Source organism: Streptomyces sp. NPDC001027, from assembly GCF_040299045.1.
GTDB lineage: Bacteria > Actinomycetota > Actinomycetes > Streptomycetales > Streptomycetaceae > Streptomyces.
Genome location: NZ_JBEPBI010000024.1, coordinates 1 through 57,671 on the forward strand (window position 1 = coordinate 1; position 57,671 = coordinate 57,671).

Annotated in this window: 45 protein-coding genes and 3 pseudogenes (1 of these 48 running past the window's edge); 19 read left to right on the top strand and 29 right to left on the bottom strand. The window is 71.0% G+C overall.

Annotated features, from left to right (window positions below):
* From ABT300_RS10200 to ABT300_RS10210, 3 genes are all read left to right on the top strand, one after another.
* Window positions 1-1,228: copper amine oxidase (locus ABT300_RS10200; RefSeq protein ID WP_351673827.1), on the top strand; the 1,228-nt coding region annotated here is incomplete at its 5' end.
* 102 nt (window positions 1,229-1,330) lie between these two features.
* Window positions 1,331-2,569: a DUF5919 domain-containing protein gene (locus ABT300_RS10205; RefSeq protein WP_351673828.1), complete on the top strand. Its 1,239-nt coding sequence runs from the start codon at window positions 1,331-1,333 to the stop codon at window positions 2,567-2,569.
* Between the two features lie 107 nt (window positions 2,570-2,676).
* Complete coding sequence (locus tag ABT300_RS10210; protein WP_351673829.1) at window positions 2,677-3,402, top strand: 3'-5' exonuclease; 726 nt, start codon at window positions 2,677-2,679, stop codon at window positions 3,400-3,402.
* A gap of 106 nt (window positions 3,403-3,508) precedes the next feature.
* Here ABT300_RS10210 and ABT300_RS10215 read toward each other — a convergent pair whose 3' ends face one another.
* Complete coding sequence (locus tag ABT300_RS10215) at window positions 3,509-4,372, bottom strand: phosphotransferase enzyme family protein (protein WP_351673830.1); 864 nt, start codon at window positions 4,370-4,372, stop codon at window positions 3,509-3,511.
* 152 nt (window positions 4,373-4,524) lie between these two features.
* Here ABT300_RS10215 and mgt point away from each other — a divergent pair.
* A pseudogene (gene mgt / locus ABT300_RS10220) lies at window positions 4,525-5,797 on the top strand (macrolide-inactivating glycosyltransferase).
* A gap of 82 nt (window positions 5,798-5,879) precedes the next feature.
* Here mgt and ABT300_RS10225 read toward each other — a convergent pair.
* Window positions 5,880-8,147, bottom strand: coding sequence for an MMPL family transporter (locus ABT300_RS10225; RefSeq protein ID WP_351673831.1), 2,268 nt, complete (start codon window positions 8,145-8,147; stop codon window positions 5,880-5,882).
* A 393-nt stretch (window positions 8,148-8,540) separates the two neighbouring features.
* On the opposite strand from ABT300_RS10225, the gene ABT300_RS10230 reads away from it, so the two are divergent.
* The 3 genes from ABT300_RS10230 to ABT300_RS10240 all read left to right on the top strand — a co-directional run bounded on the left by ABT300_RS10230 (window position 8,541) and on the right by ABT300_RS10240 (window position 11,189).
* Window positions 8,541-9,089 (top strand): DUF1697 domain-containing protein, encoded by a 549-nt coding sequence (locus ABT300_RS10230; protein ID WP_351673832.1) that lies wholly within the window; start codon window positions 8,541-8,543, stop codon window positions 9,087-9,089.
* A gap of 453 nt (window positions 9,090-9,542) precedes the next feature.
* Entirely contained in the window at window positions 9,543-10,580 is a 1,038-nt protein-coding gene (locus tag ABT300_RS10235; RefSeq protein WP_351673833.1) for a ketopantoate reductase family protein, read from the top strand.
* A 9-nt stretch (window positions 10,581-10,589) separates the two neighbouring features.
* Window positions 10,590-11,189, top strand: a complete 600-nt coding sequence (locus tag ABT300_RS10240; RefSeq protein ID WP_351673834.1) for a TIGR03086 family metal-binding protein — start codon at window positions 10,590-10,592, stop codon at window positions 11,187-11,189.
* A 268-nt stretch (window positions 11,190-11,457) separates the two neighbouring features.
* Here the strand turns inward: ABT300_RS10240 and ABT300_RS10245 are convergent, their stop codons facing one another.
* The 15 genes from ABT300_RS10245 to ABT300_RS10315 form a co-directional block, all read right to left on the bottom strand.
* A complete protein-coding gene (locus ABT300_RS10245) occupies window positions 11,458-12,207 on the bottom strand; it encodes a sirohydrochlorin chelatase (protein ID WP_351673835.1) in 750 nt (249 codons plus the stop codon).
* Between the two features lie 5 nt (window positions 12,208-12,212).
* Window positions 12,213-13,145, bottom strand: coding sequence for an ABC transporter permease (locus ABT300_RS10250; RefSeq protein WP_351673869.1), 933 nt, complete (start codon window positions 13,143-13,145; stop codon window positions 12,213-12,215).
* Window positions 13,146-13,218: 73 nt separating this feature from the next.
* Window positions 13,219-14,031 carry an ABC transporter ATP-binding protein gene (locus ABT300_RS10255; protein WP_351673836.1) on the bottom strand — a complete coding sequence of 271 codons (813 nt, stop codon included), beginning with the start codon at window positions 14,029-14,031 and terminating at the stop codon, window positions 13,219-13,221.
* A complete protein-coding gene (locus tag ABT300_RS10260) occupies window positions 14,028-15,158 on the bottom strand; it encodes an aliphatic sulfonate ABC transporter substrate-binding protein (RefSeq protein WP_351673837.1) in 1,131 nt (376 codons plus the stop codon). Before ABT300_RS10260 ends, ABT300_RS10255 begins: the two co-directional genes overlap by 4 nt.
* A gap of 236 nt (window positions 15,159-15,394) precedes the next feature.
* Entirely contained in the window at window positions 15,395-16,729 is a 1,335-nt protein-coding gene (locus ABT300_RS10265; protein ID WP_351673838.1) for a sulfate adenylyltransferase subunit 1, read from the bottom strand.
* Between the two features lie 2 nt (window positions 16,730-16,731).
* Complete coding sequence (cysD, locus tag ABT300_RS10270; protein ID WP_351673839.1) at window positions 16,732-17,670, bottom strand: sulfate adenylyltransferase subunit CysD; 939 nt, start codon at window positions 17,668-17,670, stop codon at window positions 16,732-16,734.
* A complete protein-coding gene (cysC, locus tag ABT300_RS10275) occupies window positions 17,667-18,275 on the bottom strand; it encodes an adenylyl-sulfate kinase (RefSeq protein WP_351673840.1) in 609 nt (202 codons plus the stop codon). The genes cysD and cysC overlap by 4 nt, the downstream gene beginning before the upstream one ends.
* A gap of 5 nt (window positions 18,276-18,280) precedes the next feature.
* Window positions 18,281-18,991 (bottom strand): phosphoadenylyl-sulfate reductase, encoded by a 711-nt coding sequence (locus tag ABT300_RS10280; protein ID WP_351673841.1) that lies wholly within the window; start codon window positions 18,989-18,991, stop codon window positions 18,281-18,283.
* Window positions 18,988-19,176 (bottom strand): hypothetical protein, encoded by a 189-nt coding sequence (locus tag ABT300_RS10285; protein ID WP_351673842.1) that lies wholly within the window; start codon window positions 19,174-19,176, stop codon window positions 18,988-18,990. Before ABT300_RS10285 ends, ABT300_RS10280 begins: the two co-directional genes overlap by 4 nt.
* The gene (locus ABT300_RS10290) at window positions 19,173-20,870 is read right to left on the bottom strand and encodes a nitrite/sulfite reductase (protein WP_351673843.1); all 1,698 of its coding nucleotides are present in this window, start codon (window positions 20,868-20,870) and stop codon (window positions 19,173-19,175) included. Before ABT300_RS10290 ends, ABT300_RS10285 begins: the two co-directional genes overlap by 4 nt.
* A 173-nt stretch (window positions 20,871-21,043) precedes the next feature.
* On the bottom strand, window positions 21,044-21,127 hold the full coding sequence (locus tag ABT300_RS10295) for a putative leader peptide (protein WP_309486338.1): 84 nt from the start codon (window positions 21,125-21,127) through the stop codon (window positions 21,044-21,046).
* Between the two features lie 165 nt (window positions 21,128-21,292).
* Window positions 21,293-21,865, bottom strand: coding sequence for a GNAT family N-acetyltransferase (locus ABT300_RS10300; RefSeq protein ID WP_351673844.1), 573 nt, complete (start codon window positions 21,863-21,865; stop codon window positions 21,293-21,295).
* A 16-nt stretch (window positions 21,866-21,881) separates the two neighbouring features.
* On the bottom strand, window positions 21,882-23,216 hold the full coding sequence (locus ABT300_RS10305) for a hypothetical protein (protein ID WP_351673845.1): 1,335 nt from the start codon (window positions 23,214-23,216) through the stop codon (window positions 21,882-21,884).
* A 166-nt stretch (window positions 23,217-23,382) separates the two neighbouring features.
* Window positions 23,383-24,660, bottom strand: coding sequence for a helix-turn-helix domain-containing protein (locus ABT300_RS10310; RefSeq protein WP_502977912.1), 1,278 nt, complete (start codon window positions 24,658-24,660; stop codon window positions 23,383-23,385).
* A gap of 321 nt (window positions 24,661-24,981) precedes the next feature.
* Window positions 24,982-26,631, bottom strand: a complete 1,650-nt coding sequence (locus ABT300_RS10315; protein WP_351673847.1) for an acyl-CoA dehydrogenase family protein — start codon at window positions 26,629-26,631, stop codon at window positions 24,982-24,984.
* A gap of 123 nt (window positions 26,632-26,754) precedes the next feature.
* Here ABT300_RS10315 and ABT300_RS10320 point away from each other — a divergent pair.
* From ABT300_RS10320 to ABT300_RS10330, 3 genes and pseudogenes are all read left to right on the top strand, one after another.
* A pseudogene (locus tag ABT300_RS10320) lies at window positions 26,755-27,885 on the top strand (YihY/virulence factor BrkB family protein); the annotation flags it as partial.
* 504 nt (window positions 27,886-28,389) lie between these two features.
* A pseudogene (locus tag ABT300_RS10325) lies at window positions 28,390-28,880 on the top strand (helix-turn-helix transcriptional regulator); the annotation flags it as partial.
* A gap of 10 nt (window positions 28,881-28,890) precedes the next feature.
* The gene (locus ABT300_RS10330; RefSeq protein ID WP_351673848.1) at window positions 28,891-29,667 is read left to right on the top strand and encodes a helix-turn-helix domain-containing protein; all 777 of its coding nucleotides are present in this window, start codon (window positions 28,891-28,893) and stop codon (window positions 29,665-29,667) included.
* Between the two features lie 169 nt (window positions 29,668-29,836).
* On the opposite strand, the gene ABT300_RS10335 is transcribed toward ABT300_RS10330, so the two are convergent.
* Window positions 29,837-30,232 carry a VOC family protein gene (locus tag ABT300_RS10335; protein WP_351673849.1) on the bottom strand — a complete coding sequence of 132 codons (396 nt, stop codon included), beginning with the start codon at window positions 30,230-30,232 and terminating at the stop codon, window positions 29,837-29,839.
* A gap of 274 nt (window positions 30,233-30,506) precedes the next feature.
* On the opposite strand from ABT300_RS10335, the gene ABT300_RS10340 reads away from it, so the two are divergent.
* Both ABT300_RS10340 and ABT300_RS10345 read left to right on the top strand, forming a co-directional pair.
* Window positions 30,507-31,157: a ThuA domain-containing protein gene (locus ABT300_RS10340; protein ID WP_351673850.1), complete on the top strand. Its 651-nt coding sequence runs from the start codon at window positions 30,507-30,509 to the stop codon at window positions 31,155-31,157.
* Between the two features lie 296 nt (window positions 31,158-31,453).
* Window positions 31,454-32,374 (top strand): isocitrate lyase/PEP mutase family protein, encoded by a 921-nt coding sequence (locus tag ABT300_RS10345; RefSeq protein ID WP_351673851.1) that lies wholly within the window; start codon window positions 31,454-31,456, stop codon window positions 32,372-32,374.
* A gap of 239 nt (window positions 32,375-32,613) precedes the next feature.
* Here the strand turns inward: ABT300_RS10345 and ABT300_RS10350 are convergent, their stop codons facing one another.
* From ABT300_RS10350 to ABT300_RS10360, 3 genes are all read right to left on the bottom strand, one after another.
* The gene (locus ABT300_RS10350) at window positions 32,614-33,669 is read right to left on the bottom strand and encodes a LacI family DNA-binding transcriptional regulator (RefSeq protein WP_351673852.1); all 1,056 of its coding nucleotides are present in this window, start codon (window positions 33,667-33,669) and stop codon (window positions 32,614-32,616) included.
* Between the two features lie 276 nt (window positions 33,670-33,945).
* Window positions 33,946-35,070, bottom strand: a complete 1,125-nt coding sequence (locus ABT300_RS10355; RefSeq protein WP_502977910.1) for a LacI family DNA-binding transcriptional regulator — start codon at window positions 35,068-35,070, stop codon at window positions 33,946-33,948.
* 182 nt (window positions 35,071-35,252) lie between these two features.
* Entirely contained in the window at window positions 35,253-36,266 is a 1,014-nt protein-coding gene (locus ABT300_RS10360; protein WP_351673854.1) for a hydroxyacid dehydrogenase, read from the bottom strand.
* A 391-nt stretch (window positions 36,267-36,657) separates the two neighbouring features.
* On the opposite strand from ABT300_RS10360, the gene ABT300_RS10365 reads away from it, so the two are divergent.
* Entirely contained in the window at window positions 36,658-38,400 is a 1,743-nt protein-coding gene (locus ABT300_RS10365) for a carboxylesterase/lipase family protein (protein WP_351673855.1), read from the top strand.
* Between the two features lie 473 nt (window positions 38,401-38,873).
* Here ABT300_RS10365 and mmuM read toward each other — a convergent pair whose 3' ends face one another.
* On the bottom strand, window positions 38,874-39,815 hold the full coding sequence (gene mmuM / locus ABT300_RS10370; RefSeq protein WP_351673856.1) for a homocysteine S-methyltransferase: 942 nt from the start codon (window positions 39,813-39,815) through the stop codon (window positions 38,874-38,876).
* An 80-nt stretch (window positions 39,816-39,895) separates the two neighbouring features.
* Window positions 39,896-42,037 (bottom strand): autotransporter-associated beta strand repeat-containing protein, encoded by a 2,142-nt coding sequence (locus ABT300_RS10375; protein WP_351673870.1) that lies wholly within the window; start codon window positions 42,035-42,037, stop codon window positions 39,896-39,898.
* A 430-nt stretch (window positions 42,038-42,467) separates the two neighbouring features.
* On the opposite strand from ABT300_RS10375, the gene ABT300_RS10380 reads away from it, so the two are divergent.
* Entirely contained in the window at window positions 42,468-43,880 is a 1,413-nt protein-coding gene (locus ABT300_RS10380; protein WP_351673857.1) for an RICIN domain-containing protein, read from the top strand.
* A 7-nt stretch (window positions 43,881-43,887) separates the two neighbouring features.
* Here ABT300_RS10380 and ABT300_RS10385 read toward each other — a convergent pair whose 3' ends face one another.
* A complete protein-coding gene (locus ABT300_RS10385; protein ID WP_351673858.1) occupies window positions 43,888-45,567 on the bottom strand; it encodes a rhamnogalacturonan lyase B N-terminal domain-containing protein in 1,680 nt (559 codons plus the stop codon).
* A 190-nt stretch (window positions 45,568-45,757) separates the two neighbouring features.
* Here ABT300_RS10385 and ABT300_RS10390 point away from each other — a divergent pair, with 190 nt between their 5' ends.
* The 4 genes from ABT300_RS10390 to ABT300_RS10405 all read left to right on the top strand — a co-directional run bounded on the left by ABT300_RS10390 (window position 45,758) and on the right by ABT300_RS10405 (window position 50,542).
* Complete coding sequence (locus tag ABT300_RS10390; RefSeq protein WP_351673859.1) at window positions 45,758-46,804, top strand: rhamnogalacturonan acetylesterase; 1,047 nt, start codon at window positions 45,758-45,760, stop codon at window positions 46,802-46,804.
* 90 nt (window positions 46,805-46,894) lie between these two features.
* On the top strand, window positions 46,895-48,760 hold the full coding sequence (locus ABT300_RS10395) for a DUF2264 domain-containing protein (RefSeq protein WP_351673860.1): 1,866 nt from the start codon (window positions 46,895-46,897) through the stop codon (window positions 48,758-48,760).
* Window positions 48,761-49,031: 271 nt separating this feature from the next.
* The gene (locus ABT300_RS10400) at window positions 49,032-49,403 is read left to right on the top strand and encodes a VOC family protein (RefSeq protein ID WP_351673861.1); all 372 of its coding nucleotides are present in this window, start codon (window positions 49,032-49,034) and stop codon (window positions 49,401-49,403) included.
* 344 nt (window positions 49,404-49,747) lie between these two features.
* Complete coding sequence (locus ABT300_RS10405; protein ID WP_351673862.1) at window positions 49,748-50,542, top strand: isocitrate lyase/PEP mutase family protein; 795 nt, start codon at window positions 49,748-49,750, stop codon at window positions 50,540-50,542.
* Between the two features lie 229 nt (window positions 50,543-50,771).
* Here ABT300_RS10405 and ABT300_RS10410 read toward each other — a convergent pair whose 3' ends face one another.
* Window positions 50,772-51,371, bottom strand: coding sequence for a TetR/AcrR family transcriptional regulator (locus tag ABT300_RS10410; protein WP_351673863.1), 600 nt, complete (start codon window positions 51,369-51,371; stop codon window positions 50,772-50,774).
* Between the two features lie 864 nt (window positions 51,372-52,235).
* Here ABT300_RS10410 and ABT300_RS10415 point away from each other — a divergent pair.
* Window positions 52,236-53,363: a hypothetical protein gene (locus ABT300_RS10415; RefSeq protein WP_351673864.1), complete on the top strand. Its 1,128-nt coding sequence runs from the start codon at window positions 52,236-52,238 to the stop codon at window positions 53,361-53,363.
* A 292-nt stretch (window positions 53,364-53,655) separates the two neighbouring features.
* Here ABT300_RS10415 and ABT300_RS10420 read toward each other — a convergent pair whose 3' ends face one another.
* From ABT300_RS10420 to ABT300_RS10435, 4 genes are all read right to left on the bottom strand, one after another.
* Window positions 53,656-54,456 (bottom strand): ABC transporter permease, encoded by an 801-nt coding sequence (locus ABT300_RS10420; protein WP_351673865.1) that lies wholly within the window; start codon window positions 54,454-54,456, stop codon window positions 53,656-53,658.
* A 6-nt stretch (window positions 54,457-54,462) separates the two neighbouring features.
* Window positions 54,463-55,197 carry an ABC transporter permease gene (locus ABT300_RS10425; RefSeq protein WP_351673871.1) on the bottom strand — a complete coding sequence of 245 codons (735 nt, stop codon included), beginning with the start codon at window positions 55,195-55,197 and terminating at the stop codon, window positions 54,463-54,465.
* A gap of 68 nt (window positions 55,198-55,265) precedes the next feature.
* Complete coding sequence (locus tag ABT300_RS10430; protein ID WP_351673866.1) at window positions 55,266-56,261, bottom strand: ABC transporter ATP-binding protein; 996 nt, start codon at window positions 56,259-56,261, stop codon at window positions 55,266-55,268.
* A gap of 136 nt (window positions 56,262-56,397) precedes the next feature.
* On the bottom strand, window positions 56,398-57,671 hold the final stretch of the coding sequence (locus tag ABT300_RS10435) for a glycoside hydrolase family 2 TIM barrel-domain containing protein (protein ID WP_351673867.1). 1,612 nt of this gene lie beyond the right edge of the window; 1,274 of the gene's 2,886 nt are visible here — the last part of the coding sequence; its start codon lies off the right edge, out of view — the gene reads right to left on this strand; the stop codon is at window positions 56,398-56,400.

A 57,671-nucleotide genomic window follows, 5' to 3' on the forward strand; every position in this document is an offset into this window, starting at 1 on the left:
CCCGGCGACGGCCGGGCCGAAGGCCGCCCCCGCGGCCGCCGCCGACTGCAGCGCCGCCTACCGCATCGAACAGAAGCTGTCCACCGGCACCACCTGGCGCATGTGCTGGCGCTTCGAGTCCAAGTCCGGGCTCGTCCTCGAGAAGGTCTCCTACCAGCCGCCCGGCGAGGCCAAGCCGATCCGCGTCCTCAACAGCGCCAAGATCGCCCAGATCCACGTGCCGTACGACGACGGCAAGAACGAGTACAACGACATCACCGACTACAACTTCGGCTCGGGACTGGTCAACATGACCCCCGCCGAGTGCCCCGGCGGCACCATCAGGACGGTGAAGGTCCCCGACTCGTTCAGCGGCAGCCAGAACGTCAAGGGCCTGTGCACGACGACCCGTTCGCGCGGCCACGCCTACCGCATGCAGGCCGACACGGGCAACAAGGTCTACCAGGCCCAGGGCAAGGACCTGCTGATCTACACCGTCAACAAGGTCGGCTGGTACGAGTACATCACCGAGTGGCGCTTCTCCGACGACGGCGCGATCAACATGAACGTCGGCGCCACCGGCAGCCTCTCGCCCTTCGACTACGACGCCGGCGACGGCCGCGGCTGGCCGCTGGGCAAGGGCGCCAAGGCCTACGCCACCAGCCACAACCACAACGTGTTCTGGCGGCTCGACTTCGGCCTCGACGGCTCCTCGACCGGCAAGGTGGAACAGTACGACTCGGTGGTCAGCCCGCCCGCCGGCGCACAGCAGGGCCCCACGACCAAGACCACCCGCACCGCCGTCACCAAGGAACTCGCCGGCGACGCCGCCAACCTGCGCTGGTGGCGGGTCGTCAGTGCGACCGGCAAGAACAAGGACGGCCACGCCCGCTCCTACGAGCTCGTCCCCGGCGCCACCTCCAAGTACTCCGGACGCCCCTTCACCCGGCACGACGTGTACTTCACGCAGTACAACAAGTGCGAGCAGTACGCCAGCAACAACGTGCGCGACTGCGGCAGCCCGCTGCACGGCTACTCGGTCGACAAGTGGGTCGACGGCCAGGCCCTCACCCACCCCGTGGCCTGGGTGAACGTGGGCTTCCACCACATCGCCCGGGACGAGGACCAGCAGCCCATGCCGGTCCACTGGCAGGGCTTCTCGCTCGCCCCGAGGGACGTCACCGCCATGAATCCGCTCACTCCCTCCGCCCTCGCGGGACAGAACGGACAGCCGAACAACGGTAGTTGAGAAACGACCTGTCCATCCGGCTGCACCGCCCGCCGCTCCCGGAGTACCCTTCCTTGATCGTTGGGACGGGGAGAGCTCGGGGGAGCGGAAGGCGGTGCGCGGGTGGGCTCGGGAGGGCTGGAGCTGCCCCCTGGTGACGAGGGTCACGAGGGAGGCTCCGCAGACGTCCCGCCCGGCACGGTGTCCCTGGCCCGGCCGATGGAGACGAACGCCATCGGACCGGAGCTGGACTGGGACACCGAAGCCTGGCGGGAGGTACGCACCCGCGCCCAGCGGGCCGGACGCGCCTACATCTGGCTGAACCTCGTCGAGCAGCGGCTGCGCGCGGTCGTCGCCGCCGTGCTGCGCCCCGTCTACGAACCCGTCCACGGCGACGAGTGGGTGGTCGCCGCGGCCGGGCCCGCCGGCCAGGAATGGGTGCAGCGCGCCGTCGCGGTACGCGAAGTCAGCCGCCGCAAGGGCTACTTGCTCGACCCGGCCGACGACAACGTGGTCTCCTTCCTCACCCTGCCCCAGCTGCGCGAGCTGATGGTGCAGCACTGGCCCTGCTTCGAGCCGTACTTCGACGACCGCCGCGACGTCGAACTCGCCCTGGACGAGCTGGAGGTGACCCGCAACGTCGTCTCCCGCAACCGGGCCCTGTCCGAGGCCGTCCTGAACCAGGCCGAACGGGCCTCCGCGCGCCTGCTGGAGATGCTCGGCACCAGCGGCGACGTGCCCTCGGCGCGCCGGCTGCCCGTCGACGCCGTCGAGGACCTGGTCGGCGACCGGTACGCGGACGTGGTCGCCGTCCACTCCGACCGGGTGCGGCTGCTGCGCCAGTTCCCCGCCGAGGACATCTTCGACGGCTCCCGGCGGATCGACGCCATCGGCATCGGCCTCAACCTGCTGGTGCAGAACTTCTCCGGCCGCCGCCTGGTCCGTCTCGCAGAGGGCGGCGCCCGCGTCCGGCTGCTCTTCCTCAATCCCGCCTCCAGCGCCGTCAAGCGCCGCGAACGCGAACTCGGCATGAGACGCGGCGAGCTGAGCCGGGCCGTGGAGATGAACATCCTGCACATGCGCCGGGTCCGCTCCCGGCTGCGCGACCCGGGCGCCTTCCAGATCCAGGTGTACGACGAGACGCCCCGCTTCACCGCCTACCTCGTCGACGGCGACGGCGCCGACGGCATCGCGGTGATCCAGTCCTATCTGCGGCGCATGCGCGGCATGGAGGCGCCGGTTCTGGTGCTGCGGGGCGGCAGCCGGGTGGTCAAGCCGGGCGAGGTGGACGAGACGGGACTCTTCCCGGCCTACCGCGAGGAGTTCGAGCTGGCCTGGGCGGACTCGCGGCCGGTGTCCTGAAACGTCCGGTTCTCTCCCCGGGAAGCGGAGTGCGCCCCTCTGATTGTCAGTGGGCCGTGGGAAGGTGGGGACCACTGGGGGAAGCACCACCGAGAAGGGGGGCCGACATGGCCTGGCACCAGGAGCTGCTGATCGGCTTCGACCTGGAGACCACCGGGACGGACCCGCGTGAGGCGCGCATCGTCACGGCAGCCGTGATCGAGGTCCGGGGCGGGCAGGTCCTGGGACACCGCGAGTGGCTGGCGGACCCGGGCGTGGAGATCCCGGCGGACGCGGTGGCGGTCCACGGGATCAGCAACGAACGGGCGAGCGCCGAAGGCGCCCCCGCCGACCGGGTCGCGGACGCGATAGCCGACGTCCTCGCGGGCTACTGGCGCACCGGGGTCCCGGTCGTCGCCTACAACGCCGCCTTCGACCTCACGCTGTTGTCAGCCGAACTGCGCCGCCACCGGCTGCCCTCGCTGCGCGAACGCCTCGGCGGCCTCGACCCCGCACCGGTGGTCGACCCGTACACCATCGACCGCTCCGTCGACCGCTACCGGCGCGGCAAGCGCAACCTCGAAGCGGTCTGCGCCGAGTACGGCGTCCGCCTCGACTCCGCGCACGACGCCTCCGCCGACGCCCTCGCCGCCGCCCGGCTGGCCGGGGCGATAGCGGACCGCCACCCGAAGGTCGCGGGCCTCGGTCCGGCGGAGCTGCACCGCCGTCAGATCGAGTGGTACGCCGCGTGGGCGGCGGACTTCCAGAGCTTCCTGCGCCGCAAGGGCGACGCGGAGGCGGTGGTGGACGGGTCCTGGCCGGTGCGGGAGCCGGTCGACAGCCCCAGCGTGTGAGGCGCGGCCGGGGGAGCGGCCGCGCCGCCGCCCTCCCGACCCCCCGTCGGCGTCCCCGGCAGGAGGAGCGACTCTCGGGGCCGGCTCCGGTTCGGGGCGCCCGTCCTCAGAACGGGCGCCAGCGCACCGTCTCGTCCACGTCGCGCAGCGACGCCACCCGGCGCCGGAACTCCGCCGCGGCCCCGGGGTTCGTCGGCGCGTGCTGGGCGACCCAGGCGCAGCTCGCCGTCTCGCGCGCGCCCCGCAGCACCGCACAGCCCTCCCACTCCCGCACGTCCCACCCGTAGGCCTCGGTGAACGCGTCGTAGGCCTGCGCGGGAAGGCCGTACCGGTCGCGGGAGAGCGCCATCACGACGAGGTCGTGCTCGCGCAGATCGACGGAGAAGGTCTCCAGATCGACGAGGACCGGACCGTCGGGGCCGATGTGCACATTGCGCGCCAGCGCGTCGCCGTGGATCGGGCCGGGCCGCAGCCGCGGGGCGAGCGCCGACGCGGCCCCGGCGAAGCCGTCGCGCCGCGCGCGCAGAAAGGCCGCGTCGGCCGGGTCGATCGCATCGCCCGCGAGCCGCAGCCAGCGCTCGACCCCCGACAGCAGATCCCGTGGGGGCAGCGCGAACGCGGGGGCGGGCAGGGTGTGCACCAGGCGCAGCAGTGAGGCCAGGTCCCGTGGCCCGGCCTCCCGCACCGGGTCCGGCAGCCGGCGCCACACCGTCACCGGATGCCCCTCTACCAGCAGGGGCTCCGGCTCGGCCGCCCGCACCGCGGGCACGCCCGCCTCGGCCAGCCAGAGCGCGACGCGCAGCTCGCGGCGGGCCCGTTCGAGGAGTTCGGCGTCACGGCCCACCTTCACCGCCAGGCCGCCGGCGGCGAACACCGCGTTCTCTCCCAGGGCGAGCAGCCGCGCGTCCGCCGCCGGGCCGGCGAGCACCCCCGCCGCGGCCAGTACCTCCCGCGCCCGCGTCTCGTCCATCGTCCGCCTCCGTGTCGTCGCCGCCCGGACCCGCCGGCGGCGTGATCAGACCGTCCGACGGCCAGTGTCGCATTCGGCCCGTGTCCCGTTCGCGCAGGTCGGGGCCGCTCGCGCGGTCCGCGCTCCGGCGGGGGGGCGCACTCCGATTTCGGTTGCACGATACGTATCGTCTCGCCTACGGTCGGGCGTATGAACCCTCGCCCCGCACATATCGCCATGTTCTCCATCGCCGCCCACGGACATGTGAACCCCAGCCTGGAGGTGATCCGCGAACTCGTCGCCCGAGGGCACCGCGTGACGTACGCGATACCGCCCGACCTCGCCGAGAAGGTCGCCGGCGTCGGAGCCGAGGTCAAGCCCTGGCACTCCACGCTGCCCTCGCCGAACGACGACCCCGCCGCCTGGGGGACTGCCCTCCTCGACCACGTGGAGCTCTTCCTGGCCGACGCCGTCCAGGCGCTGCCCCAGCTGGCCGAGGCCTACGACGGCGACGAACCCGACCTCGTGCTGCACGACATCACCTCCTATCCGGCTCGCGTCCTCGCCCACCGCTGGGGCGTCCCCGCCGTCTCCCTCTCGCCCAACCTCGTCGCCTGGGAGGGGTACGAGGAGGAGGTCGCCGAACCGATGTGGGCCGAACCGAGGAAAACGGAACGCGGAAAGGCTTACTACGCCCGTTTCCAGGCCTGGTTGGAGGAGAACGGGATCACCCGGCACCCGGACGCCTTCGTCGGCCGCCCGGACCGCTCCCTCGTCCTGATCCCCAGGGCGCTGCAGCCGCACGCCGACCGGGTGGACGAGAAGGTGCACACGTTCGTCGGCGGCTGCCGGGGCGACCGGGCCGCCGAAGGCGAGTGGAGGCGGCCCGCGGACGCCGAGAAGGCAGTGCTCGTCTCGCTCGGCTCGGCCTTCACCGACCGGCCGGAGTTCTACCGGGAGTGCGTACGGGCCTTCGGCGACCTGCCCGGCTGGCGCCTCGTGCTCCAGATCGGCGCGCGCGTCGACCCGGCCGTGCTGGGCGAGGTGCCCGACTCCGTCGAAGTGCGGTCCTGGGTCCCGCAGTTGGCGGTGCTGCGGCAGGTCGACCTGTTCGTCACCCACGCGGGCGCCGGCGGCAGCCAGGAGGGGCTGGCCACAGCCACGCCGATGATCGCCGTCCCGCAGGCCGTGGACCAGTTCGGCAACGCGGACGTCCTCCAGGGGCTCGGCGTGGCCCGGCGGATCGACACGGAGCACGCCACGGCCGAGGCCCTGCGCGAGGCCGCCCTCGCACTCGTCGACGATCCCGAGGTCGCCCGCCGGCTCACGGCGCTCCAGGCGGACATGGCCGCGGAGGGCGGCACAGCGCGGGCCGCCGACCTCGTCGAGGCCGAACTCGTCAAGGCCGAACTCGCCGAGGCCCGACTCGGCAGGACACACGGCTGAACCGGGCACGGGAAGGGCCCGCCGACTCCCGGAGAAGTCGACGGGCCCTCAGGACGACCGCCTTGCGGAGACCGGCAGGGCGTCAGACCCGCACCGGCCGGTCCTCGTCGTCCCGCGCGGCCGGCGCGACGGCCTCGGGCGACTCGTCGTGCGTGAGGTCCGGCAGCCAGTGCAGCCACTTCGGCAGATACCAGTTGCGCTCGCCGAGCAGCGCCATCACGGCCGGCAGCAGCACACCGCGGATGATCGTCGCGTCGATCAGGACCGCCGCCGCGAGACCCACGCCCATCTGCTTCATCGACTGCATGGACAGCGTCCCGAAGATCGCGAACACGGCGACCATGATGACGGCGGCGCTGGTGACCACACCCGCCGTGGTGACCACGCCGTGCTCGATCGCCTCGTTCGTCGAACGCCCCCGCAGCCGCGCCTCGCGGATCCGGGAGACGACGAACACGTGGTAGTCCATCGACAGACCGAACAGGATCACGAACAGGAACAGCGGCAGCCAGGTGATGATCGCGCCGACGCCCTCCGCGCCCACCAGCGACGCACCCCAGCCGTGCTGGAACACCGCGACGAGGATGCCGTAGGCCGCGCCCACCGACAGCAGGTTGAGCACGATCGAGGTGATCGCGACGGTGAGCGAGCGGAACGACAGCAGCATCAGCAGGAAGGCGAAGACCACGACGAACGCGAAGACCGGGGTGACCGCTCCGGCCAGCTGGTCGTTGAAGTCCTGCGAACCGGCCACCTGTCCGGTGATCGGCGCCTGGACCCCGTCCACCGTGCCGAGCGTCGCGGGCCGCACCTCGTCGCGCAGCTTCTCAAGGCTCGCACCCGCCTCGTCCAGATCGGAGCCGCCGACCAGCGGCACGTACACGTACGCGATGTTCTGCGCGTCGTGCAGCTTGATCTCGACCGGCCCCCGGGAGGCGCCCGACGTCACGGCCCGCTCCTTGAACGCCTGGAGCGCCGCCTGCACGTCCGGGGCGTTGATGTCGTCCGCCTTGACGATCACCTCGGCCGGCTCGGAGCCGCCCGGGAAGGCGTCGTTGACCCGGTTGTACGTCTGCACGATCGGCAGCGAGTCGCCGAACTCCTGGTCCAGGGTGAGGTTCTGGGTCTTCATGCCGACCGCCGGAGCGGCGATCGCGAGCAGTGCGCCGGCCGCGACGACCAGCGAGACGCCGGGCTTGGCGAGGACTGCCTTGAGCACCGCGCTCCAGAACCGGCTGCCCTGCGCGGCCCGGCCGCCCTTGCCGCTCCTGCGGCGCTTGTCGGGGTGCAGGAACGGAATCCGGCCCTTCTCCACCCGGTGGCCGAGCAACGAGAGCAGCGCCGGCAGCACGGTCACCGAACCGATCATGGCGACCGCGACCACCATCAAGGAGGCCAGACCCATCGCCTCGAACGTGGCGAGCCCCGTGAACAGCATGCCCGCCATCGCCACGCACACGGTGACGCCGGAGACGATCACGGCACGGCCGCTGGTCGCCGCAGCGATCCTGAGAGCGGTTTCCGGATCACGTCCCGCGGCCCGCTCCTCGCGCTCCCGGCGGAGGTAGAACAGGCAGTAGTCGACGCCCACGGCCAGACCGACCAGCAGCATCACCGAGCTCGCGGTGTCGTCCATCGGCTGGAAGTGGCTGACGATGCTCATCAGACCCATCGTCGCCATGATCGCGGTGACCGCGAGGGCCACCGGCAGCAGCGCCGCCACCAGCGCGCCGAAGGCGATCAGCAGGATGCCCAGCGCCACCGGCACCGCGGAGTACTCGGCCTGCTGGAAGTCGTCGCCGAACGCGTCGTCGAACGTCTTCATCATGCTGGCGCCGCCGATCTCCTCGATGCGCAGCGAGGAGTGCTCCTTCTGCACGGCCGCGACGGCGTCGAGAACCGGCTCCACCCGCTCGCCCGCGGTGTCGGAGTCACCGCGCATGTCGAACTGCACGAGCGCGCTGCGGCCGTCCTTGGAGATCGTCCGCGTGTCGTAGGGCGAGGTCACGTCGGTGACCCGGCCGGTCTTGCCGACGGCCGAGACGACCGCGCTGACCGCGGCCTTGAACTCCGGGTCGGTGGCTTTGAGCGAGCCGTCCTTCGCCTGGACGAGCACGGTCTCACTGGCCGGCTCCTCGATCCCGGCGTCCTCGATGATCTTGGCGGCCGTGTGCGTCTCGCCCCCGAGCTGGTCGCTCTCCTTGACCTCGACGGTGCCGGCCGCCGAGCCGATCCCCATGGCCAGGACGACGAACAGCACCCAGATGCCCACGGCGGCCCATCGGTGCCGGGCGCTCCAGCCGCCTGCCCGCGCGGCGAAGCCCCGCACCCTCGTATCTCCGTTCCCCATGACGGGCCTGCCCTCTTGTGATGCGGTGGAAGCCCCCTGCCGCCACCTTTCGATTCGAAGGTATGGCCTGGATAAAGCCGTCTCGTCGTGCTGCCCGGTGAAGTCCCGGGCAGATGAGTCCTCCCCTCGGACCGCGCCCTCTCACCGCTGAGGAGGACAGTGACCCCTTACACCTATCGACGGATCTCGGGGGCGGCGATCAGGGTGCAGTCGCCGCTGAAGACCGGATATGTCGTTTCGGAAATTTGCTCAACGCGTCACAGGCCTGTGGAGAAGTCGGTAAGAGGTTGCTCCGCGGGCCGTCGATCGGCGAGAGTTTCGCCCGGCCCCCCGTCCGGGCCGCGGTCGTCGTGCTCACCCCCACGGGGCACGGCGGCCGCATAGTCTGAGCGGATGACGACGACGTACGCGGCCCTGCTGCGCGGCATCAACGTGGGCGGCAACAGGAAGCTCCCCATGGCCGAGCTGCGCGCCCTGCTGGAGGAGCTCGGCCACGGCGACGTGCGCACCTACCTGCAGAGCGGCCAGGCCGTCTTCTCCAGCGCCCACGGCGACGAGGAGAGCCTCGCCGCCGGACTCACGGCGGCGATCGAGAAACGCTTCGGCTTCACCGTGGGCGTCCTCGTGCGCGACCACGCCTATCTGCGGGCCGTCGCCGACGCCTGCCCGTTCCCGGCCGCCGAACTGGAGGCCAAGCAGCTCCACGCCACCTACTTCTCCGGGCCCGTCGACGAGGAGCGCTTCGTCGGCATCGACCGCGCCGCCCACCTCCCCGAGGACTTCCGCCTCGGCGACCGCGTCCTGTACCTGTACGCCCCCGACGGCCTCGGCCGCTCCACCCTCGCCGAGCAGCTCGCGAGGCCCCGCGTGAACAAGGGGCTGATCGCCACCACCCGCAACTGGAACACCGTCCTGAAGCTCGTGGAGATGACACAGCCCTGAGGCGGGCTGGCGGCGGCCCTGCAGCCGGGACGGGCGGACGCAGCGGGGCGGGACGCGGCGGCCGCGTCGGCGGGTGCGGGTGCGGGTGCGTCCGCGCCCGCGGGGCTGCGCGCGGCGTGCGTCCGGCTCGCGCAGAGGCCGCGTGCGGGGCTCGCACAGAGCCCGCGTGCGGCGCGCCGGGTGCGCGCACGGTGGCAGCCGGTAGGGCCCGTGCATCCGCCGGTAGGGCGGAAACATCCGGCTGCGCCGCGGAAACACCGGGCGGCGCCGCGGAAACACCGGGCGGTGGGGCCGAAACACCAGCGGTACCGCGGCAACATCGGCGGTACGGCGGAACACCCAGCGGCACCGGTTTCTTCATCGGTTTCTTCACCGGGCCTCTCACCGCCGGGAATCGCTGCCCCGCCGACGAATTCCGCCCGCCGACCCGGACGGCTGTGCGAGGCTCGACCCATGCGCTACGTGATCATCGGGGCAGGGGCGGTCGGGGGCACGATCGCCGGACGGCTGGCGGAGGCCGGGCAGCAGGTCGTGCTGGTCGCACGCGGTGCGCACCGGGCGGCGCTCGCAGCAGACGGACTGCGGCTGCGCGTCCCGGAGGGCCTGCTGACGTTCCGGCTGCCCGTGGTCGAGAGCCCCGCCGAACTCGGCGTTCTGCGTGCCGACGACGTCCTCGTCCTCGCCGTCAAGACCCAGGACGCCGAGTCGGCCCTGCGGACGTGGGGACCGGTCCCGGTCGAGGGCGGCGGCGCCGCGGCCGAGCGGCTGCCGCTGTTCTGCGCCCAGAACGGCGTCGAGAGCCCGCGTCTGGCCTTGCGCCGTTTCCGGCACGTCTACGGCGTGTGCGTCTGGCTGCCGTCCACCCACGTCGACCCCGGCATGATCGCCGCGGCGGGCGCCCCCCTCACCGGCATCCTGCACCTCGGCCGCCATCCGCACGGCGTCGACGACACCGTCCGCCGTGTCGCCGCGGACCTGGAGAAGGCCCGCTTCGAGGCGCCCGTGGCACCGGACGTCTCCCGCTGGCAGTACGCCAAACTCCTGTCGAACCTCGCCAACGCCCTGGAAGCGGTGAGCGGGCCGGTCGGCGACCCCCGCGCCGAGGCGCTGTACGCGCGCGTGCGGGCCGAGGGCGAGAGCGTGCTGCGCGCCGCCGGCATCCCGTACGCGAGCGCCGACGAACAGCGGGCCGCACGCGGCGACAAGATCACCCTCGTCCCGCTCGACGGCGCTCCCCGGGGCGGCGGATCCTCCTGGCAGTCCCTCAGCCGCGGCACCGGGACCATCGAGGCCGACCACCTCAACGGCGAGATCGTGCTCCTCGGCCGCCTGCACGGCGTGCCCACCCCGCTGAACGAGTTGCTGCAACGGCTTGCGAACGAGTTCGCCCGGGAGCGGCGGGCGCCTGGTTCCCTGCCGCTGACGGACCTGCTCGAACAGGCCGACGCGGCTGTCGCGTTCCTTCAAGACCCTGAGGATCGCACTCCGTAGCGTGACGGCATGACACATGAGCAGACCCACCGGTACCTGTCCGAATGCGCCGCCGAGGCGTCGCGCGTGGCCCGCGGCGTCCCCGCGGAACGGCTCAACGACCCCACGCACTGCCCCGGTTGGACCCTGCGCGCACTGGTCGGCCACTGGGTTCTGTACACCTCCCACGGCCTCGAGCACCGCGCCCTGCGCAAGCCGCTGCCCGACGAGCTGACCGGCCGTGACGTCACCGCCGACCCGCAGTGGGCGAAGGCGTACGTCGAGCAGCTCGACCGGGCCGTCGCCGCCTGGGCGGACCCGGCGGTGTGGGAGGGCGAGATCGACCTCGGGACGGCCGCGACGCCCGCCGCCGAGGTGGCCGCGCTGATCGTCGCGGAAACGGCGGTGCACGGGTGGGACGTGGCGGTCGCCACGGGCCAGGAGTTCCGGCTCTCCGACGACGCGGCCCGGTTCGTCCTCGACGTCGTCGAACGGCACGGCGACCTCTACCGCCGCTACGACGGATTCGCCCCTGCCGTGCCGGTGGCACAGGACGCGCCGGTGTTCGAACGGGCGCTCGCGGCGAGCGGCCGCGACCCGCGCCGGGGCGCCGTCCGGACACACGACTGACGACCGGTCCGACCGACCCCACCGGTTCGTTCGGTTCGTTCGGTCCGACCGACCCCGACCGGTTCGTTCGGTCCGACCGGTCCGTTCCGCGGGTCCGTGTGCGGCAGGGTGTGGCACGGCAGGTGCGGCGGCTGGTGGCCGGGGCGGCGGCGGTGGCCCAACGGGAAGCTCACAGCCCGCTCGCGGCTGCCGGACCCGCTCGCCCCTGCCGGACCCGCCGGCCCCTGTCGGGCCGGCTCGCCCCGTCGGGCTGTCCGGCCCCGCCTCCTCACGCCCCCAGGGCCGCCAGCGCCGGTGTCCGAGCCGTTTCGTAACGTTCCAGAAGCACCCGGGCCACCTCCGGCGCCGGGCCCAGCACGTCGGCCAGGACGTCCGCCCCGGCCGCCCCGCGGGCGATGCGGTCCGGCAGGAAACCAGGGGCCAGGACGTACGGCGCGACAGCGACCCGGGCACACCCCAGCGCCCGCAGCTCGCGGACCGCGTCCTCGGTGCGCGGCAGAGAAGCGGAGGCGAACGCAGGCCGCACGGCACACCAACCGGTGCGCCGCCACTCCCGCGCGATTTCTGCGATCACTGCGATCGCCTCCGGGTCGGAGGATCCCGCCGAGGCCAGCACGACCCCGGTCGAGGACCTGTCGGCGGGCGACAGCCCCGCCTCGTACAACCGCCGTTCCAGCGCGGAGAGCAGCAGCGGCGAGGGTCCGAGCACGTCGGCCAGCCTGATCCGCAGCTGCGGCGGCGCGTCCCGCAGCACCGCCGGGATGTCCGCCTTCGCATGGAACGCGCGCGTCAGCAGCAGCGGCAGCGCCACGACGTCCCGGACGCCGTCCGCCGCCAGCGATTCCAGCACCCCGTGCACGGACGGGACGTTGAAATCGAGGAAACCGGTCTCTACACGCAATCCCGGGCGCAGCGACCGCACTCGCCGCACCAGGGCGTGGACGGTCGCGGCATGCCGCGGATCACGGCTGCCGTGGGCGATCACCACCAGGGCGGGGAGAACCGGTTTCCTGTGCATGGGCGTCAGCTCTTCACCAGCAGGCCGCGGCTGCGCAGCACCCACCGCTCGAGCGGACTGAAGATCAGCAGGTCGATCGCGATGCCGACGAACAGGATCAGCAGGATCGCCTCGAACACCATCGACATGTCACTGGCGTTGCGCCCGTTCTCCAGCAACTGTCCGAGGCCGACGCCGAGATCGGGGAACGAGGCGATGATCTCCGCCGCCATCAGCGAGCGCCACGAGAACGCCCAGCCCTGCTTCAGACCCGCCACATACCCCGGCAGCGCGGCCGGCAACGTGATGTACACGGTGCCCTTCAGCCCCGTCGCGCCCATCGTTCGGCCGGCCCGCAGGAACAGCGGCGACACCTGGTCGACCCCGGAGACCAGTCCGTTGGCGATGGACGGCACCGCGCCCAGCAGGATCACGGCGTACATCATCGAGTTGTTCAGGCCCAGCCACAGCACCGCCGGCGGCACCCACGCCACCGACGGCAGCGACTGGAGGCCGGACAGGATCGGGCCGATGGCCGCCCGCACGAACTTCACCCGCGCCACCAGCAGACCCAGCGGCGTGCCGATCGCCAGGGCGAACGCGAAGCCGAGCAGTCCTCGCGAGACGCTCGTCCAGATGTAGCCGAGCAGCTCGCCCTGGAGCCACGCCTGGCGGAGCGTGTGCCAGACGTCCAGCGGGGAGACCAGCTTGGTCGGGTCGTCGACCGTCTTGAAGGTGATCTGCCAGACGGCCAGCAGCAGCGCCGTCGCGACGACCGGCGGCAGGACCTTGTCGACGAGGGTCCGCCGGAAGGGCGCCCGCGCGGTGGGCGCGACGACGTCCAGCGCGTCGAGACCCGCCTCCACGCCGGCCAGCCCGGTGGCCTGCGCCTCCGCCGCGGCGCGCTCCGTCGCCGTGTCCTTCGACACCGTCGTCTTCGTCACGGTCGTCCTGTCCATGGTCGTCCCGTCCATGGTCGTCCCGTCCACGGTCGTGCTCGTTCCCGTCGGCTTCGCGCCCGGCGACGTCGTCTCAGTGCTGGCCATGACGGCGGATCTCCCCACGCAGGACTTCGGTGATCTCGAGGGACAGTTCCGCAACAGGGGCGTCCTCGATGCGGCGCGGCTGCGGGATGTCCACCGTCCACTCGCGCGCCACCCGGCCGGGCCGGGAGGACAGCAGGACGACGCGCTGGGCGAGCCGCACCGCCTCGCGCACGTTGTGCGTCACGAACAGGACGGACAGCCCCGTCTCCCCCCAGATCCGGGTGAGCTCGTCGTGCAGCACGTCCCGCGTGATGGCGTCGAGCGCCGCGAACGGCTCGTCCATCAGCAGCAGTTGACTCTCCTGCGCCAGCGCGCGGGCCATGGCCACCCGCTGCCGCATACCGCCGGAAAGCTCGTGAACACGCTTTCCGTACGCGCCCTTCAACCGGACCAGCTCGAGCAGCTCCTCGGCCTTGCCGCGCCGCTCGGGCTTCGCGACCCCCCGCAGCTTCAGGGCGAGCTCGATGTTCTTGCCCGCCGTCAGCCACGGGAACAGCGCGTGCTCCTGGAACATCAGCGCGGGGCGGCCGTTCGTGGTGATGGACCCGACGGTGGGCCGGTCGAGCCCCGCCACCAGGTTCAGCAGGGTGGACTTGCCGCAGCCCGACGCCCCGAGCAGGGTGACGAACTCGCCGGGCGCGACGTCGAGCGTGATGTCGTCCAGGACGAGCTGCTGCCCGCCCGGACCCGCGAAGGACTTCGAGACGTGGTCGAGGCGTGCCGCGTACGCCGCGGACTCGGTGGGCTCGGCGGCCTTGGCGAAGGTCGTGGCCATGGTCGTCACCTCCTGGGAACTCATCGGGACTTCGGTCGGTCGACACCCAGACCGGCGTCGTCGACGGCGGGCTCGCCCTCGGCCTCGAGGACCCTGTTCAGGATCGTCAGGTCGTAGATGCCCTGCAGGTCGGGCTTCTTCAGCAGACCCGCGTCGACCGCGTGCGCCGCCTCGACGCCGAGGGTGGCCGCCAGCGGGTCGTCGGTGAACCGGATCGACTGCCACGCCAGGTCCAGCACGTCGGCGGGCAGCGCCTTGCCGGAGTCCGTCTCCAGCTGCCGGTTCGCCGCGGCCTTCGCCTTCGCCGGGTTCGCGCCGATCCACCTGTTGGTCTCCACCGAGCCCTTCAGCACGGCCTCCACCACCTTCGGGTGCTGCTCGAGGAACTTCTGCGACACGATGACGTTCGTGATCACGAACTTCTTCCCGGGCCACAGCGACGCCTCGTCCAGCAGCACCTTGCCGCCCTCGGCGAGCAGCTTCGAGGCCGTCGGCTCCGGCACCCATGCGCCGTCCACCGAGCCCGACCTGAACGCGTCCGGCGTCACCTTGTTGTCGCTGCGCACGACGGTCACGTCACCCCTGCCGCTCTGCGCGTCGACCTTCCAGCCCTGTTTCGCGATCCAGTTCAGAAACGCCACATCCTGCGTGTTTCCGAGCTGAGGCGTGGCGATCCGCTTGCCCTTGACGTCCTCCAGCGAGGTGATCTTGTCCGGATTCACCACCAGCTTCACCCCGCCGGACGCCGAACCCCCCACGATTCGCAGGCTCCTGCCGTCGGACTTGGCGTACCCGTTGATCGCCGGCGACGGACCGATCCAGCCGATGTCGAGGGAGCCGGCGTTCAACGCCTCGATCTCCGAGGGGCCCGCGTTGAACGTCGCGTACGACGCCCTGGTGGCGCCCAACGCCTTCTGGAGGATGCCCTGCTCCCGGCCGACGAGCGCGGTCGCGTGCGTCAGGTTGCCGAAGTACCCGATCCGCACGGTGTCGAGCCCGTCGATCTTCTGCGCCCCCGCGGCGACCTGCTCGTTGGCGTTGCCGTCCTTGGCCTGCGAACCGTAGCCGCAGGCCGCGAGGGCGAGCAGGGGCAGGGCCGCCAGGGCCGCGACGCCGCGGCGAAGCCGTGACAGGGGGAGAGTGGCAGGCACCGGGAGGGGTTCCTCTCGTCGGCCCGGCGGTCACGGTCTCTCAGGTCGTGGCCGGGAGGTCGGCAAAGGGCTTTCGTCGTGTCGACGACGGCGGGCGGGGCGAGGGGGCGCGCAGGCGGAGCGCGGACGTCAGCCCGCACATCGCGCGACGCCGCCCTGCCCGCTGCCGAGGGCGCCGCTGCCGACCCGGCCGCCCTCCTTCGCGAATGTCGCGTACACGTCGGTCGCGGCCATGGTCAGAAGTCCCAGCCGTCGTCGTCGGCCGCGTCCTTGACCGGCTCCGGCGACGCGAACGACTCGCCGACCATGCCCGCGGTGAGGGTCGTGCCGTCGGCCGGGTCGATCAGGATGAACGAGCCCGTACGGCGCGAGTCGGCGTAGGAATCCACGGGAAGCGGTTGCGCGGTGCGGATCTTCACCCGACCGATGTCGTTGGCGACGAGCTGTCCCGGGTGCGGGTGCAGGGACAGGTCGTCGAGCGTGAGACGGGACGGGATGTCCTTCACGATCGCCTTGACGGTGCGGGTGCCGTGCTTGATCAGCACCCGGTGCCCGACGGTCAGCGGCTGGTCGGCGACATGGCACACGGTCGCCTCGACGTCCTGGGTGGTCGCCGGCGCGTCCTTGGTGGGCACGATCAGGTCGCCGCGCGAGACGTCGACGTCGTCCGCGAGCAGCACGGTCACCGACTGCGTCGTCCACGCCGCGTCCACCGGCTCGCCCAGCAGGTCGATGCCGGAGATCGTCGACGTGCGACCGGAGGGCAGCACGGTCACCGGATCGCCGACCCGGAAGGTGCCCGCCGCGATCTGGCCCGCGTAGCCCCGGTAGTCCGGGTGCTCGGCGGTCTGCGGCCGGATCACGTACTGGACGGGCAGCCGGGCGTGGCAGTGCGCGAGGTCGTGACTGACCGGAACCGTTTCCAGGTGTTCCAGGAACGTCGGCCCGCCGTACCAGTCCATGTTCGCCGACGGATCCACCACGTTGTCGCCGGCCAGCGCCGAGATCGGGATCGCGGTCACCTCGGGCACGCCCAGCTCGCTGGCATACGCCGTGAACTCCTCGGCGATCGCCGCGAACACCGGCTCCCGGTAGTCGACCAGGTCCATCTTGTTGACGGCGAGGACGACGTGCGGAACCCGGAGCAGGGCCGCGATCGCCGCGTGCCGGCGGGTCTGCTCGACGACGCCGTTGCGGGCGTCGACCAGGATCACCGTGAGCTCCGCGGTGGAGGCGCCCGTCACCATGTTGCGGGTGTACTGCACGTGTCCCGGGGTGTCGGCCAGGATGAACCGCCGTCGGGGCGTGGCGAAGTAGCGGTAGGCCACGTCGATGGTGATGCCCTGCTCGCGCTCGGCGCGCAGCCCGTCGGTGAGGAGCGCCAGGTCGGGCGCTTCCTGACCGCGGCTCGCCGAGGCGCGCTCGACGGCCTCCAGCTGGTCGCTCAGGATCGACTTGGAGTCGTGCAGCAGCCGGCCCACCAGGGTGGACTTGCCGTCGTCGACGGAGCCCGCGGTGGCGAACCGCAACAGGGTCGTGGCCGAGAGTTCCTCGGCGGTGATGGTGCTCATGCTTAGAAGTACCCCTCGCGCTTGCGGTCTTCCATCGCGGCCTCGGACATCTTGTCGTCGGCGCGGGTCGCGCCGCGCTCGGTCAGCCGGGAGGCGGCGATCTCGGCGATGACGTCGTTCAGCGTCACCGCGTCGGAGTCGACGGCCCCGGTGCAGGACATGTCACCGACGGTGCGGTAACGCACGAGACGCTTTTCGACCGTTTCCCCGGCCTTGGGACCGCCCCACTCGCCGGCGGTCAGCCACATGCCGGCCCGCCGGAACACCTCGCGCTCGTGCGCGAAGTAGATCTCCGGCAGTTCGATGCCCTCGCGGGCGATGTACTGCCAGACGTCCAGCTCGGTCCAGTTGGAGAGCGGGAAGACCCGGACGTGCTCGCCGGGGGCGTGGCGGCCGTTGTACAGGTTCCACAGCTCGGGACGCTGGCGGCGCGGGTCCCACTGCGAGAACTCGTCGCGCAGGGAGAACACCCGCTCCTTGGCGCGCGCCTTCTCCTCGTCGCGCCGGCCCCCGCCGAAGACCGCGTCGAACCTCTCGGCCTGGATCTTCTCCGTGAGCGGCAGCGTCTGGAGCGGGTTGCGGGTCCCGTCCGGACGCTCCTTGAGCGCTCCGCGGTCGATGTACTCCTGCACCAAGGCCACATGGAGGCGCAGCCCGTGCTCGGCGACCACACGGTCGCGGTACTCCAGGACCTCGGGGAAGTTGTGTCCGGTGTCCACGTGCAGCAGCGAGAAGGGGACGGCGGCCGGGGCGAACGCCTTCAGCGCCAGGTGCAGCATGACGATGGAGTCCTTGCCGCCGGAGAACAGGATCACCGGCCGCTCGAACTCGCCCGCCACCTCGCGGAAGATGTGCACCGCCTCGGACTCCAGCGAGTCCAGGTGGCTGAGGGCGTACGGGCTGACCGTGCCCTCCTCGGTCGCGGCGACGGTCGTCGTCATGCCAGTCCCCTCTCGCTGAGCAGGGCGTACACCGACGCCGCGGACTCCTGCACGGTCTGGTCCTGGGACTCGATCCGCAGATCGGGCGACTCGGGCGCCTCGTAGGGGTCGTCGACCCCCGTGAGCCCGCTCAGCTCGCCCGCGGCCTGCTTGGCGTACAGGCCCTTCACGTCACGGACCGAGCACACCTCGACCGGAGTCGCCACGTGCACCTCCAGGTAACCGGTTGCGCTCTCCTGGTGGCGCTTGCGCACGGCCGCACGGCTGTCCGCGTACGGCGCGATCACCGGGACGAGCACCTTGACTCCGTTACGGGCCAGCAGCTCGGCCAGGAAACCGATGCGCTGCACGTTGACGTGCCGGTCCTCGCGGCTGAAGCCGAGGCCCGCGGAGATGAACTCGCGGATCTCGTCGCCGTCGAGCACCTCGACGAGGTGGCCCTCCTCGCGCAGCCGGCCGGCCAGCTCGTACGCGATGGTGGTCTTGCCGGCACTCGGCAGACCCGTGAGCCAGACGGTGGCTCCGGTCGTCACGTGGTTCTCCCGGTTCGTAGGGGGATGGGGGGTGTTGACAGGGGCGGCGCTGTTCGGGGCGGTCGCGGTCATGGCGGTCAGCCGTGCAGTCCGCACTCGGTCTTCCCGCGTCCCGCCCAGCGCCCGGCGCGCGCGTCCTCGCCCTCGAGGACCCGGCGGGTGCACGGGGCGCAGCCGACGGAGGTGTAGCCGTCCATCAGCAGGGGGTTGGACAGCACGCCGTGCTCGGTGATGTAGGCGTCGACGTCGTCCTGGGTCCAGCGGGCGATCGGCGAGATCTTGACCTTCTGGCGCTTCTCGTCCCAGCCGACGACCGGGGTGTTCGCCCGGGTCGCCGACTCGTCGCGCCGCAGGCCGGTGGCCCAGGCGCGGTAGCCGCGCAGCCCCTCCTCCAACGGCTGCACCTTGCGCAGCTTGCAGCACAGGTCGGGATCGCGGTCGTGCAGCTTCGGCCCGAACTCGGCGTCCTGCTCGGCGACCGTCTGACGCGGGGTGAGGGTGATGACGTTGACGTCCATCACCGCCTCGACCGCGTCCCGGGTGCCGATGGTCTCGGGGAAGTGGTAACCGGTGTCGAGGAACACCACGTCCACGCCCTTGAGGACACGGGAGGCGAGGTGGGCGACCACGGCGTCCTCCATGGAGGACGTGACACAGAACTGCCTGCCGAAGGTGTCCACCGCCCACTGCAGGATCTCGAGCGCCGAGGCGTCCTCGAGATCGCGGCCGGCCTGCTCGGCCAGCGCCTTCAACTCGTCGGTCGAACGGCCTTCCTGAAGCGTCGTCATATCCGGTCCCCTCCCGTTTCGGTGCGCTGAACGCCCCGGGACAGCAGCCCGAGGAACTTCAGCTGGAATGCGCGGTTGCACGCCGCGCATTCCCAGGCGCCGTGACCGCCCTGCAGGGCCTCGCTCGGACGCAGGTCCTCGTCGCCGCAGTAGGGGCAGTGGAAAGGGGCGGCCCGCTCGCTCATGAAAGGGCCTCCTCGCTGGCGCGCGAGGCCCAGACGGCGAACCGCTCGCCGTCCTCGCGCTCCGCCTGGAACCGCTTGAGAACGCGTTCCACGTAGTCCGGAAGCTCGTCCGAGGTGACCTTCAGGCCGCGGACCTTGCGGCCGAAACCGGCTTCGAGTCCGAGCGCGCCGCCCAGGTGCACCTGATAGCCCTCGACCTGCTCGCCCCGCTCGTCGAGGACCAGCTGGCCCTTGAGACCGATGTCCGCGACCTGGATGCGGGCGCAGGCGTTCGGGCAGCCGTTGAGATTGATGGTGAGGGGCTCGTCGAAGTCCGGCAGGCGGCGCTCCAGCTCGTCGATCAGCTGGGAGCCGCGCTGCTTGGTCTCGACGATGGCCAGCTTGCAGAACTCGATGCCGGTGCAGGCCATGGTGCCGCGCCGGAACGTCGAGGGCCGGGCGGTGAGGTCCAGCGCCTCCAGTCCCTCGACGAGCGAGGCGACCTGCGCCTCCTCGACGTCGAGGACGATCATCTTCTGCTCGACGGTGGTCCGGACCCGCCCCGAGCCGTGTGCCTCGGCAAGCTCGGCGATCTTGGTCAGGGTCGTACCGTCCACCCGGCCGACCCGCGGTGCGAAACCGACGTAGAAACGGCCGTCCTTCTGGCGGTGCACGCCGACGTGGTCGCGCCAGCGGTCCACCGGCTGGTCCGGGGCCGGGCCGTCGACCAGCTTGCGCTGCAGGTACTCGTCCTCCAGCACCTGCCGGAACTTCTCGGCTCCCCAGTCCGCGACCAGGAACTTCAGACGGGCGCGGGTGCGCAGACGCCGGTAGCCGTAGTCACGGAAGATCGACAGCACGCCCTCGTAGACGTCCGGGACCTCGTCCAGCGGCACCCAGGCGCCGAGCCGCACGCCCAGCTTGGGGTTGGTGGACAGCCCGCCGCCGACCCACAGGTCGAAGCCCGGCCCGTGCTCGGGGTGGCGGACGCCGACGAACGCGACGTCGTTGATCTCGTGGACCACGTCCAGCACGGGGGAGCCCGAGATGGCCGTCTTGAACTTCCGCGGCAGGTTCGAGTACGCCTTGTTGCCGAGGACGCGGCGCTTCATCTCCTCCAGCGCCGGGGTCCCGTCGATGATCTCGTCCTCGGCGATGCCGGCGACGGGGGAGGCGATCATCACACGCGGGGTGTCGCCGCACGCGGTGACCGTGGACAGGCCCACCGCCTCCAGGCGGTTCCAGATCTCGGGCACGTCCTCGATGCGGATCCAGTGGTACTGCACGTTCTGCCGGTCGGTGAGGTCGGCGGTGCCCCGCGCGAACTCCTGCGAGATCTCGCCGATGACCCGCAGCTGCTGCGTGGTCAGCGCACCGCCGTCGATGCGCACCCGCAGCATGAAGTACTTGTCGTCCAGCTCCTCCGGCTCCAGGATCGCGGTCTTGCCGCCGTCGATCCCGGGCTTGCGCTGGGTGTACAGACCCCACCAGCGCATCCGGCCGCGCAGATCGTTGGGGTCGATCGAGTCGAAGCCCCGCTTGGAGTAGATCGTCTCAATGCGTGTCCGCACATTGAGACCGTCGTCGTCCTTCTTGAACTGCTCGTTGCCGTTGAGCGGGGTGTGGTGCCCCGCGGCCCACTGGCCCTCGCCGCGGTGACGGCTCACCTTGCGGCGGGGAGTCGCGGCTGCAGGCTTCTGCGGGGTGGCGGCCATGGTTGATACGTCCTTCGGGACAGCAGCGGGAGGTGTCGGCGCGCAGCGCCGTCCGGCGGTGGTCGGGTGACGGGGGGAGAGGCTCCGACCTGCGCGTACGGGCGCACAGGAGCCGTGCGCTTCGTTGCGCAGGGGGGAGGCTGTACTCAGATGTCGGGCGGGGCTGCGGCTCGTCAGCTCGCCGGACAGATGGCGCTGGACATGCGGCCGAGGTCGACGTGCCGCCGACTCACCAAGGCAATTCCAGTTCCGGACATGGCGAAAGCGTGTCACGGCGATCTGGACACAGTCCAGCTTCGTCCGCGATGCGGACATCCTTGTCCCGGAATGCGAGACAAGGGTGTCCTCTGTCACATGACGTGCGGGGTCTCTTGTCCGCGCAGGTCACCACAGGTAGGGAAGGGCGGTTCAGGAAGAGCGGTTCAGACGGGGAACGCGCCCGGCCAGGGGCCCGGAGCCGACGCCTCGGCCTGTTCCTCGACCTTCGTGTCGAACAGGGTGAAACCGCGCCGCTGATAATTTTCCATCGCGTGCTCGCCGTCCAGACTGCAGGTGTGCAGCCACACCCGCTTGGTCTGAGGCAGCACCGGCCAGCGCGCGGTCAGGTCCCACGCCCGGGCGGCGCCGTACGACAGCAGGTGCCCGCCGATCCGCCGCCCGCGGAACGCCGGCAGCAAACCGAAGTAGACGATTTCGACGATCCCGTCGTCCTGCGGCTCCAGCTCCACGTACCCGGCCGGGGTGCCCCGCTCGTAGGCGACCCACGTCTCCACCCCGGGACGGTCCAGATGCTCCCGCCACTGCGCGTACGTCCAGCGCAGCCGGTCGATCCAGCGAATGTCCCCGCCGACGGACGCGTACAGGAAACGGCTGAACTCGGGGGAGGGGACCTCGGAGCGGACGATCCGCACATCGCCCTCGGGCGCGGCGGCCGGCAGGAGGTCGCCGGGATCGGTCTGCTCCAGGGACCAGGTGGTCACGGGGATGTTCGTCATGCCCGCCAGGGAACCATCACCGCGACATTCTGTCGATCGAGGCCAGCGGCAGCGCGAACAGCGCCCGGCCCGACTGCGTCCAGACCTCGCCGGTCGACGCCCAGTAGGACAGGGACTCCGTCTGCGTGCTCCAGCAGCTGTGCCGGCCGGCCGCACCGCACTCCGCGGCGCCCGAGCCGCCGTCCTTGTCGTCGCCGGACCTGCGCTCGCGGTCCGTCCCGCCGGGGCTCTGCCGCCACAGCGTCCCGTGCTCGTCGTCAGGGCCGGCGGCGCGGGTCACGTACCACTGCGCGTCGTAGGACAGCACGCCGCGCACCCCCGTGATCTTCGTCGTGTAGGCCTCGGACGCCGTCGCCCGCCCGCTCGGACCGGTGGCGAGCAGACCCGCATGGCCGGGCGCGGTGCTGAACGGGTAGCGCCACAGACGGGCGCCGCGGTCGCCGTCGTCGAGCGTCCACTCCCCGGCGACCAGGCTGTCCGGCGCGGTGCTGCGGTCGAGGGAGACGGTCGAGGGATGCGGCGCGCCCGGGCCGCCGCTCAGCTCGTAGGAGCCGACGGCCGGCAGCACGAAACCGTATCCGTGCGCCGACCAGCCGCCCGGCACCCGGCCCACCGCGTCAGCGGCGACCGTGGCGCGCTGCACACGGTTCATGTCGTACACGTACAGCGCGGACCGGTCCCCGTCGTCCGCGGTGACCAGCAGCTTGTCCTGGTACCAGACCATGCCGGAGACGTGCGAGACCAGCCCGCGGTAGTCCCGACCGTCGTCCACCGGGACGGCGAGCAGCGCCCAGGTGTAGGAGAGGCGGCCGAGATCGCCGGCGTTCACGAAGCCGACCCGGGCCAGGCCCCGGTCCGCCCCGCCGCCGCTGCGCGACCAGCCGGAGAGGATCACCCGGTTCGAGCCCCACACGCCGTCGTCGTCCGCGTCCCCCGACGTGGTGACCGCGCCGGGACGCCAGCCCGCCGTGTCGTCGGTGTTCCAGCAGTACGCGCGCGTGGCCGTGGGGGCCGCCGGCAGGGCCCGCCGCTCGGCGGACGAGCAGTCGATGGCGTCCCGCAGGGTGCGGTCGGCGCCCTCCAGCACCGCGCTGACGCCGACCGGCCGGCCCATCCCGGCCGCGAGCCGGTCCAGGGAGGCCTGCGGCACCATGTTCTCCGTCAGCCGCAGCTCGGCGACCTCGGACGCCGCGGTGAGCGGCTTCAGCTCCCCCGGGCCGTCATGGGTGACCGTCGCCTGGGAAGCGCTGATCACGGTGGCGGCGGCGGTCAGGGCGAGAGCGGTTCCGGACAGGAACGCCCGCAGTGCCCTGCCGCGCCTGCGCCGGCGGTGTCGGCCGCGCTGTCTCATTCGCCCTCCCGAGGCGGGCCAACTGCGCCTGATGATCCATACGTTGACAGAGGAGCAGGTGGGGTGACCCGTAGGGCGATGCTACGGCAGTCAGCTGCCCTGGAGGACGAAGTCCGCGCAAATATGCGGAAGACGCTGCAGGAAGAACGCGGATGAATCACCGTTGCTACGGTGACGACGTTCTGTTTCTGACCACCGCCGGCGCGGTCGAATGGGGCAACAGTCCCCCGGGATCCGCGGGCAGCAGCACGTCGACCTCGGCGTCCTCGCAGAAACGATACGGCCTGTGTTCCAGAAATCCCCCCAGGTAACGCCGCACCCGGGACATCTCGGCCCGCACCGTCACCGTACGGTCCGCGTCGCCGAACATGTCCTGCGCGAGCTCCGCCGCGCTGCGCCCCCCGCGCTGCGCCGCCAGCAGATACAGCAATTCCGCATGCCGGGGACTGAGTTCGTGGGACCACGAGCCCGCGTCCCCCGACACCGTCACCGACCACCGCCGGGGTCTGGTCAGATCCAGCACGATCCGGCTCCGACCGCTCGGCGGCCGCCCCGCCGCCTCGTCCACCGACCGCACCAGCCAACCCCCCGCCAACGGCTCGAGGGTGCACAGCCCCAGCGCCGGCAGCCACCGACGCCCGGGGGACGGCGACTTGGGGAGTGCGATCCGGCTCGTGTACGGCATCCCGGTCACCGCGGCCGTCCAGCCCTCGCCGTCCACCGCCGCCGCCCGGCCGCCGATCCGGGCCAGCGCCGGAGCCGCCACCGCACGCAACCGCTCCAACGAACCGAGATGCCTCTCGCGCAGCCTCGACTCGGCGAGCTTGGCCACCGAGTCGACCCAGGCGAGAGTGGCCGGGTGCATCGTCTCCAGCGGCCCGCTGACGTCGACGACGCCCAGCAGCCGGCCGTTGCGCGGGTCGGTGATCGGCGCGCCCGCGCAGGTCCAGGCGGCGTGCGACCGCACGAAATGCTCGCCGGCGAACACCTGCACGGGCCGGCGCACCACCGCCGGCGTGCCCACGCCGTTGGTGCCCACCACCGCCTCGCCCCAGTCCGCGCCCAGCTCGAAGCCGAGCCCGTCGGCCTTGCGCAGCACCGGGCCGCAGCCCTCGCGCCACAGCACCCGGCCCTCCCCGTCGGCGACCACCATGATGTGGTGGGCGACGTCCGCAACCGACAGCAAGCCCTCCCGCAACACCGGCAGCACCTCGCGCAACGGCGACTCCTCACGCCGCCGCCGCACCTCGTCGGAGCTCAGCAGCCCCGATCGCACATCACGCTCCGGATCGACGCCACTGCGCAGCAAGCGCTCCCACGACTGCTCGATCACCGGACGCGGCGCGACGCGCACCCGCTGGCCGGCCAGCCGGGCGTCACGTACCTCGTTGAGCACCCGCGCCGCCCGCGCGGCGTCGACGGCCGCGAGCTGCGGCACGTTCATCGGCGGCATCGCCACTGGGCCTCCCGGCGTTGGACACGAGCTGAGAACCGGATGTCAAGCGCCTGCGCCGACTGTTTCCGGTCTTACTGAGACATCCCATCTTGCCGTCCGTTCGTGACGGAGGGACACACTCCGGTCACAACAGCCGAAAGTTGCAACCCCCTGCAACCCTGGTGAACATCCACAGGTTGTTTGAAACTTGAGCCACGCCGTCCCGAGCGGCGATTCTGGCCTCGCAGGGCCATTGCGGCGGGGGTGGTGCCGTGTCGGCGCAGCACCACCCCCGCTTCCTGTTTCCCACACTTTCTCAGCGACCGGACGTCACTCCCCGGGAGCGGCCCGCTCGACGAGCGCCGCCAGGCCCAGGCTGTTCGGCAACGTCCCGAAGGCCGCGCCCCCGTCCCCGCCCAGCCGCGAGGCGCAGAACGCGTCCGCCACGGCGGGCGGCGCGAACCGCACCAGCAGCGACCCCTGGAGCACCAGAGCGAACCGCTCCGCCAGCCGCCTGGCCCGCCCCTCGACCCCCTCCAGATCGGCCAGGTGCGTCAACAGATCCTTGATCGCGCCGTCCAGCCGATGGTCGGCCCCCCGCGCCCGGCCCACTTCGTGGAGATAGGCGTTCAACGCCTGCGGCTCCCGCTGCAACGCGCGCAGCACATCCAATGCCTGGACGTTGCCCGCGCCCTCCCAGATCGAGTTCAGCGGCGACTCCCGCACCAGCCGGGGCATCCCCGACTCCTCCACGTAACCGTTTCCACCGAGACATTCCGACGCCTCCACCGCCACCGGAGCACAGCGCTTGGTCACCCAGTACTTGGCCGCCGGAACAGCGATCCGAAGAAACGCCTGCTCCTGCTCGCCCCCGTCGTCGCACGCCGCCGCGAGCCGCAGCGCGAGCGTGGTCGCGGCCTCCGACTCCAGCGCCAGATCCGCCAGCACGTTGCGCATCAACGGCTTGTCGACGAGCTTCCCGCCGAACGCCGCACGATGGGAGCAGTGATGGACCGCCTGCGCCACCGCCTGCCGCATCAGCCCCGCCGACCCCAGCACACAGTCCAGCCGGGTCGCCGCCACCATGCCGAGGATGGTCCTTACCCCGCGCCCCTCCTCGCCGACCCGACGCGCCCACGTCCCGTCGAACTCGACCTCGGCGGAGGCATTCGACCGATTGCCCAGCTTGTCCTTCAACCGCTGGAGACGAAAGACGTTGCGGGAACCGTCTTCGAGAACGCGCGGAACGAGGAAACACGTCAGCCCGCCGTCGCCCCCGCCGGACGCCGTCCGCGCCAGCACCAGGAATCCGTCCGACATCGGAGCCGAACAGAACCACTTGTGCCCCGTCAGCTCGTACGCACCGTCCTCCGCGAGGGGAGCGGCGACCGTCGTGATCGCCCGGACGTCACTGCCGCCCTGCTTCTCCGTCATCCCCATGCCGAACAACACACCGGCCTTCGACCCGGCCGGCCGCAGCGCCCGGTCGTAGATCGTGGACGCCAGCCGCGGCTCCCACTCGGCGGCCAGCGCCGGATCGGCGCGCAGCGCGGGCACCGCCGCGTGCGTCATCGACAGCGGACAGCACGTGCCCGCGTCGACCTGCGTCCACACCAGGAACCCCGCCGCCCGTCGCACATGCCCGCCCGGCCGCCCCCAGGCGCCGGTCAGCCCGGCCCCCACACCCTTGCCGAGCAGCCGATGCCATGCCGGGTGGAAGTCGACCTCGTCGACCCGGCGCCCGTGACGGTCGTACGCACGAAGTTTCGGAGGATGGACGTCCGCCTGCGTCGCCCACTCCTGCAGCTGCGCGGACCCCGCCGCCCGCCCGAGCGCCGACAACTCGCCGCGCACCTCGTCGAGCAGCGCCGGATCCAGGTGCCGTTCCACGGCCGCCACCAGCGCCTGGTCTGCGCCGTAGACGTCGTATCCGGTCAGGGGCGGGGGCTGGTTGGTCACCGTGTGCGTACTGCCTGCCATGGCCCGAACCTACCCCCGGGTACCGCGGTCATGACCGTCAGCGGCCCGCGCGCCGCTCCCCGACCCGGTGAAGAGGCCTTGCCGGGGGTGAGTGGAGCCCCGAACGGCGGATACCTTTAGGGCGTGCAGCCAGCAAGTCAGTCATCCGAGCAACCCGGGAGCCCCGCAGGGCGTCTCCACCGGGCGCGCGCCCTTTACCGGAACGTCTCCAAGCGGCGGACCGCCTGGCTGCTGTTGAAGGACACCGTCAACTCCTGCATCGAGTACCGCATCCTCGGTCTCGCTGCGGAAGCCGCTTTCTTCACGTTGCTCTCGGTCCCTCCGCTGCTCCTCAGCCTCATCGGTCTGCTCGGCTACGTCGACGACTGGACCGGTACCGACACCATCACCAGCCTGGAGGCCAACCTCCTCGACGCCTCCCGCACGGTCCTGTCCGACAAGGGCGTGCGGCAGATCGCGCAGCCGATCCTCGACGACGTGATGACGGGCGGCCGCCCCGACGTCATCTCCATAGGCTTCCTGTTCGCCCTGTGGTCCGGCTCGCGCGCGGTGAACGTCTTCATCGACACCATCACCGTCATGTACGGCCTCGACGGCGTCCGCGGCATCGTCAAGACCCGGCTGGTGGCCTTCCTGCTGTTCGTCGGAGCCCTGTTGATCGGCTCGGTCGCGCTGCCTCTGATGGTCGCCGGACCGGACGCGGTGGTCCGCGTCGTCCCCTGGTCGACCACCGTCGTGCAGGTTCTGTACTGGCCTGTCGTGATGGTCCTGTCCATCGCGTTCCTGACCACGCTCTACCACGTCTCCGTGCCCGTCCGGTCGCCGTGGATCGAAGACGTCCCCGGCGCCCTCGTCGCCCTCGCCATGTGGGTGCTCGGCAGTTTCCTGCTGCGCATCTACCTGACGAGCACCATCGAGGGCGCCACCATCTACGGCTCCCTCGCCGCCGCCGTCGCCGTCCTGCTGTGGATCGGCGTGTCCGCGTTCGCGGTACTGGTGGGAGCCGCCGTCAACGCCGCCATCGACCGGGTCTGGCCGGCCGCCGCGACCGCCGCCGCCCGTGCCGCCAACGAACGGCTGCGCCAGGAGGAGGCGGCGGAGTACGTCGCCCGCATGGCCGCCGCCCGTTCCTACGAGGACGAGGACCCGGACGACCCCGACATGCCCTCCGAGTTCCCCGAGCGCTGGTCCCGCTTCCTTCCCCCGGAGGACGTGACGGGACGCTTCCGAAGCCATGTGAAGAGCGCCGCGAAGGGAAACGGCGTGAACGGGGTGAACGGCGCGAACAGGGGAAACGACAGCAACGACGCGGACTGTGCGGGCACGGGCGGAAACAGGCTGGACGCCGGAAACAGCGTGAACACGGGAAACAGCGTTACCACCGGAAACGGCGTGAATCTCGGAAACAGCGGGAATCCGGGCGGCAGCAGCGGTATGGGCGGCAACGACGGAAACAGCGGCGTCAGAGGAACCGGCGGAAACGGCGAGGAACAGTCTCCGGGGCGGTGAGGAGCAGTCTCCCGGACAGTGAGGAGCAGTCTCCCGGACAGTGAGCCGGGAGAAAAGCTGTAGCCAGTACAGCTTTCAGAAGCCCGTTTCCACCACCTCCCTCACGAACTCCGCGAAGTCGCGCGGCGCCTGCCTTTCGGCCGACCACCTCTCGGATGCCGGCCGAAAGGCAGGCGCCGCGTCAGTCCGACAGCAATTCGAACAGCGCCTCAGAAACGCTGTTTCCTCCGGCGGGAGCCCGAAACCGGCCGTCTGCTGGACGTTCTCGTGATCGCGGCGTTGCGGGCTGCCTGGCTCTCCGCCCGGAAGCGGCCGCGCCGGCCTGGTAGCAGGCGTTGGCCGACCTGTCGTCGGCCGCTTCCTGCGCCACGTCCAGGAGAACCTCGCCCTCACCACTGGAGCGTCGTTCCCCCTCGCGAGGAAGGCGGGCCCCTCCCAGGCGGCCATGGCCCGTCGGTTCACCGACCTGGTCGGCGAACTCCGATGACCTGCCTCGTCGGCCGGCGCGTCGCCCTCGCCGACAACCGACCGACTTGTGCGACAGAGAGGGCACTGTCGGCTGGGATCCGTCACCGTCCCGCCAGATCGGTTACGGGAGCGCATTCTCCCTGTCCAGTGCCTTTAGGCGAGTGTGCGGCGTCAGTCCGCAGGGACACCGGACGAGGGCGGTTCGGAGGGCAGGCGGCTGGGGCAGGCGTGGCCGTGTGAGGGCGACGCAACTGTCTCTTCCCGCGGCGTAGGCTGGCAGGCGTGTACGAGGAGCGAGCCTCCCGGCTGGCCGGGGCGGTGGTGTGGACCAACACGCCGTCGGCCTCGCCCCGTGCGTTTCCCGTGTTGCCCGACGGCTGCATGGACCTGCTCTACAGCGAGGGCAGGCTGCTGGTCGCCGGACCGGACACACGTGCCCATGTACCCGACGGTCCGCCGGTGACCTGGTCGGGCATCCGCTTCTTCCCGGGTGCCGCGCCTGCCCTCCTCGGTGTACCGGCCCACGAACTGCGCGACCAACGCGTGGAGTTGGCGGATCTGTGGCCGGCGTCCGAGGTGCGGCGACTGATCGACCGGATCACCGCCGCAGTCCAACCGGCCACGGCGCTTGAGTCATTGGCTCTGGAACGTGCGGCTCCCCCCGACCCGGAACTGCGCCGTCTCGTCACCGTCCTCGCCGCAGGCCGCGGGGTCGCTGCGACAGCCGACGAACTCGGCATCGGAGCGCGCCAGCTGCACCGTCGTTCGCTCGTCGCCTTCGGCTACGGACCCAAGACGCTGGCCCGGATCCTGCGTCTGCAACGAGCTCTCGCGCTGGCCCTCGAAGGTGTGCCCTATGCGGACACGGCGGCCCGCACCGGATACGCCGACCAAGCCCATCTGGCTCGTGAGGTGAGGGAGTTCACGGGCTCCACCCTGCGCGACCTGCTCCTGAACCGGCGGCAAGCGACGGCAACTCCGCGGACCGGCCCTGCCGACCCGGTGCATCGGACGCGGTCGGCCGAACCGCAGGGCCGCCCATCCGCACGAGCACCTTGATCCGGCGGAGCCGGCCTGGTGGCCAGTGGGCCAGGTGGGCCGGGTCTGGTGGGGCGGGCGTGGTGGGTCAGCCGTGCGGGTCCGGTGAGCCGACGGGGGTGCTCTGTGGACCGGCCGGGCGGGTTCGGTGAGCCGCCCTGCACAGCGCCCGTCATCGAGAGTGCGGGGCCTACTGACCCAGCGGCGCGAAGAGGTCGACGCCGTTGCCGTCAGGGTCGTGCACGACGGCGTACCGCTGGCCCCAGAAGGCGTCCCAGGGCTTCAGCTCGCCCGGGTGTCCGGAGCCCACCAGGTCCGCATACACCGTGTCGACCTCGTCAGGTGTCTCACAGCGCAGCGCGAGCGAGGCCCGTCCGCCGCCTGACGGTGCTCGCCACTCAGGGTGGAACGAGCGGATCGTGTTCTCGGTGTCGAGCAGCAGACGCAGCCCGCCCGGCAGTTCGGCCTCGGCGTGCGGCTGCTCCTCTGAGCCTTCGGGGAAGTCGAACCCCAGCCGGCGATAGAAGGTGACGGAGGCGGCCATGTCGGAGACGACCAGGCCGATGGCATCGAATCGTGGACTCATGAGGCCACGGTAGGCAAGGTCGCCCCAAACGGTCTTGAAAGAAACGGACACGCCACGAGGGACACGGACACGTCAGAACGGGAACGTCAAGATCGCAGGCATGACAGGGCGGCGAAGCCTATGAATCAGGGCGAAGCTGCTTGTGGAACAGCCGACCGGTACGGGCTGCTGGAAACGGCCCCGACGCCCTGCCGCTCGTCCTGCCCTACCCCCTGCGGAAACCTGCAGGGATCATCTCCTGGAACGCTTACTCCACCGTTCTAGGCTCGTTGTCATGAACGCCCGTCTGCTCGTCTACACCCGCACGGCCGCCTACCGCCATGACTCGATTCCGGACGCCGTTGCCGCGGTACGCGATATGGACGAGTTCACCGTTGAGCACACGGAGGACCCTGCGGCCCTGGAAGTCCCGCTGGACGGGTACGCGGCCGTGGTCTTCCTCTCCACCAGCGGTGAGGTGCTCACCCCGGGCGGACGGGACCGGCTCTCCGGGTACGTCGACGCGGGCGGCGGCTTCGTCGGGGTACACGCGGCGGCGTGCACCGAGTACGACTGGCCGTACTACGGCGACCTCCTCGGAGCCCGGTTCGCCCGGCATCCCGAGCATCAGCCCGGCAAGGCGGTGGTCGAGGACCACGACCACCCCGCCACCCGTTCCCTGCCGGCCGTCTGGGACTTCACCGACGAGTGGTACGACTTCCACTCCAATCCACGCGGGCGGGTCCGCGTCCTCGTCACCGCCGACGAGACGTCGTACGAGGGCGGCGGAATGGGCCCCGACCATCCGTTGGTGTGGTGCCGTGGCCAGGGCCGAGGACGGGTCTTCTACACCGGGCTCGGCCACGCGGCCGATGCCTACCGGAGCCCCGACTTCCTCGCACACCTGCGAGGCGGCCTCCTGTGGGCCGCCGGGCTGCGGAACTGAGTGCCGAGCCGAGGCGAACCGGACCGAACCGGACCGAGGCGAACCGGACCGGACCGGACCGAGGCGAACCGGACCGGACCGGACCGGACCGAGGCGAACCGACTGTCGACGACCGAGTTTCCAGTGACGTTTCTTCGGTGAACCGCTTGCGCCATCGGGGTGAGTGAGGACGGCACGAGGGAGGGAGTTCGTGCCCGACACGGACATCCTCGTGTTTCGGAAATCTGTTCCGGAATCTTTTCCGAAACGCCTTGCGGAGATCGTTCCGGAAAAGGGATGTCAGGAGGAGCCGTACGTTGACTCACGGGACCAAGCTGCGGGACCGGATCGCCGGTCCGGGAACGACTCCACTGATCGGCGTGTACGACATGTACTCGGCCTCGATCGCGGCGCAGCACTACGACGGGATGTTCGTCTCCGGTTTCGGCTTCGCGGCCTCGTACTACGGACTGCCGGACATCGGTTTCATCGCCTGGCCGGACATGATGGCGTTCGTGCAACGGTTGCGCGGTGCGTTTCCGACCCACCATCTGCTTGTCGACATCGACGACGGTTACGTGGACCCAGAGGTCGCCTGCCACGTGGTGGAGGGACTCGAGCGGATCGGAGCGTCCGGCGTCATCCTGGAGGACCAGAAACGGCCGCGTCGGTGCGGTCACGCCGACGGCAAGCAGGTGCTGCCGTTGCGCGAATACCTCGCCAAGTTGGAGATGGTGCTGGCCACTCGACAGGACCTGGTGGTGGTCGCCCGCACCGACGCCACCGACGAGGACGACATCCTGCACCGGGCCGCATCCTTGGCGGCGACGGACGCGGACGTGGTCCTGGTCGACGGTGTCCGCAGTGTCGAGTGGATCCGCCGGATCCGCGCCGTGGTCGGAGACAAGCCGCTGCTGTTCAACCAGATCGCGGGCGGCAAGTCGCCCCGGCTCTCCCTGGGCGAGCTGTCCGACCTCGGTGTGAACGTCGCCATTTACAGCACGCCGTGTCTGTTCGCGGCCCATCAGGCCGTGCACTCCGCCCTCGCCGAGCTGAAGCGGACGGACGGCCGACTGCCGGTGTCGGACGCGGTGAACGGCGTGGGAGTGGCGACCGCCACCCGCTTGCTGGAGGGCAACATCGCCCATCGCCGCCCCGCCTCGGGAGACGTGGCGCGCAGCCGGAAATCGGCGACGAACAAGGACGACCTGCGGGACGGGGTGAACGTGGGGGTGTGAGACCGGAGCCCGGACGCGGCATCGGGCCGACCAACGCGGGGCTACGGGTGCGGGTGACGGCGAGCGTGTGAACGTGCCGGCCGAGTTTCCAGTGATGTTTCTGCGGCTGCGGCTGCGGTTGCGGTTGCGGTTGCGGGTTGCGGCTGTGGGGGGAGGACGGCGCGAGGACCGGAAGGCGGGCGAGGCCGGAGGGGCTGGCGGGCGCGGGTCGAGGGCAGTGCGCCGGGAGGGCGGGTCCGTCAGTCCGGCGGCGGTGCCGTACTCGCCCGTGGGACCAGTCGCGTGGACAGTTCCGTCCGGGTTCCCTCCGGATGCTCTCCGTCCATCATCCGCACCAGCAACCGCAGGGCCGTCGCCGCCATTTCCTCGAGCGGCTGTCGAACGGTGGTGAGGGCAGGGGCCGTCCAGCGGGACTCCGGGAGATCGTCGAAACCGACCACGCTGACGTCGTACGGAACCCGCAACCCACGTTCGGCCAGAGCCTGGTACACCCCGAGAGCCATCCGGTCGGAACAGACGAAGACGGCCGTCGGCGGCACGGGCAGGTTCAGCAGCTCGTGCATGCGGCGGTGGGAGACGGACTCGTCGAAGTCGCCGTTGCGGAGGAACTCGGGGCGGTGGGCGACTCCGGCGGACGCCAGCGCCGAGCGGTAGCCGGCGATTCTGGCGTTGCTGCACATCCTGCGGCGCGGTCCGGCGATCACGGCGATGCGCTCGTGGCCGAGTTCCAGCAGGTGTTGGGTCGCCGTCACCCCGCCCTGCCAGTTCGCCGCGCCGACGGAGACCACGTCGGTCGGCGGCTCGACCACCGGGTCGATCATCACGAACGGGATGCGGTGCTGCTCCAGCCAGGCGTACTGAGAGCCCGTCAACTCGGCCAGATTGAACAGGACCCCGGCGGAGCCCCTGACGGTGAGCTTGTCGAGCCAGCCACGCCGCGGACGGCCGGCACGGGTACGGGACAGGGCTGCAGAGACGACAACGTCCAGGTCCGCGTCGTACGCCGCCTCCTCCACGCCGTGCAGCACCGCGCCCGCCCAGGAGCTGTCCAGCGAGTGCACGACGAGGTCGATCAGCCTGGTCGGCTTCGTCGCGTCGAAGCGCGGTCTGCGCACGTAACCGAGTCGGTCGAGCGCCTCGGTGACCCGGCGTCGGGTCTCCGGAGCGACGTCCTCCCTGCCGTTCACCACCTTGGACGCGGTCGGCACCGACACCCCCGCCTCACGGGCGACGACCGCCAGGGTCGGTCCGGCCGGCACGCCAGGACTCGAGCTCGCACCCGCCGTGCGCACCATCGGGAACCACCTCTCCGGCCCCCCGTGGGCCAGCGAAAGTTCGACCGGCGCCATTTCGGAGCCGATCCCGAAACAGACGACCCGCAGAAAGCGCTTGCTATCTTAGGTGTGCCTCGGCGCGGCGTGAAGACACCGGGGAACGGGAGATCATCCCGAGCGCCCTCTTCGGGCCGTAGGGGGATGGGCCTGTGCGCTCAGGCAGCGCTGAAGCGCGGAGAACTCGAAGCACGATGATGCGGGTGTCCGGCGCTGCCGACGCGCGGCGTTTCGACGGTTTCAGCGACTGCGTTTCGGCGGTCGCACCGAGTCCCGTACGACGACGTGGGTGCCCAGGACAAGGTGCTCGGCCTCCCCGCCCTTGCGTCGGGCGGACGCTCCCGCACCCTCTCGGCGATCGGCCACCGCGCGCAGGGCAACCCGGCCCATTTCCTCGTACGGCACGTGGACCGTGGTGAGTCGGGGTGTGAGCCGGGAGGCCAGGGGAGTGTCGTCGTAGCCCGTTACCGACACGTCGTCCGGTACTCGCAGCCCGGCTGCCCGCACCGCTTGCATGGCACCGGCGGCAACGACGTCGGTACCGGCGAGCACGGCGGTGAAGTCCGGAGTCTCGTGCAGGGCGGCCTCCACCGCCGCGTACCCGTGCTCGTCGTCGTACGCTCCGTGCCGCACCAGCCCCGGGTCGAACGGTGCACCGTAGGCCTCGAAGGCCCGTCGTGTCCCCTGCAATCTGCCCTGCGCCGTGGTCAGTCGGGCGGGTCCCGGCAGGACGAGGACGCGCCGATGACCGGCCGACAGCAGGTGACTGGCCATGGCGTAACCGCCGGACTCGTTGTCGTAGTCGACCGTCGTCGCCGGGACGTCGCTCTCCAGCGGCGGCCTGCCGACCAGGACCAGATGCGAACCGGCCGCGTCCAGAGACCGTGCGAAACGGGCCATGCGCAACTGGTATGCGTCGTGGTCGTAGGCTCCGCCGAGCAGGACCACCGCCGCGACGCCCTGTTGGCGCATCATATTGACCAGGGCGAGCTCGCGTTCGGGATCGTCGCCCGTCGTGCCGACGAGCGAGAGCCAGCCGCGCAGCGCGGCCGTGCCTTCGACTCCCTTCGCCACGTGGGCGAACGCCGCGCCGGTGATGTCGTTGACGAGTATCGCCACCGTCGGAGTCCCACCCCCGGCCAGGGACCGGGCATGCGCGTTGGTGACGTAGTCCAGGTCGCCGACCACCTGCATCACGCGGCTGCGAATGTCGTTCGAGACCGGGTAGTTGCCGGAAAGGACCCGGGAAACGCTTGCCACGGACACCCCCGCTCGATGCGCGACGTCCCTTATCGTCACCCGGCCGGCTTTCCCGGTCGTCCTGCTCTGACTCACGTTGCCGCTCCTTACCGTCGTGGCCACCATGACGGTCGCCGTGGGAGGCCTTTGCCGTGGAGACCTTCGTGGCCCGTTCACCGGACGACCGGTGCCCGGCCCCCTGGGGGGTGCGGGAAACGTATCCCAATGCTCATCACAGGGGACGGGCCTGTGGATAACCCCGGCGGCCGCTGGCGACCACCCCGCGGAAACGGGAAGAAGCCCAGCTGTCAGGCCACCCTGGCCAGGTCTGCTCGGCGAACCTCATGGGCGAGCGGAAGACCCTCGGCGAGCCGTTCCATCTCCTCGACGACGATCCGGCCGAGTCGTTCCAGCTCGTTTCCGAGCGATCCGGCGATATGCGGCGTGAGGAACACGTTCGGCAATCGGTACAGCGGGGAGTCGGCGGGCAGCGGCTCGGGGTCGGTCACGTCCAGGACCGCGTGAAGGCGCCCCGCGACCAGTTCGTCGGTGAGGGCGGCATGGTCGACGAGGGCGCCCCGCGACGTGTTGATCAGGACACCGTCGTCGCGGATCAGGGCGAGCCGGTCACGGTCGAGCATGTGCTGGGTCTCCGGGATGTCGGGCGCGTGCAGGCTGACGATGTCGCTGCGCTGCAGCAGTTCCTCCAGGGAGACCAACTGGGCGCCGAGTTCTGCGGCCTCGGCCGCGTCCACGTAGGGGTCGTGCAGGAGAACGTCGAAGTCGAACGGGCGAAGCAGTTCCAGCAGGCGACGTCCCACACGGGAGGCCCCGATGACGCCGACGCGGCGGCCGAGGTTGCCGGTGGCAGAGGTTTCCGTGTGGGTCGGGTGGGCGCGGGTACGACGGAAGCGCTCACGGTGCGCAAAGGCGTCCTTCCCGGCGAGGAGGATCATCGCCAGGGTGTATTCGGCGACGGGAAGGGCGTTCCCGGTGACCGCGCTTGACACCGACACCCCTTGACCCCACAGGGCCTCGCCGACCAGTGAGCGGACCGAGCCCGCGGCATGCAGGACGGTGCGCAGCCGGGGGGCGCCGGCGAGCGCGCCCGCATCCAGACGGGGACACCCCCAGCCGGTGATCAGGACGTCCGCTTCGGCCAGCAGCGACGCGGCGGCGGGATCGCTGAAGTCCCGCACGACCACCCCGGGGTCGATGTCTGCCGTCCGCTGCAGCCGGTCCAGGAGCGGTGCGGGGAACAGCAGGGGGAGATGCACCGGATCCATGGCGAACACGGCCCTGGGCAGCTGCGCGCTGGGCATGACTCTCCTGAGGTGCTGGGGGAAACGTTTCTGAAAGCGTTTTCTACCGTAGATCCGGTCTCGAAGGGCGGTCAATCGGTAGGACGCGGCACGTCGGGTGGGAAAGTTTCGGTGAGTTTCGGGGCGACATGGGGCCTCGCCGGCGCGATCATCGGCAACGGGGGTGTCGGTATCTGCTGCTCTGCGGCCTGGGGGTACGCCAGGGTTCCGTACCCCGGGCAACCTGATTCAGTAACCGTTTTCTAGGAGGCTGCGGTTACGAGCGGCGGGACTCCAGCCACGTCGGGGTACGCCGAACGGAGCTCTCAAGGGCTCGTGCTGCGGAATACCGGCCGCTGTTGTGGTGCTCTGGTCATACCGGGGCGCGAGCGCGGCGAAGGGCTGGTGAGAGATGGCAGCAGACCGGACGAACCCCGTGGGCCAGGCAGGGCCGGGGCCGGACCCCGCCCGCGCCGCCGATCCTGACGCCCGTCCCCTCGTCAGCACTCCTTACGGGGTGGTGCGCGGCAGATACGAACACGGCGTCGCCGTCTTCCGGGGCATCCCTTACGCGTCGCCGCCCTTCGGCGTCCGCCGGTTCAGGCCGCCGACGCCGCCCGAACCGTGGGACGGCGTGCGCGACGCCGGTTCCTTCGGCCCGACGCCGCCGAAACCGCCGTACTCCGACGCCTTCGCCAAATATCTGTCCGACCCCGTCGTGCCGGGCGATGACTGCCTCAATCTCAATGTCTGGACCCCCGAGCCCGGCCCCGGCGCACGGCTGCCCGTCGTCGTATGGCTGCACGGCGGTGCCCTGACCAGGGGCTCTTCGGCGACCCCGGTCTACGACGGGCGTCGTTTCGCGCGCGACGGAACCGTTTTCGTATCGATCAACTACCGACTGGGTGTGGAGGGCTACGGTCTCTTCCCCGACGCCCCCGCCAACCTCGGTCTTCGTGACCAGGTAGCCGCGCTGGAATGGGTCCACCGCTCGATCAGAGCCTTCGGCGGCGACCCCGACAGGGTCACCCTGGCAGGGCAGTCCGCCGGGGCCATCAGCGTCGGCGCACTGATCGCGGCCCCGCAGACGCAGGGCCTGTTCCGGCGCGCCGTCCTGCAGAGCGGACCGCCGGAGGCCCTCGACCGGGACAAGGTCCGCCGCATGGTGCGACGGATGGCCGCCCGGCTGAAGACCCCCGCCACCGCAGAGGCCTTCGCCGCGGTGGACCGGGACCTGCTGCTGCGCACGCAGGCCGAGGTCGGCCGACTCAGCAGCCCGGTCCTCGGAGGTCCAGCCTTCGGCATCGTCGTCGACGGCGATCTCGTGTCTCGTGACCCCCTGTCGGCGCTCGTGGACGGGGACGTCGCCGTCGGCGTCGACCTGCTGTTGGGCTGGACGCGCGACGAGTACCGGCTCTGGCTGGTGCCGGGCGGACTCCTCGACCGCGTCGACCGGCTGGGCGCCGTGGCCCTCGCCGGCGCGATGGCCCGTTGCCACTGCGGGCCCGAGGTGCCGCGCGGCTACCGAGCCCTGCACCCTGAGGCCCGCCCCGCGGAGATCGTCGGTCAGATGGTCACCGACAGCCTGCTGCGGCTGCCCCTGCGACGCCTGGCCGACGCCCGCCCCGGCACGTCGTACGTCTACGAGTTCGCCTGGCCCTCGCGCCGGCCCGGCCTCGGCGCCTGCCACGCCCTCGAACTGGGCTTCGTCTTCGACACGGGCGAGACGCCGGAGTCCGTGAAACTCGCCGGAGACGGAGGCCCCCAGGAACTCGCCGACGCGATGCACGGGGCGTGGACGCGCTTCGCGGCGACCGGAGATCCCGGGTGGGAGGCGTGGAACGCGACGCATCCGGTGCGGATCTTCGGGGAGACCGACGGCGATCGCGAACCGCAGGAACGCGATCGGGCGCCTTCCGGGGCCGACGCGGAGCCGTCCGGGACCGGCGGGTGGGCGTACACCGCTCACGGTGTGCGCGACCGTGAGCTGGCGCTGTGGGTGACGCCGTCACCCAAGGTCGCCCCCATCGAGGAGCCCGACGGCGGGATGCCCGCGGCGGACCCGTCGCCGGCCGGTTTCACGGTACGCGGCACAGAGCTGAGGTCGGCCGTGCGCCGACTGCGCCGGGCCACCGGGGGGACGCGGGAAAGCTGACACAGGCGAGACGTCAGCGGGACAAGAGGGGTGGGGGAGTAAGAGGGCAGCGCGGCCGCAGTGCGCGCGGCGATGGTGGGCAGCCGGCCGAGGACGCCGACCGGAGGGTCGGCCGGGCAGGGACGCGCCCCGCCCGGCACCGGGCTGCTGCGCATCGACAGACGGCCCGCTCTCGACGCGGACTGCGGTGAGTGTGACGGCCTGCCGCAGCTCACGAGGGAACGGAATGTGGTCGTAACCGGTCGGCGAAACATCGCCGGGCACGTCCGGGCCAGCCCGCCTGGCGCAGGGCCGTCACCGCGCCGAGCTGCTGTACTCCCGCACGGGCCGCCGTGTTTCGAACCGTGCCGCACGCTGTTTCCGCAGATTCTTCGACTTTCCGCTCACTGCGCCGCCTCCCTTCGGGATCTGGGCAGCACCTGCCCTTCTGAGCGCAGGCGGCGTCGGCAGAAACGGGTTGCCGCCGGAAGGGTCTAAGCAGAGCCCAGTGTCCGGGCGATGGAGGCGACCGCCTCCGGGCCGACCCGGCAGCAGCCTCCGATCAGCCGGGCACCCGACTGCCGCCAGGCCAGGACCTGTTCGGGGGCGAAGGTGGAGCGTCCGACCCAGGCGCGTGCCGTGGCGTCCCAGGCCTCACCGCTGTTCGGATACACGACGACCGGCTTGCCTGTCACCCGTGCCGCCGTCGCCACGGCGGCGTCGACGTCCCCCGGAACGCAGCAGTTCACACCGACCGCGATCACCTCGTCCATCTCGGCGGCCGGCGCGAACGCCTCCTCCAACGGCTGCCCGGCCCGCGTACGGTCACCGTCGATCGAGTACGACAGCCAGGCGGGCACACCGAGCCCGCGCACCACACGCAACAGCGCTTCGGCCTCATCGGCGTCGGGAACCGTTTCGAGAGCGAGTACGTCGGGCTCCGCGGCGGCCAGGACCTCCAGCCGCGGCCGGTGGAAACGTTCCAGCTCTGCGACGCTCAGCCCGTAGCGGCCCCGGTACTCGGAACCGTCCGCGAGCATCGCGCCGTACGGCCCGACCGACGCCGCCACCCACAGCGGGTGGGCCACTCCCTGGGCTCGGGCCCGCCGAGCCGCGTCCCGGGCCAGCTCCACGCTCAGCCCGAGCAGCCGGGCTGCTTCCTCGTGATCGATCCCCCGTTTGGCGAAGCCCTCGAACGTGGCCTGGTAACTGGACGTGATCGCCACGTTCGCGCCCGCCGCGAAGTAGGCGAGATGCGCCTCGGTGATCGCCTCGGGGTGCTCCGCCAGGAGTCGCGCCGACCACAGTTCGTCGCTGAGGTCGTGCCCGGCGGACTCCAGCTGGTTCGACATGCCGCCGTCGAGGACGACGGCGCCGACGGCGAGGGCGGTGGCGAGGGTGGTCTCCGTGTGCGGGGCAGGGGTGTCGCTGGTCATGTCACGACGCTAGTCGAAGACCCGGCAGAAGGCCCGACGGGTCCAGTCCCTGAACAGATCGGCCCCCGCTCACCGCCCGCTCAGCGCCCGCGTGCCGCGCGACGGCCGCCCCGACGGCGTCCCCTGCCTCGCGTGCGTGTCGCCGGAAACAGCAGAGCGCCGAGCAGGCCTGCTGCCAGCACGTAGGGCCACCAGCCGAACGCGCCGCCTTCAGCGGCTCCGGTGCCGCGTGCGTCGGCCCTCACGACTCCCGACGAGGCCCGCCCGCGCGCATCCGCCGAGGCGCTCGCGGCCTTCGCCATCAGGACGACGTCGTTCCCGTCGCCGCCCTTGTAGCTGATCCGGTAAACGGTGTCGGCCAGTTTCACCTCGGCGCCCTCGCGCAGCCCGTCGAACGTGCCGGTGGTCGGCCCGTCGCCGGTGTGCTCCAGGACGCGGATCTCCCGGAGGGGGCTTGCAGGCGGCGTGGCGGACGACGGCCGAGCAGCGCCGTCGGTCCGTGGGGAAGCGGCTTCGGCGGTGTTCGCCGCGGCGAGCGCCCCCGCGGCCGACAGATCGAGTCCGCCCTGCAGGACCACTTTGCCGCCGGCCTTCAACGGGTCGCCCGTGAACACCAGTTGGCCCTTGTCGGTCTGCGTGTAGCCGGCGGTGATCGTCAGTCCGCCCGTGACGACGCCCTCGTTCGTCACCGCCCCTTTCACGGTGCCCGAGCCGCTGAGGGCGCTCATCACCCGCAGGGGTGAGCCTCCGGCGTCCAGACGCGCCGCGGCCGACGTCAGCCGCACGGCCCTGCTGTTGGCGAGGCTTGCCCCGCCCTCGAGCGCGAGCGTTCCCTGCTTGATCGTCGTCGTTCCCGTGTACGTCACCGCGGGGCCCGTGAGGGTCGTCGTCGCGGGTCCTGACTGGACGAGTGAGCCGCTGCCTCCGAGCCGGGACAGCGAGATCGCTTTCTTCGCGTTGCGCACGACGAGCGTGCCGTCGTTCACGATGCGGCGCCGGTCGGTGCCGGTGAGCAGCGAGCCGTCGCCCTGCGCCGATCCGAGCCGCAGGACCGCACCCTTGTGCACCGTGGTCGAACCGTCGTAGTACTGGTCCGCGGCGAACGTGACGTCGTTTCCCTTCGTTCCCGCGATGACGACGTCCCCGGCGCCGGGCGCGGCCAGGGTGTCGTGGTACCTGCCGCCGCCGATCGGCGCGCCGAGAGTGACCGGTCCGTTGTAGTCGAACGTCAGCAGGGACCGCCGTCCGCTGGCCTCGTGCATGTTGATGTACACGGTGTCCTTGGTCCCCGGCATGAAGACCTTGTGCGTGGTGCCGTCACCCCACTGCACGTTCGCACCCTCGATGTTGGTGCCGCGCTTGTTCAACTGGTGTGCCACCGGACGCCAGTTGATGTCCGGGTCGCTGAGCGAGGGGTTCGCGTCGCCGCCCTGGTCGCTATAGCTGTACTGCCCGGTGAGGACGACCTTGCTGCCGGGCCGCGTGTGGACGTTGACGTCGCTGCCGTACTCCCGCTGGTAGAAGTTCTGACGCAGGGTGATCGTCTGGTTCAGAGGCGTGTCGATGATCCAGGAGCCCTGGTTGACGATCGCTCGGGCGTCGGGCAGTGAGACCGGGAATTCAGGACGGCCCACCGCGGCGCCCGTGCCGTTGTCGATGACTCCGGAGAACGGATGGGCGCCCGCCAGATCGAGCGTGCCCCACATGTTCCGGGGCTGGGTGACCAGACCGGACCCGCTGATCGTGCCGATGTTGAACGTGCGGGTCAACGACAGCCGGAGCGTGCCGTCCACGCGGACGTTGAGCTGGTTGAGCCGGTAGCCGGGCGTGTCGTAGGGGAAATGCCCGATCAGACCCGTGCCTTTGCCGGTCCCGTACTGCAGGGTCGCGCCGCGTGCGACGGTGATCGCCGGCGGGTCGGGGTTGCTGACCGTGGTGAACGGGTGGTTCCCGCCCTGAGTGCGCACCACCTGTCTGCGCCGGGACTCCGGCAGGGTGAAGTCGCTGTCCCTGGTCAGGACGAGCGTTCCGCCACCCCGTACGGTGAGCGTCCCCTGGCCGCGGAAAGCGCCGTCGTACGTCGTCGTCCCCGCGGGCACGATGACCACCGTGTCGCCGGCGAGGGTGACGTCCCGGTCGGCGAGGACGTCGGCGGTGACGTCCCGGGGGCCGGCGGCCACCGCGGGGGGAGCGGTGACCAGGAGGGCGGCCGCGACCGTCATGAGGACGCCGAGGGCTGCTGCTGAGGTGGGGTAAGGGCTGCGCACACATCGGAGACGCAGGGGGGCCGACGGCAATAACACAAATTTTCCCCTCGGATCGTCCGCCGGTTCCTCCGGCCCGGAGGGCGATCCGGCGGTGCCGCGGAGAAACGTCGCGGAAAGGGCTTTCTGGCAAGTCACGTCAGACCCGTTGACCTGCTCGTAACACGCCCTTACCTTTTCGGCGTTCGTCATTCAACTTCTTGTTCGCAGTTCCGGACGCCTCTCCGACGTCGAGAGGCGCTGCGTGGCCCGCATTTCCGTCCTCCCCCCCACCGTGCCGACCCGCAGGCCCTGCGCCGCATACGGTCCCCGGCTTCGCGCCGGACCTGGGCGGCAACCCCGGAGTCGGGCGCCCCGTTCTCCGACACCATGAAAGAGAGCCCGTGAGATGAGACGTGCGTACGCAACCCTGCTCACCCTCTGTCTGGCCCTGATCGGCGCTCTCTCCCTGGCCGGACCGGCCCAGGCGGCGCCCGTGTCGATCGCCAACGGCACGCAGTTCAAGGACGCCTCGGGCGATCCGCTGCACGCTCACGGCGGCGGAGTCATCAAAGTCGGCTCCTACTACTACTGGTTCGGCGAGGACCGCAACGCCGACAACACGTTCCGGTACGTGGACGCCTACCGTTCCACCGACCTGAAGAACTGGGAGTTCCGCAACCATGTGCTGACCCAGTCGAGCGCACCCGAGCTGGCCACCGCCAACATCGAACGTCCGAAGGTCGTCTACAACGCCTCCACCGGCAAGTTCGTGATGTGGATGCACAAGGAGAACGGGACGGACTACAGCGAGGCGCGGGCCGCCGTCGCCGTGTCGGACACCGTCGACGGCGACTACGCCTGGCAGGGCAGCTTCCGGCCGCTCGACCAGCACATGTCGCGCGACATCACGGTCTTCGTGGACAGCGACGGCGCCGGGTACATGGTCTCGGCGGCACGCGAGAACTACGACCTGCAGATCTACCGGCTGACCGCCGACTACACCGCTGTCGCAAGCCTTGTCGCCGACCCCTGGCACAACGGTCACCGCGAGGCGCCGGCGCTGTTCAAGCGCAACGGCGTCTACTTCATGCTCACCTCGGGCGCCACCGGGTGGAACCCCAACCAGCAGCAGTACGCGACGGCCACCTCCCTCGCCGGCCCCTGGACGGCCATGACGAACGTCGGCGACGCGACCGCGTACGGCTCGCAGACCGCGTACGTCCTTCCCGTCCAGGGGACTTCGGGTACCTCCTACCTGTATCTGGGCGACCGCTGGGGCGACTCCTTCGGCGGCACCGTCAACGACTCCCGCTATGTCTGGCTGCCGCTGACCTTCCCCACCTCCACCTCGCTGTCGATGTCATGGACCCCCGAGGTGACGGTCGACACCGTCACCGGAACGGTCACGGGCACGAGCGCCGCCTACAACACGCTCGTCGCCCGGCACAGCGGCAAGTGCGCGGACGTCACCAGTCAGTCGCTCTGGGCGGGAGTCCAGATCAAGCAGTACGACTGCAACGGCGGCAACAACCAGAGGTACTGGTTCAAGTCGGTCGGAAGCGGTTACTACCAGTTGGTCGTCCGCAGCAGCTCCCTGTGCGTGCGGGAGAACGCGGGCACGGTGAGCCAGGAGGACTGCAACGTCTCGTCCACCGCTCAGCAGTGGTCGCTGACGACCTCGGGGAGCTACGTGAACATCACGTCGCGCGCGAGCGGAAAGTGCCTGGACGTGAACGGCGCGTCCACCGCCAACTCCGCCGCGATCATCACGTACGCCTGCAACGGAGGGACCAACCAGCAGTGGACACGCGGTTCGTGATCAACTGTCACGCCAGCAGGTCGATCGCGTCGATCGAGGCGCCCGCGCTCAGGTAGGAGGTCGTTCCGGACCCGCTCACCACGTTGATCTTCAACACGTTGTACTGGCCGGGGTCCGTGAGCCACGCGCTCGCGGGGACGCTGTAGGTGAACGTGTGGTTGTTGCCCCGGTAGGACCCGTTCGTCAGGGACCGGGTGCTCGGCTGGGTGGGCGGGGACGGAACGGCGGAGGTCCAGGCGTCGTTCACGACGACCTGAGGCCGGCCGTTGGCGTAGGCCGTCGTCACGCCGATGCGCAGGGTGTGCGCGGCGGCGGCCTGGGCGGCGGTCAGCTTGAAGTACACGAGCAGGCCGCTGTTGACGTCTTTCCAGAGGTAACAGGGGAACGCCGAGGTCTCGTCGCCGCTGCCGATGACGACGTTGCCGGTCCACGCCGCGGCGCGGACGTCCGAGGGGTGCGCGTACGTCATGAGGTCGGCGTTCTTGAAACCGCTCGGCGTGCCGGTCCAGTCGTTGATCCGCCAGATCGCGCTCGCGTTGCTCGGATCGTTCGAGGACGGGACGGCCAACGAGTTCAGCGTGGTCGTCGTGCCGGCGGTCACCGTCACCTGCGTGGTGTACACGGCCAGCTCGCTCTTGTGGACGGTGAGCGTGTACGTCCCCGGGAGCACCCCTGCGATGGAGAAGTGGCCGTCGGACGCACGCGCCGAACCCCAGTACTGCGCGGTCGGGTTGGCCAGGCCGACCGTGTAGGCGTGGGCGGTGTTCCGCCCGGTGATGCCCACTCCCGCGACCCGGCCGCGACCGCTCGCGCCGACGTACCCGGCGATGTCGAGCGAGTCCGCCCACGACGTGCTCAGCGTTCCCGGGAACAGTGAGGAGGAGGGAGCGCCGCCGTCCGTGAAGGCGATCACATACGGGCCCTGGAGGCCGAAGCGCTCGGCCTCCGTCTGGTTCTGGCCGTAGTGGAGGATCTCGTACAGGCCGCCGCCGTCGGCGCTCTGATGGCGCAGGAGAGAGCGGTAGAAAGGCCCTCCGGAGGCTTTCTCGTGGTTGCTGCGCACGATCCACAGACCGACGCCGCCGGCCGTCCAGCCGATGTAGTCGTAGTCCATGACGCGCAGCTTGGAGTAGTGCTTGGAACGGGTCTGGCCGTTGGACTTCGCGAAGACGTCCGAGGCCTCGATGGTGCTGGTCGTGTACGTGTACGAGTCGGGCTCGTCGTTGAGGAACAGGCCGGCCCTGACGCGCACGATGTAACGGGTTGCCGAAACGGACGTGTCCGCCTTGTTGGTCCACAGGTAGACGTTGTTCTCGCCGCTGCGGGCCGCGTAGTAGTGCCGCAGCGTGCCGTGCGTGACGGAGATCAGAATCGTCGCGCCGGACCGCGCGATCGTCACGGTGGAGCTGCCGAGCCCGGACTCGATGTGCGAGTTCTTGCCGCCGTAGCCCTGGTACTCGGCGCCCCGGTAGACCAGCGAGGTCAGATCGCCGGTGGACTTGCTGACCTTGAAGACGAGGTCCGCACCGGTGTCGACGACGTAGTTCGAGCCGTCGTCGGTGTAGCCGAAGGTCGCGGCGACGGCGGGGACGGCGAGCGGCCCGGCGAGGGCGGCGGAGCCGGCGGCGACCGCGGCGCCGAGGACGAAGGTGCGGCGTCGGACCGGGTGATCGGCGGATCCGGACATGGGGGTGCCTCCTTCGGGAGGTGTGGGGGTGCGAGTGTCTGAGAGGGTGACAGTTGAAACGATTTCGCGAAAGAGCTTTCACGCTCAGGAAGTCGACAGTTCTACGAAATCTGCGCAAGGTCTAGAAAGCGCTTGCCAGAGGCGGTACGGTCCAGCCGCCAGCCCCTGTGTCATGACGGAGGAAACGCACGTGAGACGTTTCAACACCGCTGTGCTGGCGGCCCTGACCCTGGCCGCCGGCCTGACTGTCACGCCGACCGCCCACGCCCACGGCGGTCGCGCCCCCCTCGGCATCGACAACTGCTCGGCCACCGCCTGCCACTTCGACGTCCCACCGGGCGCCTACGACGTGACGGTCGTACTCGGCGGCGGCGCCGCGTCCGCCACCAGCGTCACCGCGGAGACCCGGCGAGCCATGCTTCCCGAGACCGCCGTCCCCGCAGGCGGACGCGTCGTCCGCAGCTTCACCGTCGACGTCCGCACCCCCGAGGGGGAGCCCACCGGGCCCGCCGGGACGGCCGGCCTGGACCTGGTCCTCGGCGGATCCGCTCCGGTCCTGGCGAACATCCGGGTCACCCCCGCCCGGCACGCCCGGCAGATGTTCCTCGTCGGCGACTCCACCGTCTGCGACCAGCCCGCCGAGCCGTACACGGGATGGGGCCAGCAACTGCCGCAATATCTGCGGCAAGGTGTTTCCGTCGCCAACTACGCGGACTCAGGGGAGAGTACGGTCACGTACCTGGGGAACCCGCAACTCTGGGCCACGGTCCGGCCGCTGATCCGCCACGGCGACCTCGTCCTGGTCCAGCTCGCCCACAACGACAAGACGACCGACGAGGCGACGTACCGCGCGAACCTCGAGGCACTGGTGGCGGGAGTGAGGGAGAGGGGCGGTCGGCCGGTCCTGGTGACCCCCATCGTGCGCCGCTGGTTCAACGCCGACGGCACACTGAACAACGGAACGGCTCTGCTGGTCAACGGACTCGGCGTCGACCACCCTGCGGTCATCCGCTCGGTCGCCGCCGCACAGGACGTCCCGCTGATCGACCTCACCGCCAAGACCAAGGCGGTGGTGGAGTCCCTCGGCGTCGAGGGCTCCAAGACGCTCTACCTGTACAACGAGAAAAGGGACAACACGCACACCTCCGTGCACGGGGCCACCGTCTACGCGGGCCTGGTGCGCGACGAACTCCTCGCCCGGCATCTGGTGCCCAAAGGCACCGTGCGGGTGGGATGAACGCCTGGGGGCGCCCCGACCGGAACCGGGACGCCCCCAGGTCCTGACATCCCACCGCCCGGACCCGGCAGCGAAGGAAAGAAACACCACATGCACCTGCCCCCGCCCGACCTCGCCCGCAGCCCCCGCACGGGATACACCCGCGCCCACTGGGAGGCCGCCGCCGACGCCCTGCTCGCCGCGGTGGAGCCGTACGCCACCGAAGACCGCGCTCTCTACCACTTTCCCGGCAGCCACGGGAGCTGGTCCGGTCGGCTCTCCGACGGCCTGGAGGGATATGCCCGCACACTGCTGCTCGCCGCGTTCCGCCGGGACGAAACCGCGCTGGAACGTTACGCGAGCGGTCTCTCGGCCGGCGTCCGCGGTGTCTGGCCCCGCATCGAGGACCGCGGGCAGCCCCTCGTCGAAGCCGCGTCCATCGCCCTCGCGCTGCGACTGACCCGCCCGATGCTCTGGGACCGGCTCGACGACGGCATCCGGCAACGCACGGCGGCCTGGCTCGGTGACGCGCTCACCGCGGATCCCTGGCCCTGCAACTGGGAGCTGTTCCCCGTCACCGTGGGCGGATTCCTCGAAGCGGTCGGCCATGAGCCGGAGGCTTCCCGCAAGGCGATCGACCGGGGTCTGGAGCGCATCGAGCAGTGGTACGTCGGCGACGGCTGGTACACCGACGGCCCCGGCCGGGCCTTCGACTACTACAACGGCTGGGCCATGCACCTCTACCCGGTCCTGCACGCCTGGCTGGCCGACGACGCCGACCTGCTGGCCCGCTACGGCGACCGGTTGACCACGCATCTCGGCGACTACGCCCGCCTGTTCGGCGCCGATGGGGCCCCGATGCACCAGGGGCGCTCCCTCACCTACCGCTTTGCGACCACCGTCCCCCTGTGGCTGGGCGCCTTGACCGGCCACACACCGCTGCCCCCCGGCGAGACCCGACGCCTCGCCTCCGGCGCGCTCAAGTACTTTCTGGAGCGGGACGCGGTCGACGCACACGGATTGCTGACCCTCGGCTGGCACGGCGCCGACGAGTCGGTCCTGCAGGGATACTCGGGCCCCGCTTCCCCCTACTGGGCGAGCAAGGGTTTCCTCGGGCTGCTCCTTCCGCCGGAACACGAGGTGTGGACCGCTCGGGAGGAGGCGGGACCGGCCGAACGGGAAAACGCGATCACGCCGCTTGCCGCACCCAACTGGCTCATCCAGTCGACCAGTTCGGACGGCGTGGTCCGCCTGCACAACCACGGCAGCGAGGACGTCCGTTACGACCCGTACTACACGCGTTTCGCGTACTCCACCGTCACCCGGCCGTCGGTCTCGCCGCCGGACAACACCGTCACGGTCGGCGGCGACCCGCACCGTGAAGGCATCGTCCCGCTCGGCGTCGGAGAGGGCTGGGCGGCCTCCCGGCACCTCCGGAGCTCCGGCGTCGAGGTCACGAGCCTGGTGGTCGCCGACGGCGCCGCGGAGGTGCGCGCCCACCTGGTCGCGGGCGCCGCCCCCGGCACGGACGTCCTCGTCACGGGCTGGGCCACCGCGGAGGGCGGGGCGGAGAAGGCCGAGCTGTTGCCCGTGCACGGGCTCACAGGCCAGGTTCCGCTGTCGGGTGTGGTGGACGAAGGCCCCGCGACGCTCTTCGTGGCGCTGGCCCGGCTCACCGGGGAGCCGCACCCGCTGCCCCTCCAGGACCTCGCGACCGTGAAGGTGCACAGGACGGCGGACGCGGACGACGCTCACGGCGCGTACGACCTGAGCATCCGCTGGCGGACGGGTGCGGAGCGCCGGTTCCGCTTCCTGGCGTCGGCCGCGTCGCCCACCGGGGTGGCCGACGCCGTCGACGCGGGCGGGCACGTCGCTGTGGACGAGGTCACGACGTCGCACGAGACCCCGACTTCTGGCGACCGCACGGTCTCGGACGAGCGATCCGCAGCGCTGTCGTGGTCGGTGAAGCCCTGGTGACTGTGCCGTTCCGTCTGTCGGCGTCCCCGAGGTGTACGACGACGGACGGCGGACCGTTGTCGAGGCGCGAGTCAGGGCGTCGATCGCCGACTGGCGGGCCGCGCGGATCGGCGACCGTAGGTCGTTCGTGCTTCGTGCGTCGTGTGTGGTGCAGATGGCATGGCTGGTGGTTTGCCGCGACCGAGAAAGGGTTGCCGACGCGGTGACGTGTTCACCGGACCGCGAAAAAACTGCGTTGCTGTGCGTAAGCGGTTTCGAGAAGAATCCGCGCATGACTTCTGCCATACGCCATGTGACGATCTCCTGTTCCGACCCCTACGCCCTCGGCAGTTTCTGGTCCGAGGTGCTCGGCCAGCCGCTCCACGAGGACGACGAGCCCGGTGACGAGGAGCTGCTCATCGAAGGGGCGGGCCTGCTGTTCGTCACCGTCCCGGAGACCAAGAACCAGAAGAACCGCATCCACCTCGACGTCCAGCCGCAGGACCGCACCCGCGATGAGGAAGTGGAGCGCCTGCTCAAGCTCGGCGCCACGCTGCTCGACGACCGTCGCATGCCCGACGGCAGGGGATGGGCCGTCCTCGCGGACCCGGAGGGCAACGAGTTCTGCGTGGAGCGCAGTGAGCGCGAGCGCGCCGCCGACTGACGCTTCGGCGTCAGGGCCGACGGCGGAGCAGGGGCGGTCGAGGCGGAGGGGCACCCCGGGCGGAGGGGCGGCGCAGGGACCGATGCGGCTGCCGAAATGCGCTGCGGCCCCTGAACCCGGCGCGGCTGTGAGATCCTGCCCTGCCGCGGTCCCCACGGGTGCCACCGGGAGGCAGTCGCGCCCCGGGGCCGGGGCGGGAGCCGGAACGCTCGCACGCCTGGTGCCGTGTGTGCCGCAGCAGCCTTCGGGCAACTGCCTTCGGGCGACTGCCTTCGGGCGGCTGCGCCTTCTTGCCGCCGACAGTTCGGCGGAGGCCGCAGCGACACGCCTCTAGCGTGACTCGTATGCGCGTACCCCGAGCGACTGCCGCGTCGGCCTCTTTCGCGGACCTTCATCGCACCGACGCTCCCCTCCTTCTGCCCAACGCCTGGGACCACGCCTCCGCGACCGCCATGGCGAGACAGGGCTTTCAGGCGATCGGGACGACGAGTCTGGCCGTGGCCGCGGCGGCAGGACGTCCCGACGGCGCTTCCGCGACCCGCGACGAGACACTCCGCCTCGCGCTGACACTGGGTTCACAACCGTTTCTCCTGTCCGTCGACGCCGAATGCGGTTTCAGCGACGATCCGGACGAGGTGGCGCAGCTGGCGCGGCAGCTTGCCGCCGCGGGGGCGGTGGGCATCAACCTGGAGGACGCCCTCGGCCCGGTGGCCCGGCACGTGGCGAAGATCGCCGCCGTCAAGTCGGCCGTGCCCGCCCTGTTCGTCAACGCCCGCACGGACACGTACTGGCTCGGCGAGCACGGCACCGCCGAGCACAGCACCGCCGAGACGCTTGACCGCCTCGACGCCTACCAACAGGCGGGAGCCGACGGCGTGTTCGTACCCGGGCTGACCGATGCGCAAGAGATCGCCGTGCTCGTCGAACGAGTCGACGTGCCCCTCAACATCCTCTACTCACCGGCCGGCCCCACCGTCGTGCACCTCGCCGAGCTCGGCGTGAGCCGCATCAGTCTCGGTTCGTTGCTGTACCGGCGGGCTCTGGGCGCTGCGCTGGAGGCCGTCGACGCCGTCCGTGCAGGGCGCACGCCCAGTGGCCGCACACCGACCTACCAGGAGGTGGAGAGCCTCGCGCCCTGACCGGAAAGATTCACCGGACCGCGGCAAACCTTTCCGGTCACAGGCGTGGGCACCGACCAGGCCCACCCTGAGCGACGCAGGGGTGTCCGGTGCCACTCTGCCCTCCGTCGATCGACGTCATCGGCGAAGGCGCGTCGACCCATTTCGACGAGCGCGGCGCCTACGGGAGGGGCCGATGCGGCGGGGGGACGCCTCCACGAATTCGGTCCCGCTCCGCCGTCAGGCGTCGTCATCCGCGACCGCCGTCAGCCTCTCGCGGCCAGTGGGTGAGGGCCGCGTGCAGGGCGTCGACCGCCTTGTCCCACGACTGCCGTACGTCCCGGGGCGCCCCGAAGCCGCCGCCGGCCTCCAGCATGCAGTACCCGTGGAACGCGCTGCGCAACAGGCGGACGGCGTCCGTGAGGTCGGGTTCCTCGAGGCCGTACCCTCGCAGCATCCCGTAGGTGATCTCGGCGGTGCGGCGCAGGGCGGGGGAGTCCGCGGTCAGTTCCCGGTCCCGCTCCGGATCGATACGGATCTGTGTGGCGGCGTACCTGCCCGGGTGCTGCAGCGCATACTGCCGGTAGGCCCCCGCGAAGGCGACCAGCGCGTCCCTGCCCGCGAGTCCGACGACGGCGGAGCCGATCGCGTCGATCATCTCGCCGCCGACGAACAGCGCGAGTCTGGTCCGCAGTTCCCCGAGGCTCCTGACGTGCGAGTACAGACTCGCGTCCTTCACGCCGAAGCGCCGGGCCAGCGCCGAGATGCTGACGTGGTCGAACCCGGCCTCGTCGGCCAGTTCGGCGGCGGCTTCGACCAGGCGGTCGGTGGTGAGGCCGACTCTTGGCATGGGCAACCGCCTTGTGCGCGTTCGGAGAACCGGGGTGTCGGCGAAATCCTAAGTGCTCCCAGGCGGCGGGCCGGAGCGCACGGAGCGGAGCGAATGTCCCGTGCCTGAATCTCGGCAACTGCCGGACACTCTGATACTGTGCCGCGACGCATGCAGGGGGGGCGGTGCGCAGCAGGGCTCAAGGGGACGACGGGCCGCGGAAACCGGTTTCGCAACGGTCCGTTTCTGAAGTCGCTTTCAGCTTCACCGCGGTCGAACTCGCTGACCCCTCGGCGCCGAGAACTCGGAAAATCCGGACAACCGTTTCCAGGGGTGGAGATGTCACGTGCGTCGCTGACGTCGGCGTGGGTGACGGTGGTGTTCTCTGCCGTGTGCGCGTCCGGGTGCTCGACCGGGGGCAACGACGGTTCCGGATCGGACGCAAGCGTCGCGGAAACGCCGTCCTCGACGCATTCCGTCCCCCACACGGCCACCCCATCTCCTTCGCCGGACGCCACCGCGAGTGTTCCCGCGTCCCCTTCGCCCTTCGCGTCGAAGGCTGTGCCGCGCCCGGAGCCGAGCGGGACGACCGCGCGCCGCCGCGCAGTGCCGTCCGGCAAGGAGACGCGTGGCAGCAAGGGGAACGGCGACGACGGCGGTTCCGCAGCCGGGAGGCGGAGCCCCCGGAGCGGCGGCAGGCCGGGCGCGTCGGACGCCGTCCCACAGAATCCCCGTCGGGGACCGCACCCGCCGCCGGCTCCCCGGCGTCCTGTCCCCACGCCGGAGTGGAGTTCCGCCGAACGGCGGCCGGGAGACCCCGCCGGGGCGGCGCACACGGCAGGTTCCTGAAACAACCCGACGCAAGAGAAAGCAGGTACGCACCCCGTGGTCGGCAAACCCTCTGATGAGGCGGGAGACAGCTCGTCCATATCCGACGAGGAATGGCAGGCCTTCCTCCGGGACAGCGAGCTCGGCGCCTCCCCTGCTCCGAAGGAACCCTCCGCCCGGGCCCGCATGGTCACCGAACGGCTGCGGCACCAGGGCGAGCCCGAGGGCTGGCGGACCGGTCCGACCCCGCGGGACATGAACGGCAGAACGAGGCGGCGGCAGGTGTGGTCGGCGCTCGGCGTGCTGCTGGCGCTCGGTGTGGTCGCCGTGGCGCTCAGACCCTCGCTGCTGCCCGGTGACCCCCTCGGAACGGGCGAGCCCAAGGCCGCCGCCGTGTCTCCGTTGCCCGCGGAGACCGCAGCACCCACCGCCGCACCGGGGGCCGTGCCGGACCAGGCGCCGACCATCGACAGGCCCTTCGCCGGCTCTCCCGCCCTCGCCTGGGCCGACGGCGAGGCCGGCGTGGTCCTGCCGGTCGCAGAGGCCGTCGGGTCGGCGCCGAAGGAACGTGTGTCGAAAGCGCTTGAACTGACCAGGAAACTGCTGGTCGGCGCGAATCTGGAGTCCGCGACGCTGCGCGGCGGACGTCCGGCCGCCGCTCTCTCGGTGCTCGATCCCAAACAGCCGCATCTGCTCGACGACCTCGACGCCTTCCTTCGCTCGCCGGACAGGACGCACGACCCGCTGACCCTGTTCAGCCGGTTCGACCCCGACGAGACCAGGGTCGTGGGCGACGTGGTCAAGACGCGCGGGCGCATGACCTACAAGAAGAGCAAGCACAACGGCGTGACCGTGCACGCCGACTACACCTTCGTCTATCCCGTCCGCCCCGCCGAGGGCCCGCCGGAGGTCACCCGGACGATCGTGCGGCGCGTCATCGACGTCGAGATCCCCGACCCCGCACACTACGACGTGACGCCCGGGCGGCTGCTCCTCGTCCGGTACGACGAGGCGCTCTTCAACTCGGCCTGCGACGTCTACGACGGTTTCCTGCACCCCCGGTTCAAGTCGGCGGAGCCGACGGCTCCCACGCAGACCGGCCCGACCGAGGACCCGTACGACCGGAGCAAGGGCATCGGCGAGGGCAGCACGTCCGACAGTTGCGGAACCGCTTCCCGAATCTGAGCGGATCGCAGAAACGCGTTACTGCCCGGGACGGGCGCGCGGGCCTCGCTGGTCGGCGCGCCCGTCCTGTAGCGGCCGTGGGCGGACAAGCAGCCCCCGACGCCGCGGCCGAGGTCCGAGGCGGACGTGCCCCGCATCGACGGGTGAGTCGGTCGGTCGGCCTCCCGTCCGACGTGGGGATCTGATCCCCTGCGCCGGGCGACCCACCGCGAACCGCCGGCCCCGAGACGTCCGGTCCGGCCTCGCACTCCCGCGCGTGATCGGCTCGTCTGCGCGTCGACGCGTCTGCGAGTCAGCCGTTCACCCCCGTGTAGTGCCGCAGGCTCCACCGCCACAGCAGCCGTGAGCCGAGGTACGCCAGCAGGCCCAGCAGCGGGGAGACGGCCGCCAGCCAGTACGGGACGCCCGTGCCGTGAGCATGGCCGGTCAGGACGGCGGCGGGAAAGTACGCGACGAAGGCGAGCGGGAGGCCGAACGTCAGGAAGCCGCCCACCGCCTTGGGCAGCACGTTGAGGGGATAGCTTCCGAACGTGCCGAGAAGCTCCTCCAGCCAGCGCCCCCAGTAGTCTGCGGCCGGGAAACGCAGTGCCGCGGAGGCCAGCGCCGTGAACAGGGCGGCCTCCAGGAACATGCCGCCGACGACGGCCGCGATCAGATACGACGTCCGGCCCGCCGTCCAGTCGAGTCCGCTGCGGCCGAGCGCGCCCGCCATCAGTGCGACCGCGACCGCCAGGTCGCCGATCGCGTTCGTCGGGAACACGCGTAGCTGCACCTGGAGGTGCACGGACATCGGCCGCACCAGGCAGACGTCGATCTTGCCTTCCTGGATGAAGTAACCGATGCCGTGCACGCGTCCCAGGAACAGCACGAACAGACCGTGGGCGAGCATCCGGGTCGCGGGGATGAGGAGGACGTCCGAGCTGTCCCAGCCGCCCATTCCACTGGACCGGGTCAGCAGCACGGTCGCGAAGACGATCACCGACACCTGCCAGACGGCGCCGATCGCGACCATCATCAGAAACTCGGAACGGTATTCCAGCTGCGCGCGGAAGTTGAGACGCGTGATCCGCCACGCCAGGCGCACGGTCTTCAACGGAGATCAGCCTCCCTGCGAGATGACCCGTCGGGCGGCGAGTCGCCACACCAGCCGGGTGAACAGCGCCAGCACGATCACCCAGGCGGCCTGAACCAGCAGGGCGGGCCCGGCGTCCGGCAGCGGGATGCGGCCGACGTACAGCGACAACGGCACGCTCAGCGTGGCCTGGAACGGCAGCAAAGCGCTCAACGTGACGAACCAGTCCGGGAAGAACCACAAGGGCGCGTACACCCCGGAGAGCAGGTTCTGGGCGAAGATGAGGATGAGCATCGCGGCGTTGTTGCGCAACGTGAAGAAACAGAGCTGGTCGATGGCCAGCATGACGTAGTACAGGATCCACTGGCCGAGCAGCAGGCTCAGCGCGAACACCCCCGCCACGGCCGCGGAACCGGGAGGCCGCACCGTGCCGGACCACAGGCAGACGGCGTATCCGGCCGACGCCCACGCCAGACCGTAGAGTTGCTCGCCGAGCGCCCGCAACGCGTAGTAGCGCTGCGGCGGCAGCGGCCGCAGGTACCAGTAGACGATGGTGCCGAAGTGCATGTGCTGGATGACGGTGTCCCGGCCCGCGTACTGGTCCAACGCCCGCAGCCGGGACGCGAGCACGGCCAGCACCGCGTAGGTGACCGCCTGGTCGCGGGTGAGCCCCGCGGTGGTCCCCGTATGGGCGTACAGACCGCGCCACAGGGACGCGACCAGCACCACCTGCACGGTGAGCCGCAGCAGGGCGGCGGTCATCCGGGGCGGGGTGCGCAGCTCTCCGAGCGGGGTGACCCGGGCGGCGCGCCAGCCGGGCAGCACCGCCGTCACGACGTCCCGGCCTGGGCGTACGCGGCGCGCATCACATCCTCCAGCTCCGCCTCGTCCACGGCGACGTCCGTCACCTCGTACCGCTCGATGACGGCCTTCAGCGCCTGGTGGACCGTGGGCGCGCCCGCACCGTCCGGGCCGAACACCACCCGTGCGCCCTCGCGGCGCAGGACCGTGATGCCCGGCGGAGCCACGACCTCGGCGTGCGGGTCGGCGAGCGTGGCCCGCACCTGCCAGGTGGAGCCGAAGGTGCGGCGGATCTCGTCGAGGGTGCCGTCCAGCACCAGCCGGCCGTGGTTGACCAGCACCACGCGCTCGGCGAGCCGCTCGACCTCCGTCATGTCGTGCGTGGTCAACAGGACGGTGCGGCCGCGCTGTTCGACCTGGTGCCGCAGGAACTCGCGGACCTGCTCCTTCACCACCACGTCCATCCCGATGGTGGGCTCGTCGAGGAAGACCACGGGCGGGTCGTGCAGCAGCGCCGCCGCGAGGTCGCAGCGCACCCGCTGGCCGAGCGACAGGTGGCGCACCCGGGTGTCCCAGAACGAGGACAGCTCGAGGAGATCGTCGAACTCCCGCAACCGCAGGGCGTGTTCGGTGCGGGGCACCTCGTAGATGTCGCGCAGGATCGCGAACGACTCGCGCACCGGGAGGTCCCACCACAGCTGTGTGCGCTGCCCGAAGACGGCGCCGATGTTGCGGGCGTTGCGTTCCCTCTCCCGGTACGGCACGACGCCCGCGACCCGCGCCTCACCGGACGTCGGGGTGAGGATGCCGGTGAGCATCTTGATGGCGGTGGACTTGCCGGCGCCGTTCGGGCCGAGGAGGGCGAGGAGTTCGCCCGGGGCCACGTCGAAGGTGATGTCGCGGACGGCGTGCTTGGCGACCCGTTCCGGGTCGACAAGGGACCGCAGACCGCCGATGAGGCCCGGACGGCGGACGGTGGTGTGGAAGGTGCGGGACAGGCCCCGCACCTCGATGCTGCCCTTCATTCGTTCAACCTCCACTGCGGCGCGGCGCGGCCGGCCGGGGTCCGGCCGGCCGCGGGAGGAGTCGATTCCGTGCCGGGACGCCGCCCGGACGGTGCAGGGACGCCGCCGCCCGGACGCCGCCCGGACGGTCGGCCGATCAGTCGGTCTCCGAGAACACGAAGGAGAACTCGACGGGTTCGGCGTTCAGGAAGTACTGCGGGAGCGGGCCGGGACCGCAGGACTGCGAGCCGATGCCGTGCTGGCCGTGGTCGAGGTTGACCCAGACCGTGTCGCCCGGCGTGAGGTCGGTCGGGTGCCGGGCCGCGTCCAGCTGCTCGGTCGTCCAGCGCCGGGCGGAGAACCAGAACGCCGGGTCCCCCTCGATGCGCAGGCCGCCGAGCTCCGCCCAGCGGACGTCGGCCCTGGCCCCGTTCTCCTGCGGGCGCACGTACGGCGTCTGCAGCTCCTCGATGCCTGCGTCCCACCGGCCGAGCATCGACGCGGCCCCGGTGTCCGGGTACGCCTCGCCGGGACCGCCGCCGAACCACCGTGCGTGTCCCGCGGACTCTCCCGCCAGCCCGAAACGGACGCCGATCCTGGGCAGCGGCATCGTCCAGTCGCCCTCGGGTCCCACGGAGACGGTCAGCTTCAGCCGCGTCCCGTCGGACGTCCAGCGGTACACGGTGCGCAGACCCAGCTCGCGGCCGGCCGGCGCCACCCGGGTCCGTACGGTCAGCGCGTCGTCGGCCGGCTCGACGCCGTCCAGGCGGTGCCGCATCCGGTGCAGTCCGTGCGTACGCCACATCAGGCCGTAGCGCGTGTCGTCCTGCCATGACGCGCCGTCGTCGTTGTCGGTCGTCGCCCGCCACACGTCCAGACGCAGCTCCCGCACGTCGACGCCGCCGACCGACCTCAGCGCGCCGGTACGGGCGTCGAAGACGCCGGGACCCAGCGTGAGCAGCCGCCCGCCGGGGACGGGCCGCTGCGAGGCGGCGACAGTCGCCGGCGTCCGCGGGACGACGGTCTCCTGACCCCAGGCCACCGGGTGGTCCCTGGGCGCCCACGACGTGTCGTCGGCGAGCAGCGCGCGAACCGTCCACTGGACCTCGCCGCCTTCGCCGCCCTCGCCGACCGGGCCCGACGGCAGCTTCACCTCGGCCGACTCCCCGGGCGCGAGGGGCCCGACGGTGAGAGCCTCCGCGCCGGAGGGGGAGCCGTCCACCTGGTGGAAGAACTCGAACCTCAGGTGGGAGAGGTCGCAGAAGTCGTACCCGTTGGTGATCCGCACGGTCCCGCCCGAGCCGTCGCCCTCGATGCGGACCGGCTCGATCACCTTCTTGAACTCGACCAGGCCGGGCGAGGGCGTGCGGTCCGGGAAGAGCAGGCCGTCGCAGACGAAGTTGCCGTCGTGCAGCTCCTCGCCGAAGTCGC

Coding starts and splice junctions, on each gene's coding strand:
- ABT300_RS10210 (WP_351673829.1), top strand. CDS start 2,677: ATGGCCTGGCACCAGGAGCTGCTGATCGGCTTCGACCTGGAGACCACC.
- ABT300_RS10235 (WP_351673833.1), top strand. CDS start 9,543: ATGCGCTACGTGATCATCGGGGCAGGGGCGGTCGGGGGCACGATCGCC.
- ABT300_RS10430 (WP_351673866.1), bottom strand. CDS start 56,261: ATGAAGGGCAGCATCGAGGTGCGGGGCCTGTCCCGCACCTTCCACACC.
- ABT300_RS10305 (WP_351673845.1), bottom strand. CDS start 23,216: ATGAGACAGCGCGGCCGACACCGCCGGCGCAGGCGCGGCAGGGCACTG.
- ABT300_RS10385 (WP_351673858.1), bottom strand. CDS start 45,567: ATGTCCGGATCCGCCGATCACCCGGTCCGACGCCGCACCTTCGTCCTC.
- ABT300_RS10230 (WP_351673832.1), top strand. CDS start 8,541: ATGACGACGACGTACGCGGCCCTGCTGCGCGGCATCAACGTGGGCGGC.
- ABT300_RS10360 (WP_351673854.1), bottom strand. CDS start 36,266: ATGCCCAGCGCGCAGCTGCCCAGGGCCGTGTTCGCCATGGATCCGGTG.
- ABT300_RS10400 (WP_351673861.1), top strand. CDS start 49,032: ATGACTTCTGCCATACGCCATGTGACGATCTCCTGTTCCGACCCCTAC.
- ABT300_RS10405 (WP_351673862.1), top strand. CDS start 49,748: ATGCGCGTACCCCGAGCGACTGCCGCGTCGGCCTCTTTCGCGGACCTT.
- ABT300_RS10265 (WP_351673838.1), bottom strand. CDS start 16,729: ATGAGCACCATCACCGCCGAGGAACTCTCGGCCACGACCCTGTTGCGG.
- ABT300_RS10255 (WP_351673836.1), bottom strand. CDS start 14,031: ATGAGTTCCCAGGAGGTGACGACCATGGCCACGACCTTCGCCAAGGCC.
- mmuM (WP_351673856.1), bottom strand. CDS start 39,815: ATGACCAGCGACACCCCTGCCCCGCACACGGAGACCACCCTCGCCACC.
- ABT300_RS10310 (WP_502977912.1), bottom strand. CDS start 24,660: ATGAACGTGCCGCAGCTCGCGGCCGTCGACGCCGCGCGGGCGGCGCGG.
- ABT300_RS10215 (WP_351673830.1), bottom strand. CDS start 4,372: ATGGACGAGACGCGGGCGCGGGAGGTACTGGCCGCGGCGGGGGTGCTC.
- ABT300_RS10410 (WP_351673863.1), bottom strand. CDS start 51,371: ATGCCAAGAGTCGGCCTCACCACCGACCGCCTGGTCGAAGCCGCCGCC.
- ABT300_RS10240 (WP_351673834.1), top strand. CDS start 10,590: ATGACACATGAGCAGACCCACCGGTACCTGTCCGAATGCGCCGCCGAG.
- ABT300_RS10425 (WP_351673871.1), bottom strand. CDS start 55,197: ATGACCGCCGCCCTGCTGCGGCTCACCGTGCAGGTGGTGCTGGTCGCG.
- ABT300_RS10290 (WP_351673843.1), bottom strand. CDS start 20,870: ATGGCCGCCACCCCGCAGAAGCCTGCAGCCGCGACTCCCCGCCGCAAG.
- ABT300_RS10245 (WP_351673835.1), bottom strand. CDS start 12,207: ATGCACAGGAAACCGGTTCTCCCCGCCCTGGTGGTGATCGCCCACGGC.
- ABT300_RS10295 (WP_309486338.1), bottom strand. CDS start 21,127: ATGTCCGGAACTGGAATTGCCTTGGTGAGTCGGCGGCACGTCGACCTC.
- ABT300_RS10250 (WP_351673869.1), bottom strand. CDS start 13,145: ATGGACAGGACGACCGTGACGAAGACGACGGTGTCGAAGGACACGGCG.
- ABT300_RS10225 (WP_351673831.1), bottom strand. CDS start 8,147: ATGGGGAACGGAGATACGAGGGTGCGGGGCTTCGCCGCGCGGGCAGGC.
- ABT300_RS10300 (WP_351673844.1), bottom strand. CDS start 21,865: ATGACGAACATCCCCGTGACCACCTGGTCCCTGGAGCAGACCGATCCC.
- ABT300_RS10365 (WP_351673855.1), top strand. CDS start 36,658: ATGGCAGCAGACCGGACGAACCCCGTGGGCCAGGCAGGGCCGGGGCCG.
- ABT300_RS10315 (WP_351673847.1), bottom strand. CDS start 26,631: ATGGCAGGCAGTACGCACACGGTGACCAACCAGCCCCCGCCCCTGACC.
- ABT300_RS10375 (WP_351673870.1), bottom strand. CDS start 42,037: ATGACGGTCGCGGCCGCCCTCCTGGTCACCGCTCCCCCCGCGGTGGCC.
- ABT300_RS10340 (WP_351673850.1), top strand. CDS start 30,507: ATGAACGCCCGTCTGCTCGTCTACACCCGCACGGCCGCCTACCGCCAT.
- ABT300_RS10350 (WP_351673852.1), bottom strand. CDS start 33,669: ATGGTGCGCACGGCGGGTGCGAGCTCGAGTCCTGGCGTGCCGGCCGGA.
- ABT300_RS10395 (WP_351673860.1), top strand. CDS start 46,895: ATGCACCTGCCCCCGCCCGACCTCGCCCGCAGCCCCCGCACGGGATAC.
- cysC (WP_351673840.1), bottom strand. CDS start 18,275: ATGACCGCGACCGCCCCGAACAGCGCCGCCCCTGTCAACACCCCCCAT.
- ABT300_RS10335 (WP_351673849.1), bottom strand. CDS start 30,232: ATGAGTCCACGATTCGATGCCATCGGCCTGGTCGTCTCCGACATGGCC.
- ABT300_RS10280 (WP_351673841.1), bottom strand. CDS start 18,991: ATGACGACGCTTCAGGAAGGCCGTTCGACCGACGAGTTGAAGGCGCTG.
- ABT300_RS10355 (WP_502977910.1), bottom strand. CDS start 35,070: ATGGTGGCCACGACGGTAAGGAGCGGCAACGTGAGTCAGAGCAGGACG.
- ABT300_RS10380 (WP_351673857.1), top strand. CDS start 42,468: ATGAGACGTGCGTACGCAACCCTGCTCACCCTCTGTCTGGCCCTGATC.
- ABT300_RS10285 (WP_351673842.1), bottom strand. CDS start 19,176: ATGAGCGAGCGGGCCGCCCCTTTCCACTGCCCCTACTGCGGCGACGAG.
- cysD (WP_351673839.1), bottom strand. CDS start 17,670: ATGACGACGACCGTCGCCGCGACCGAGGAGGGCACGGTCAGCCCGTAC.